The sequence below is a fragment of the Nocardia sp. JMUB6875 genome (genome assembly GCF_041154655.1).
Classification (GTDB): domain Bacteria; phylum Actinomycetota; class Actinomycetes; order Mycobacteriales; family Mycobacteriaceae; genus Nocardia.
Window position 1 is genome coordinate 1 of the sequence record NZ_BAAFGR010000049.1, and the last position, 46,186, is coordinate 46,186.

39 protein-coding genes and 1 pseudogene are annotated in these 46,186 nt (G+C 68.4%); 24 read left to right on the top strand and 16 right to left on the bottom strand.

What is annotated here, in order from left to right:
• The first annotated feature begins 228 nt into the window (after positions 1 to 228).
• Positions 229 to 852, top strand: coding sequence for a uracil phosphoribosyltransferase (upp, locus tag ACAM49_RS14960; RefSeq protein WP_040804958.1), 624 nt, complete (start codon positions 229 to 231; stop codon positions 850 to 852).
• 34 nt (positions 853 to 886) lie between these two features.
• Here the strand turns inward: upp and ACAM49_RS14965 are convergent, their stop codons facing one another.
• Together ACAM49_RS14965 and ACAM49_RS14970 are read right to left on the bottom strand one after the other, a co-directional pair.
• A complete protein-coding gene (locus tag ACAM49_RS14965) occupies positions 887 to 2,521 on the bottom strand; it encodes a phospho-sugar mutase (RefSeq protein ID WP_369636100.1) in 1,635 nt (544 codons plus the stop codon).
• 10 nt (positions 2,522 to 2,531) lie between these two features.
• A complete protein-coding gene (locus ACAM49_RS14970; protein ID WP_369636101.1) occupies positions 2,532 to 3,335 on the bottom strand; it encodes a purine-nucleoside phosphorylase in 804 nt (267 codons plus the stop codon).
• Between the two features lie 148 nt (positions 3,336 to 3,483).
• Between ACAM49_RS14970 and ACAM49_RS14975 the strand changes: the two genes are divergently transcribed.
• The 3 genes from ACAM49_RS14975 to ACAM49_RS14985 all read left to right on the top strand — a co-directional run bounded on the left by ACAM49_RS14975 (position 3,484) and on the right by ACAM49_RS14985 (position 6,883).
• Positions 3,484 to 4,188 (top strand): enoyl-CoA hydratase/isomerase family protein, encoded by a 705-nt coding sequence (locus ACAM49_RS14975; protein ID WP_040804989.1) that lies wholly within the window; start codon positions 3,484 to 3,486, stop codon positions 4,186 to 4,188.
• Positions 4,189 to 4,433: 245 nt separating this feature from the next.
• Positions 4,434 to 5,621 (top strand): M20 family metallopeptidase, encoded by a 1,188-nt coding sequence (locus ACAM49_RS14980; protein WP_369636133.1) that lies wholly within the window; start codon positions 4,434 to 4,436, stop codon positions 5,619 to 5,621.
• Positions 5,622 to 5,704: 83 nt separating this feature from the next.
• Positions 5,705 to 6,883, top strand: a complete 1,179-nt coding sequence (locus tag ACAM49_RS14985) for a M20 family metallopeptidase (RefSeq protein WP_369636102.1) — start codon at positions 5,705 to 5,707, stop codon at positions 6,881 to 6,883.
• Positions 6,884 to 6,958: 75 nt separating this feature from the next.
• On the opposite strand, the gene ACAM49_RS14990 is transcribed toward ACAM49_RS14985, so the two are convergent.
• On the bottom strand, positions 6,959 to 7,372 hold the full coding sequence (locus ACAM49_RS14990) for a PPOX class F420-dependent oxidoreductase (protein WP_369636103.1): 414 nt from the start codon (positions 7,370 to 7,372) through the stop codon (positions 6,959 to 6,961).
• A gap of 114 nt (positions 7,373 to 7,486) precedes the next feature.
• Positions 7,487 to 7,966 carry a gamma-glutamylcyclotransferase gene (locus ACAM49_RS14995; RefSeq protein ID WP_369636104.1) on the bottom strand — a complete coding sequence of 160 codons (480 nt, stop codon included), beginning with the start codon at positions 7,964 to 7,966 and terminating at the stop codon, positions 7,487 to 7,489.
• Between the two features lie 302 nt (positions 7,967 to 8,268).
• Between ACAM49_RS14995 and ACAM49_RS15000 the strand changes: the two genes are divergently transcribed.
• The 4 genes from ACAM49_RS15000 (at position 8,269) to ACAM49_RS15015 (ending at position 13,815) form a co-directional block, all read left to right on the top strand.
• A complete protein-coding gene (locus tag ACAM49_RS15000; protein ID WP_369636105.1) occupies positions 8,269 to 9,672 on the top strand; it encodes an NAD(P)H-quinone dehydrogenase in 1,404 nt (467 codons plus the stop codon).
• A gap of 232 nt (positions 9,673 to 9,904) precedes the next feature.
• Positions 9,905 to 11,074 carry a hypothetical protein gene (locus ACAM49_RS15005; protein ID WP_369636106.1) on the top strand — a complete coding sequence of 390 codons (1,170 nt, stop codon included), beginning with the start codon at positions 9,905 to 9,907 and terminating at the stop codon, positions 11,072 to 11,074.
• Positions 11,075 to 11,176: 102 nt separating this feature from the next.
• Positions 11,177 to 12,502 (top strand): hypothetical protein, encoded by a 1,326-nt coding sequence (locus ACAM49_RS15010; protein ID WP_369636107.1) that lies wholly within the window; start codon positions 11,177 to 11,179, stop codon positions 12,500 to 12,502.
• A 131-nt stretch (positions 12,503 to 12,633) separates the two neighbouring features.
• Positions 12,634 to 13,815, top strand: a complete 1,182-nt coding sequence (locus ACAM49_RS15015) for a PLP-dependent aminotransferase family protein (protein ID WP_369636108.1) — start codon at positions 12,634 to 12,636, stop codon at positions 13,813 to 13,815.
• Between the two features lie 64 nt (positions 13,816 to 13,879).
• On the opposite strand, the gene glpD is transcribed toward ACAM49_RS15015, so the two are convergent.
• Complete coding sequence (gene glpD, locus ACAM49_RS15020) at positions 13,880 to 15,628, bottom strand: glycerol-3-phosphate dehydrogenase (protein ID WP_369636109.1); 1,749 nt, start codon at positions 15,626 to 15,628, stop codon at positions 13,880 to 13,882.
• An 81-nt stretch (positions 15,629 to 15,709) separates the two neighbouring features.
• On the opposite strand from glpD, the gene glpK reads away from it, so the two are divergent.
• Both glpK and ACAM49_RS15030 read left to right on the top strand, forming a co-directional pair.
• The gene (gene glpK, locus ACAM49_RS15025) at positions 15,710 to 17,251 is read left to right on the top strand and encodes a glycerol kinase GlpK (RefSeq protein ID WP_369636110.1); all 1,542 of its coding nucleotides are present in this window, start codon (positions 15,710 to 15,712) and stop codon (positions 17,249 to 17,251) included.
• A gap of 102 nt (positions 17,252 to 17,353) precedes the next feature.
• Positions 17,354 to 18,751, top strand: coding sequence for a cytochrome P450 (locus ACAM49_RS15030; protein WP_369636111.1), 1,398 nt, complete (start codon positions 17,354 to 17,356; stop codon positions 18,749 to 18,751).
• Here the strand turns inward: ACAM49_RS15030 and ACAM49_RS15035 are convergent.
• The 7 genes from ACAM49_RS15035 to ACAM49_RS15065 all read right to left on the bottom strand — a co-directional run bounded on the left by ACAM49_RS15035 (position 18,737) and on the right by ACAM49_RS15065 (position 28,511).
• The gene (locus ACAM49_RS15035) at positions 18,737 to 19,576 is read right to left on the bottom strand and encodes an ABC transporter permease (protein ID WP_369636112.1); all 840 of its coding nucleotides are present in this window, start codon (positions 19,574 to 19,576) and stop codon (positions 18,737 to 18,739) included. The genes ACAM49_RS15030 and ACAM49_RS15035 overlap by 15 nt on opposite strands.
• Positions 19,573 to 20,310 carry an ABC transporter ATP-binding protein gene (locus tag ACAM49_RS15040; RefSeq protein ID WP_369636113.1) on the bottom strand — a complete coding sequence of 246 codons (738 nt, stop codon included), beginning with the start codon at positions 20,308 to 20,310 and terminating at the stop codon, positions 19,573 to 19,575. The genes ACAM49_RS15035 and ACAM49_RS15040 overlap by 4 nt, the downstream gene beginning before the upstream one ends.
• A gap of 15 nt (positions 20,311 to 20,325) precedes the next feature.
• Complete coding sequence (locus tag ACAM49_RS15045) at positions 20,326 to 20,811, bottom strand: hypothetical protein (RefSeq protein WP_369636114.1); 486 nt, start codon at positions 20,809 to 20,811, stop codon at positions 20,326 to 20,328.
• A gap of 108 nt (positions 20,812 to 20,919) precedes the next feature.
• Positions 20,920 to 21,732, bottom strand: a complete 813-nt coding sequence (locus ACAM49_RS15050) for an SAM-dependent methyltransferase (RefSeq protein ID WP_369636115.1) — start codon at positions 21,730 to 21,732, stop codon at positions 20,920 to 20,922.
• Between the two features lie 148 nt (positions 21,733 to 21,880).
• Positions 21,881 to 22,951 carry a hypothetical protein gene (locus ACAM49_RS15055; RefSeq protein ID WP_369636116.1) on the bottom strand — a complete coding sequence of 357 codons (1,071 nt, stop codon included), beginning with the start codon at positions 22,949 to 22,951 and terminating at the stop codon, positions 21,881 to 21,883.
• Positions 22,952 to 23,057: 106 nt separating this feature from the next.
• Positions 23,058 to 23,837: a DNA-formamidopyrimidine glycosylase family protein gene (locus ACAM49_RS15060; RefSeq protein WP_369636117.1), complete on the bottom strand. Its 780-nt coding sequence runs from the start codon at positions 23,835 to 23,837 to the stop codon at positions 23,058 to 23,060.
• 6 nt (positions 23,838 to 23,843) lie between these two features.
• Positions 23,844 to 28,511, bottom strand: coding sequence for an ATP-dependent helicase (locus ACAM49_RS15065; protein WP_369636118.1), 4,668 nt, complete (start codon positions 28,509 to 28,511; stop codon positions 23,844 to 23,846).
• 151 nt (positions 28,512 to 28,662) lie between these two features.
• Between ACAM49_RS15065 and ACAM49_RS15070 the strand changes: the two genes are divergently transcribed.
• Complete coding sequence (locus tag ACAM49_RS15070) at positions 28,663 to 29,205, top strand: histidine phosphatase family protein (protein WP_369636119.1); 543 nt, start codon at positions 28,663 to 28,665, stop codon at positions 29,203 to 29,205.
• Here the strand turns inward: ACAM49_RS15070 and ACAM49_RS15075 are convergent.
• Entirely contained in the window at positions 29,159 to 29,812 is a 654-nt protein-coding gene (locus ACAM49_RS15075) for a TetR/AcrR family transcriptional regulator (RefSeq protein ID WP_369636120.1), read from the bottom strand. The two genes, ACAM49_RS15070 and ACAM49_RS15075, sit on opposite strands and share 47 nt — an antisense overlap.
• 69 nt (positions 29,813 to 29,881) lie before the next feature.
• Here ACAM49_RS15075 and ACAM49_RS15080 point away from each other — a divergent pair, with 69 nt between their 5' ends.
• Both ACAM49_RS15080 and ACAM49_RS15085 read left to right on the top strand, forming a co-directional pair.
• Entirely contained in the window at positions 29,882 to 30,841 is a 960-nt protein-coding gene (locus ACAM49_RS15080; RefSeq protein WP_369636121.1) for a patatin-like phospholipase family protein, read from the top strand.
• Positions 30,838 to 31,686 carry an SDR family oxidoreductase gene (locus ACAM49_RS15085; RefSeq protein WP_369636122.1) on the top strand — a complete coding sequence of 283 codons (849 nt, stop codon included), beginning with the start codon at positions 30,838 to 30,840 and terminating at the stop codon, positions 31,684 to 31,686. The genes ACAM49_RS15080 and ACAM49_RS15085 overlap by 4 nt, the downstream gene beginning before the upstream one ends.
• On the opposite strand, the gene ACAM49_RS15090 is transcribed toward ACAM49_RS15085, so the two are convergent.
• The gene (locus tag ACAM49_RS15090; RefSeq protein WP_369636123.1) at positions 31,687 to 33,216 is read right to left on the bottom strand and encodes an aldehyde dehydrogenase family protein; all 1,530 of its coding nucleotides are present in this window, start codon (positions 33,214 to 33,216) and stop codon (positions 31,687 to 31,689) included.
• Positions 33,217 to 33,274: 58 nt separating this feature from the next.
• On the opposite strand from ACAM49_RS15090, the gene ACAM49_RS15095 reads away from it, so the two are divergent.
• The 6 genes from ACAM49_RS15095 to ACAM49_RS15120 all read left to right on the top strand — a co-directional run bounded on the left by ACAM49_RS15095 (position 33,275) and on the right by ACAM49_RS15120 (position 39,605).
• Positions 33,275 to 33,727 (top strand): Lrp/AsnC family transcriptional regulator, encoded by a 453-nt coding sequence (locus tag ACAM49_RS15095; RefSeq protein ID WP_033085113.1) that lies wholly within the window; start codon positions 33,275 to 33,277, stop codon positions 33,725 to 33,727.
• A 112-nt stretch (positions 33,728 to 33,839) separates the two neighbouring features.
• The gene (gene lat / locus ACAM49_RS15100) at positions 33,840 to 35,180 is read left to right on the top strand and encodes an L-lysine 6-transaminase (protein ID WP_369636124.1); all 1,341 of its coding nucleotides are present in this window, start codon (positions 33,840 to 33,842) and stop codon (positions 35,178 to 35,180) included.
• A gap of 175 nt (positions 35,181 to 35,355) precedes the next feature.
• Positions 35,356 to 36,546, top strand: coding sequence for a beta-propeller fold lactonase family protein (locus ACAM49_RS15105; RefSeq protein ID WP_369636125.1), 1,191 nt, complete (start codon positions 35,356 to 35,358; stop codon positions 36,544 to 36,546).
• Positions 36,547 to 36,786: 240 nt separating this feature from the next.
• Positions 36,787 to 38,424, top strand: coding sequence for an acyl-CoA carboxylase subunit beta (locus ACAM49_RS15110; RefSeq protein WP_369636126.1), 1,638 nt, complete (start codon positions 36,787 to 36,789; stop codon positions 38,422 to 38,424).
• Positions 38,425 to 38,639: 215 nt separating this feature from the next.
• Positions 38,640 to 38,957, top strand: coding sequence for an acyl-CoA carboxylase subunit epsilon (locus ACAM49_RS15115; protein WP_369636134.1), 318 nt, complete (start codon positions 38,640 to 38,642; stop codon positions 38,955 to 38,957).
• Positions 38,958 to 38,963: 6 nt separating this feature from the next.
• Positions 38,964 to 39,605 (top strand): nucleoside triphosphate pyrophosphatase, encoded by a 642-nt coding sequence (locus tag ACAM49_RS15120; protein WP_369636127.1) that lies wholly within the window; start codon positions 38,964 to 38,966, stop codon positions 39,603 to 39,605.
• Here the strand turns inward: ACAM49_RS15120 and ACAM49_RS15125 are convergent.
• Complete coding sequence (locus ACAM49_RS15125; RefSeq protein ID WP_083913211.1) at positions 39,531 to 40,379, bottom strand: metalloregulator ArsR/SmtB family transcription factor; 849 nt, start codon at positions 40,377 to 40,379, stop codon at positions 39,531 to 39,533. The two genes, ACAM49_RS15120 and ACAM49_RS15125, sit on opposite strands and share 75 nt — an antisense overlap.
• A 165-nt stretch (positions 40,380 to 40,544) precedes the next feature.
• Here ACAM49_RS15125 and ACAM49_RS15130 point away from each other — a divergent pair, with 165 nt between their 5' ends.
• From ACAM49_RS15130 to ACAM49_RS15150, 5 genes are all read left to right on the top strand, one after another.
• A complete protein-coding gene (locus ACAM49_RS15130) occupies positions 40,545 to 41,444 on the top strand; it encodes a sulfurtransferase (protein ID WP_369636128.1) in 900 nt (299 codons plus the stop codon).
• Positions 41,445 to 41,640: 196 nt separating this feature from the next.
• Positions 41,641 to 43,434 (top strand): biotin carboxylase N-terminal domain-containing protein, encoded by a 1,794-nt coding sequence (locus tag ACAM49_RS15135; protein ID WP_369636129.1) that lies wholly within the window; start codon positions 41,641 to 41,643, stop codon positions 43,432 to 43,434.
• A 66-nt stretch (positions 43,435 to 43,500) separates the two neighbouring features.
• A complete protein-coding gene (locus tag ACAM49_RS15140) occupies positions 43,501 to 43,932 on the top strand; it encodes a DUF1707 domain-containing protein (protein ID WP_369636130.1) in 432 nt (143 codons plus the stop codon).
• Positions 43,932 to 44,276 (top strand): hypothetical protein, encoded by a 345-nt coding sequence (locus tag ACAM49_RS15145; protein WP_369636131.1) that lies wholly within the window; start codon positions 43,932 to 43,934, stop codon positions 44,274 to 44,276. The genes ACAM49_RS15140 and ACAM49_RS15145 overlap by 1 nt, the downstream gene beginning before the upstream one ends.
• A gap of 475 nt (positions 44,277 to 44,751) precedes the next feature.
• Positions 44,752 to 45,552 (top strand): biotin--[acetyl-CoA-carboxylase] ligase, encoded by an 801-nt coding sequence (locus ACAM49_RS15150; protein WP_369636132.1) that lies wholly within the window; start codon positions 44,752 to 44,754, stop codon positions 45,550 to 45,552.
• Positions 45,553 to 45,562: 10 nt separating this feature from the next.
• Here the strand turns inward: ACAM49_RS15150 and ACAM49_RS15155 are convergent.
• Positions 45,563 to 46,186, bottom strand: a pseudogene (locus tag ACAM49_RS15155) (hypothetical protein); the annotation flags it as partial.

Here is a 46,186-nt window from a genome sequence, read left to right on the forward strand (position 1 = left end):
CCGTGCCGATGAGGCCGAAGGCGGGGGCGAGTAGGTCGGGGGCGGCGGTGGCGGTGTGGGCGGTGATCTCGGTGAGGTCGGCGGAAAGTGTGGCGGTGGTCATCGCGGAGGCGGTGAGGCCGTCGGGTCGGATGGAGATGCGGTGCATGAATAGCCCCCTTCATGCCGGTCGCGGGGTGGTTTCCGGTTGTAAGGGCTTGGACGGTCGCGCTGACTTATGGTTTTCGTATGCGCACTCTCGTCGTGGACCATCCGCTCGCTGCCGCTTTGCTGACCACCATGCGAGATGCCCGCACAACCAATCCGACATTCCGGGCGGCGCTGCGCGACCTGACCGGGATTCTCGTCTATGAGGCCATGCGGGATGCCCCGGTCGAGCGCTTCCCCATCGCCACCCCGGTCGCCGCCGCCGAGGGCACCCGCCTGAATGCCCCGCCGTTGCTGGTCCCGGTCCTGCGCGCCGGCCTCGGCATGGTCGAGACCGCCGAGAACCTCATTCCGGACGCCCGCATCGGCTTCGTCGGCGTGGCCCGCGACGAGGAGACCCACCAGCCCACCCCGTACATGGAATCGCTCCCCGACGACCTGTCCAGCACCCCGGTCATCGTCCTCGACCCCATGCTCGCCACCGGCGGCTCCATGGTCTTCACCCTGGACCTGCTCGCCACCCGCAAGGCCCGCGACATCACCGTCCTGTGCGTGGTCGCCGCCCCCGAAGGCATTGCCGCCCTGGAGAAGTCCGGCCACGCCGTCCGCCTGGTCACCGCCTCGGTAGACCGCGGCCTCAACTCCGACGCCTACATCGTCCCCGGTCTCGGCGACGCCGGCGACCGCCAATTCGGCCCCCGCTGAACCACTTCCGACTCTGAGTACCTCCGAACGGTACTCAGAGCTTCTCGCAGAACTCCCGGATCTCGGCGAGCCGTCGCGCCGCAGCGGCCTTCGCGGCGGGAAGTTCGGCGCGATCGGCGACCGGGACGAAGGTCTCCAGGTAGAACTTGAGTTTCGGCTCGGTGCCGGAGGGGCGGATCACCACGCGGAGGGTCGGCCCCTCGAAAACCAGTGCGTCGGTGCGCATCTTGCCGCGCAATTGCGCCATATCGGTGCAAGTCACGGTTTCTCCGGCGATGTGGTCGGGCGGCAGCTCGCGCAGGCGGGCCACCACGGCGGCCGCCTCGCTCACATCGGGTAGGCGCAGGGACACCTGATCGCCGGCGTGTACGCCGAATTCGACGGCGTAGTCGTCGAGGAGGTCGAGCACGGTGCGCTCGTCGGCCTTCAACTGTGCCACCAGGTCCGCCGCGACCACCGCGGCCGAGATTCCGTCCTTGTCGCGGACCGCGGCCGGGTCGACGCAGTGGCCGATGGCTTCCTCGTAGGCGTAGACGAGGCGCTCGCCCGCGCGGGCCAGCCATTTGAAGCCGGTGAGTGTTTCGGCGTATCGCGCGCCGCGGGCGGGAGCGAGCTTGCTCAGCAGTCGTGACGAGACGATGGTGGTGGCCACGAGGGAGTCGGGTGCGGCTGTGCGCAGGACGAAATCGCCCAGCAGTACGCCGGTTTCGTCGCCGCGGAGCATGCGCCAGCCGTCGGGGCCGCGTACGCCCAGCGCGCACCGATCCGCGTCCGGATCGAGGGCGATGGCCAGATCGGCGTCGAGCCGCTCGGCCAGGTCGAGCAGTAGATCCGAAGCCCCGGGCTCCTCGGGATTCGGGAACGCCACGGTCGGGAAGTCCGGGTCCGGCGCGAATTGCTCGCTGACCACCAGTACCTCGTCGAAGCCCGCGCTCCGGAGGGCGGCGACGGCGAGTTCACCGCCCACGCCGTGCATGGCGGTCAGGATGATTCGAATCGGGGCGCGCCGCCGCGGGTCGTGCGGGGGAGCGGTCGGGTCCGCGAGACCGGAAGCCTGGCCCAGCGCGATTGCCGTGCTCTCGGCCTCCACCGCGATCTCGCCGCCGATCAGGCTGGGCAGCAAGGCAACCCGGGCCAGGTAGCGGCGGACGATCTCCTCGCCCAGTTCATCGGCCGTGGTTGTCTCGGGTAGACCCAGCAGGCCCGGATTCGGGGTGGTGGCCCGTGCCGGATTGGTCCGGGGGATGGGTTCGATGACCGCGTCGATACAACGCTCGATCTCGGCGTCGGCGGGCGGCACGAGCTGCGAACCGCCGTCGAGATAGAGCTTGTAGCCGTTGTCGGTGGCCGGATTGTGGGAGGCGGTGATCTGTACGCCCGCAACGGCTTTCAGCTCGCGCACGGCGAAGGCCACCACGGGGGTCGGCAGCGGCCGGGGGAGTTCCAGCACCGAGAAGCCCGCGGCCGCGAAGACTTCCGCGGTGGCGAGCGCGAATTCCGCGGAGCCGTGCCGGGCGTCGCGCCCGACGATGATCAGCCCGCCGCCCAGGCAGCGGTCGCGCAGCCAGGCGGCGATGCCCGCCGACGCCCGCGACACGGTGTCCACGTTCATGCCGTCCGGGCCGTCCCGGAGCGGACCGCGGAGCCCGGCGGTTCCGAAGCGCAGCACGGCCGCGCGCCTAGAGGCGTTCCAGCACGCCGCGCAGCAGTTTGCCCAGTCTCGGTGCGGCGGCGTGGCCTTCGGCCAGGACCTCGGCATGCGAGAGGTGCGCGCCGGTGACCCCGGCGGCTAGGTTGGTGACCAGCGAGATGCCCAGCACCTTGGCGCCGCCCTCGCGGCAGGCGATGGCCTCCAGCACGGTGGACATGCCGACCAGGTCCGCGCCCATGGTGCGCAGCATGCGGATCTCGGCGGGGGTCTCGTACTGCGGTCCGGTCAGGCCCGCGTACACGCCCTCGGTCAGGGTGGGGTCGATTTCCTTTGCCAGCGCGCGCAATTCGGGATCCCAGGCGTCCACCAGGTCCACGAAGTTCGCGCCCTCGAGGGGGGTGCGGCCGGTCAGGTTGATGTGGTCGCTGATCAGCACCGGCTCGCCGACCGACAGGTCGTCGCGGATGCCGCCCGCGGCGTTGGTGAGCAGCACGGTCTGGGCGCCCGCCGCCAGCGCGGTGCGCACATTGTGCACGACCTGGCTCGGCGCGTGGCCCTCGTAGAGATGCTGGCGGCCCATGAGCAGCAGCACCGGCGCGTCACCGACGGTGACGGAGTGGATGGTGCCCTGATGTCCTTGCGCCGTAGGCGATCCGAAGCCCGGTACCTCGGCCATCGGAATGGACTTCTCGGGTTCGCCGATCTCGGCGGCAGCTTCCTGCCAGCCCGATCCCAGCACCACGGCGACGCGGTGTGTGCGCACACCGGTACGTTCGGCAATGGCTTCGGCGGCTAGTTCGGAAACCCCGCCCACGGTTTTCTCGGCCAGCATGTCGCCCACCCTAGTCCTCGGCGATCAAGTGCGCCTCTGGGCGACCACGACCTGCCGTTTTCATCCGTTTTACCCTTCTTTTTCGTGTCTGAGCGGTTACCCCTACCCATGAGTAGGTATCGCTCCGGGCCACCGTTACGCTGCACGCATGCCGTATTTGAAGCGTGATGGGGATGTGTTCGTGCTGAACCTCGGGACCGAGGGTCAGGACATCGACAGCGAGAACCGTTTCCACCCGGACTGGATCACCGAGGTCCACGCGCTGCTCGACGAGGTCGAGGCATCCGAGGGCCCGGCCGCGCTGGTGGTCACCGCCAACGGCAAGTTCTTCTCCAATGGCCTCGACACCGACTGGCTGTTCGGCAATTTCGACAAGAACTGCTGGTACCTGGACCGCGTGCACTCGCTGTACAGCCGCCTGCTGGCCTTCGGCCTGCCGACCGTGGCCGCGGTGAACGGCCACGCCTTCGGCGCCGGCGCCATGCTGGCCACCTCCTGCGATTTCCGCATCATGCGCGCCGACCGCGGCTTCTGGTGCCTGCCCGAGGTGCACCTGGGCATGCCGTTCACCGTCGCCATGAACGCGCTGCTGACGAACCGACTGGTCAATCAGGTCGCGGTGGAGGCCATGACCACCGGCCGCCGCTACGCCGCCGATGACGCCATCGCCGCGGGCATCGTGGACGGCAAGGCCGACGCCGAGTCGTTGCTCGCCACCGCCATCGCCCGCGCCGACCTGCTCAAGGGCAACCGCAAGCCCAACCTCCCGGTGATCAAGCGCGCCCTGCACCAGAACGCCCTCGCCGGTCTGGCCGTCGAGACCACCCCGGAGAATCTGGCCTTCAATCCGTAAGGTCGGTTCCTTCCGTTTCGAGGGGTTCGAGGGCTTGCCCTCGAACCCCTAATTTCTGCCCTTTTCGTGATCTGCCGGAGATTTTCCGGCGCACCTGGTGCGACAGACCGGCACGGCAGTGCGAGACTGGGGGGATGCAACCGTCGCGCAACGGCGATGAACGCACTCTTCGCAAACCGATCGGTCGGCATGGGGATGATTCTGTGTCGACGCCGAATGCTGCCCTGGCACCGGCGGATCCGCTGCTGCTCGCCGACATAGACGCGGCCGTCGCGGCCGACCGCGACCGTTTGATCGCGCTGTCCCATGACATTCATTCCGAGCCGGAGCTGGCCTTCGAGGAATTCCGCAGCGTCGCAAAGACAATCGAGCCTTTACGCGAGCGCGGTTTCCGCATCGAATCGGGCGTAGCGGATCTGCCGACCGCATTCACCGCCGAATACGGCAGTGGAGACCTAGTAGTCGGTATTTGTGCGGAATACGACGCACTCCCGGAAATCGGCCACGCCTGCGGCCACAACATCATCGCGGCCTCCAGCATCGGCGCGGCGCTGGCCCTGGCCGCCGTCGCCGACGCCTGCGACATCACGGTGAAGGTGCTGGGCACGCCCGCCGAGGAGTCCGGCGGCGGCAAGGTGCTCATGCTCGAGCGCGGCGTCTTCGACGATGTCGCGATGGCCATGATGGTGCATCCGGGCCCCGAGGACATCGCCGGCGCGCACTCGCTGGCGCTCGCGGATTTGTCGGTGGTTTTCCACGGCCGGGAATCGCATGCCAGCGCCGCGCCGCAATATGGGCGAAATGCCCTGGACGCCCTGACCGTCGCACAAGTTGCTTTGGGTTTGCTCCGGCAACATTTACTGCCCGGACAGCAACTCCACGGTATAGTCGGCTCGGGCGGCGTAGCCCCCAATATCGTGCCCGGACACGCGGAACTGCTGTATTACCTACGTGCGGTCGACTCCGCGGCCCTCGACGATCTGATGCAACGAGCATCGGCATGTTTCGAGGCTGGTGCCCTGGCGACCGGATGCACACATGAAATCCGGAAGCTCGCGCCGACATATACCGAGCTCACTCCCGACAGCGCACTACTGTGTGCCTATCGCGAGCAGATCCGAGACCTCGGACGCGAGCCCATCGCCCCGGAATTCGAGGCGGCACGGCCGCTGGGCAGCACCGATATGGGCAATGTCAGCAATGTCATCGCGAGCATCCACCCGGTGATCGGCATCGATGCCGGGGGCGCGGTGACCCACCAGCCCGCGTTCGCGGCCGCCGCCGTGAACGCCTCGGCCGATCGCGCCGTCCTGGACGGGGCAACGGCGCTGGCCCGCACCGCGATACAGATTGCGGGCGACAAAGTGCACAGGGACAGGTTGTCGGAACGAGTCATGCAACGGCAGTTTCAGCGACAGGAGGAGCTTCGGTGAGCACAACCGGCCGGTCCGCGGCGCGTATCAACGGACCCGTGGCGGCGAGCTGTGTACCTACGCAGTCCGCTACGAGCGTCGCGATGGAACCGGCGACCGGGCATGAAGCGGTGGAGTCGTGGCTCTCCGAGCACATGGACGACCTCGCGGCGTGGCGTCGCCACATCCACGCCAATCCGGAGCTTTCCCGAACCGAGTTCGGCACTACGGAATTCGTGGAGTCCTGGCTGGTCAAGGCCGGGCTCGAACCCCGCAAGCTACCGAGCGGCACCGGCCTGATCTGCGATATCGGCCCCGAGGGCCCGCGCATCGGCCTGCGCGCCGACATGGACGCGCTGCCGCTGCAGGAATACACCGGGCTGCCCTTCGCCTCCACCGTGCCGGGCGTCTCGCACGCCTGCGGGCACGACGCGCACACCACGATCCTGCTCGGTACCGCGCTGGCATTGGCCGAGATTCCCGACCTTCCGGTCGGTGTGCGGCTGGTCTTCCAGCACGCCGAGGAGGTCATGCCCGGCGGCGCCATCGACATGGTGGCCGCGGGCGCGATGGAAGACGTCTCGCGCATGTTCGCGCTGCACTGCGATCCGCGGCTGGAAGTCGGCCGGGTCGGCATCAGAGTCGGCCCGATCACCTCGGCCGCCGACACCGTCGAACTCGTGCTGGACTCGCCCGGCGGCCACACTTCCCGCCCGCACCTGACCAGCGACCTGGTCTACGCCATCGGCACGGTCATCACCGGCCTGCCCGGCCTGCTCTCGCGCCGCATCGATCCCCGCACCAGCACCGTCATGGTCTGGGGCGCGGTGTCGGCGGGCAAGGCGCCCAACGCGATTCCGCAGACCGGCATGCTCACCGGCACCGTCCGCACCGGCGACCACGCCACCTGGTCGCTGCTCGAGCCCATGGTGCGCGAGATCGTCGAGGGGCTGCTGGCGCCGACCGGCGTGCGCTACCAGCTCAACTACAAGCGCGGCGTGCCGCCGGTGGTCAATGACGAACAGGCCGTGCGCATGTTCGAGGACGCGATACGCGGGCTCGGGCCCGACGCGCTCGCCGACACCCAGCAGTCCGGGGGTGGCGAGGACTTCTCGTGGTATCTGGAGGAGGTCCCGGGCGCGATGGCGCGGCTCGGCGTCTGGCCCGGTCAGGGCGAGCAGCTGGACCTGCACCAGCCGACCTTCGATATCGACGAGCGGGCGCTGGCCGCGGGCGTTCGAGTGTTCACCAACATCGTGTTGAACGCGCACCGGTACGCCTGAGCGATACCGCTCGACCCGTCCGACAGAGAGCCGGGGCCGCACCGAAAGGTGCGGCCCGGCTTCATGTTTCGGGAACTACTTGGCCTTGTTGGCGATGTCGCCCCAGGCATGCCAGCGGTCGATCTCGATCCAGGCCGAGACGCGCTTCTGATCACGCACGCCGTAATCGCTGCCGATGTAGTGCCGGGCGATGCGGTCGATGACCGACGAATCCGGATCGTTCTCCAGCGACACGATGCGCCCCTGGACGCTCACATGGCTGTACCAGTTGTCGGCATCGGTGATGGTGAGGCTGACGCGCGGATCCTCGCGCAGGTAGTCCAGCCGCTTGCGGAAGTCGGCCAGGTTCACCAGGATTCGGCCGTTCTCGTAGAGGTACCAGGTGGCCACCGAGACCGGCTGCCCGTCGGGGCGATTCGAGGCGAAGACCGCCGGATTGGGGCGGGCCAGGAACTCGGCGATCGGAGCGGGCACGGGAGTCGCGGGCATCGGTTACCTCTTTCGGCGGTTCGAAATTCGTTTTCCGTTACCCCGCAACAGCCGTGCCGCGCCGAATCTTCCGGCGCGGCCAGGACACTGTCGGCGTGGCCGCTTGCGGCGTGCCTACGGCCCGAAGGTGCCCGGGCCCACGTTCTTGCTGTTGCGGGTGCGTAGCGCGTGCGTGTAATCGCTTGGCGCGCCCGCCTTCTCGGCGGCGTCGGCGATAACGCCCAGGTAGCGCGCGGAGGGCAGGCCGCCCTCGTAGGCGTCGAGGACGTAGAGCCAGGCCAGCACCGGTTCGCTGCCGGTGCCCGCGTTGGGGGTGACGCGCAGGCGGATCTTCTTGTGGATTCCGAAGTCCGAACCCTCCCAGCGGTCGAGGCTCAGCTCGTCCTCGCCGGGAACGTCGTACAGCACCACGAAGACCCGTTGCCCGGGCTCTTCGACCACCGTCGCCAGCGGTCCCTCCCAGCCGATGTCGTCCCCGGCGAAGGTGAGTCGCCACCCTTCCAGCCAGCCGGTTCCGTACACGGGGGAGTGCGGACAGCGCTTGAGCATCTGCTCGGGATCCATGTTGGACCCGTAGGCGGCGTAAATCGGCACCATAGAAGCCTATCGAACAATCGGGGGAGACCATCCCCGATCCCGATCACAAGGCGGTTCGCGCGGGCATGACCGGTTGCCGCGAAGTCGCCGGAACCGGCGCGTGACCCCGCGAAGGTCCGGTTTGTCCTGGGGCAATGCGAAGTTCGCGCAACATCCCGCCATGACGGGCGATCCGCGCGAATGGGATGCGCCACAGTGGGACAGTTGTCCCGAGATGCGGTTAAAGATGTGAGGAGCTGGGCGGATAACGTAAGGGACCGGCATCGGAGATCCCGGGGCCGACTGAAAGCGGAGGAACAATGACCCGCATTGCGATCATCGGCGGCGGCCCTGCCGGATACGAAGCGGCGCTGGTAGCGGCACAGCACGGGGCGCCGGTCACGCTGATCGACAGTGACGGCATCGGCGGCGCGTGCGTGCTGTGGGATTGCGTCCCGTCCAAGACCTTCATCGCCTCCACCGGCGTCCGCACCGACCTGCGGCGCGCCCGTGACCTGGGCATCACCGTGCATCCCTCGCAGGCCCAGGTACGCCTGGCCGAGGTCAACTCCCGCGTGAAGGCCCTCGCCCAGGCCCAGTCCTCCGATATCAAGGCCAAGCTGCAGACCGCGGGTGTGACCGTGCTCTCCGGTTACGGCGAACTCATCGACCAGGCGCCCGGCCTGGCCACCCATCTGGTCAAGGCCACTCTTTCCGACGGCCAGCAGCGGGTCATCGAGGCCGAGGTGGTGCTCATCGCCACCGGCGCCAGCCCGCGCGTGCTGCCCGGCGCGGAACCGGACGGCGAGCGAATCCTGAACTGGCGCCAGCTCTACGACCTCAAGGAACTGCCCGAGACCCTGGTGGTCGTCGGCTCCGGTGTGACCGGCGCCGAATTCGTCTCCGCCTACACCGAGATGGGCGTGAAGGTGAAATTGGTCTCGAGCCAGGACCGCGTGCTGCCCCGTGAGGACGCCGACGCCGCGCTGGTACTCGAGGAGGCCCTCGCCGAGCGCGGTGTGGAGCTGGCCAAGCACGCCCGCGCCGACGCGGTGGAGCGCACCCCGGACGGCGTCGTGGTGAAGCTGTCCGACGGGCGCACCGTCACCGGCAGCCACGCCCTCATGACCGTCGGTTCCATTCCGAACACCAACGGGCTGGGCCTGGAACGCCTCGGCATCGAGCTCGACAAGGGCGGATACCTGCGCGTGGACCGGGTTTCGCGCACCACCGCGCCCGGCGTCTACGCCGCGGGCGACTGCACCGGCCTGCTGCCGCTGGCCTCGGTGGCCGCCATGCAGGGCCGCATCGCGATGTATCACGCGCTGGGCGAGGGCGTGCAGCCGATTCGCCTGAAGACCGTTGCCTCGGCGGTGTTCACGCGCCCGGAGATCGCGACCGTCGGCGTCTCGCAGACCGCCATCGACAATGGCGAGACCCCCGCGCGCACGGTCATGCTGCCGCTGAACACCAACCCGCGGGCCAAGATGTCGGGCCTGCGCAGGGGTTTCGTGAAGATCTTCTGCCGTCCCGCCACCGGTGTGGTGATCGGCGGCGTCGTGGTGGCCCCGATCGCGTCGGAGCTGATCCTGCCGATCGCGCTGGCGGTGCAGAACAACCTCACGGTGAACGATCTGGCGCAGACGTTTTCGGTGTACCCGTCGCTCACCGGTTCGGTCACCGAGGCCGCGCGCCAGCTCATGCGGCACGACGATCTGGACTAGTCGCAACGGCTTTCGCGTGTCCCGCTCGTGACCGTTCGCGTGGCCTTTGCGTGCCATTGTTACCGGCCCGTCTTGCTGCCTTGTCTCCCTTGTGATTAAGTTCGCGGCGGAAGCGATCGGCAGGGCGGTCGCGAGCGTTACGCGATCGGGGGTTCTCAATTCCCCCCGGCGCGAGGCTCTTCGATGCCCCGGAGCGATCGTGCCGCCGAGGGACGAAGGAATTGAGCCAAACGTGAAGCACCGCAAGCCGAGTCGGATCAAGGCGAGCACCTCCCTGACGCTGGCCGGAGCGGCCGCCGTGGTGTCGCTGCTATCCGCCCCCGCCAATGCCGCCCCCGCCGATCCGGGCGCGGTCCCGGCCGACCAGCAACAGCCCGAAGGGACCCAGCCGACCACCGAGACGCCGGTTCCGGACCCGAAGGTGCAGGTCGTGCCCGCGCCCAAGCCGGAGAACGTGCAGCCGGGGACGACCAAGCCGCAGGGCAACCAGCCGGGCGTCACCACGCCGACCACGCCGAACACCCCGGACACCGGTGCGGGGCAGCAGGATCCGCAGCCGCAGGGCGCCACCCAGCAGGGCGGTGCCCAGCCGGGCACCACGCAGCCGGGCGGCACCACCCCCACGCCGGACCCGAACGCCGCGCAGCCCGCGGGCAACAACCCGCAGCAGCCGAAGTCGATCAAGCCCTCGCAGCCGGGTGTGACCGTGCCGCGCGTGGCGCCGCTGCCGGTGCCGGGTCAGCAGAACACCCCGGCCCAGCCCGCGGTGGTCCAGCCGACCCAGCCCGCGACGCCGGGACAGACCCAGCCGGTCACCCCGAACGACCAGAGCGTGCAGCCGGCCGGCACCACTCCGCAGCCCGGCGACAGCCCGGCCGTGGACACCATCACCGGTCAGCCGACCGTGACCCCGCAGACGCAGCCGCGCTGGCAGTCGCCCGCGGTGGACACCGCCCCGGCCGCGCCGGTGGTCGCCATGACCGGTCCGCACACCGAGCTGGGCGTCAACCTCGACGGTGGCGCGGTGCTGCCGGGCTGGGCCGCCAACACCCACCACTTCAGCAACCTGGACGGGTACGTCGGCACCATCGGCTACACCACGCCGGGCGGGTTCAGCCAGGCCGGTATGTCGCTGGACTTCACCACCCGCAACCAGATCAAGGTGACGGCGTTCGCGGGCAACGGGCCGGACAACGACCAGAAGATAGAGTTCGTGCTGGACACGACCGTGGCCAACGCGGCCAAGGCCGATGCCGAGAACTTCATCCGGCTGATGCCGGGCGGCGCCATCATCCTGGAGGCCGCGGCGCAGATTGGTAAGCTCCCCGAAGGTGATCAGCCGGCGCAGACGGTGGATGTGGCCGGTGTGACCGCGCAGGTGGGCCGCTCGGTTCAGTACTGACAGTTCGGTACTGACGGTTCCCCGGGGACCGGTTGGAGAAGTGTTGTCACGTGGGGCGGTCGAGAGCGACCGCCCCACGCGTATGTGGCGAAAGGACGGGTGATGGTTTCCGGCAAGGACGAATCAGCCGACCGACCAGAATCCTCTGAGGAGAACAAGCAGCCGGAGTCCGATTTCGGGGCGCCGCTGAACGATTTCGGGCCGTCGCTCAATGACTTCGGCGCTCCGCTGAACGATTTCGGAGCGCCACTCAAAGACTTCGGGGCCAAGCCCGCCGCGCCCGCGCCGGGCTGGAGCCCCGCGCCCGGACCGCAGAGTCCGGAGCTGGCGTGGCGGCCCGCCGACGCGCCCATTCCGGCGCCGCCGCCGCAGTATCGCGCCCCGGACTCGTGGGGGCCGACGACCGGGCAGTACCCCGCCCAGTACCCGGCGGGCCAGAACGGCATGTCCACCGGCCAATATCCGGCCGTCGAGGGTGCGGGGCAGGCTCCCGGTACCCCGGAGGTCGAACAGACCGTCAAAATCCCGCCTGGCGGGTCGCAATCGGCGCCCGGTGATCCGGAGCAGACCACGCGCATCACCGATGCCGATAAGGCGCTCGCCGAACGGAATTCGGCGGGTGAGATGCCGGCGAACGGGTCCGGAGCCGCGCAGACCGGGTCGCCGGATTCGTGGTGGCGCTCCGCGCCCAGCGGCTTCCCGCCCGCGCCGCCGTCGACGGAATCCGATGCGTCGCAAGGGGAGTCGCTGTCCTGGGCGGACGATCCCATCGTCAAGGCGCTGACGCCGAAAACGCCTGTGCCGCAGGCCAAGCCGGAGCGGGAGGCGCGGCCGTGGCGCAAGATCGCGGTGATCGCGGGTGGCGCGGTGGTCGTACTGGCGGTGGCCGGATCGGTGATCTTCGCGCTCACTCGCGGCGGTCAGGACACCTCGGCGGCCGGGGTCACCACGATCGGCAAGGGCGCGCCGACCAACACCGCGGCGGCGCTGAGTTGCCCGCCGCGGCACGAGGGCAAGCTCACCATCGGCAATGGCGCGGGCGGCACCGGCAGCGGCGTCGACGCGATTCTGGGCTTCCAGCACGGCTTCTACGCCGATCGCAGCGGTGAGAAGGCGCGCAGCTTCGTCGCGCCGGACTCGCCGACCGTCTCGCAGGCCGACGTCATGCAGTCGGCGGGCATCGACAAGCTCAAGCCCGGCACCAGCTACTGCCTGCAGATCGTCGGCCCCACGCCGATTCCCGCACCGCTGCCGCCGGTGCCGCCGGGCGCCCCGCCCGCGGCGCCCGTTGCGGGTGCGTTCGAGACCTACGACGTGGACATCACCGAGCATCACGCGGACGGGACCACGCAGGTCTACGCCCAGCGCGTCACGGTCGTCGAGCGTGACGGCAAACACCTGATCTACTCCATCGAGGAGCGTTCCTGAGGTCGAGACCGGTCCGGTTGCTCGGAAACTGGACCGCTCGTCCCATATCCTGGGAATGGGATTTCATATCCTGGTAACCGTGTGACATGGTGGAGTTTCGCATACCCCGGCGTTCCCTTCGGAGGTGTTCCATGTCCGCGACCTTCCCGCCGCTGGCGCGTCGTCTCGACGGCCTGCAGAGCTCGGCGATCCGTGACCTGCTCAAGCTCACCTCGCGCGCGGACATCATCAGCCTTGCCGGAGGTTTGCCCGACGCCGAGCTCATGCCCCGCGACCGCATCGCGGTGGCCGCCGACGCCGCGCTGTCGCAGCGCTCGCGGCTGCAGTACACCGAGTCGCCCGGCTGGGGTCCGCTGCGCGAGGTGCTGGCCGCCCGCGAGTCCGGCCGCCTGGGTCGCGCGGTGCCGGTCGAGGAGATCTTCGTGACCCACGGCTCCCAGCAGGCGCTCTCGCTGCTGTCGGAGGTGCTGCTGGACCCGGGCGCGCTGGTGGTGGTCGAGGATCCCGCGTATGTCGGTGCGCTGCAGGTCTTCCGGGCCGCCGGGGCGCGAATCACGGCCGTGCCCTTGGATTCCGACGGCATGCGCCTGGATGCTCTGCGCGCCCTGTTGGAGGCCGGTGAGCGCCCCGCCGTCGTGCACACGGTCAGCAACTTCCACAATCCCGGCGGCGTCACCCTGAGCCCCGAACGGCGCCGCGAACTCGCGAATCTCGCCGAACAGTACGGCTTCTGGATCATCGAGGACGACCCGTACGGCGAACTGTGGTTCGACCGCCCCTCGCCCGCGCCGGTGGCGAACTACTCGCCCAACGTGATCCGTCTCTCCAGCGCCTCCAAGATCCTCGCTCCCACCCTGCGCGCGGGCTGGATGATCGCCCCCACCCAGGTCTGCCGCGCCGTCGAACTCCTCAAGCAGGGCGCCGACCTCTGCGGCTCCGCCCTCACCCAGCAGATCACCGCCGACCTGCTCGCCGACACCGATTGGCTTGCCGCTCACATCGATTCGGTCCGCCAGGTCTACGGCACCCGAGCCAAGACCCTGGTCGACGCCGTCCGCACCCGCTTCGGTGACGCCGTCACCACCTCCGAGGCCTCCGGCGGCATGTTCGTCTGGGCCGACTTTACCGACGGCACCGACACCCAGGCCCTGTTGCCGCAGGCCCTCGAAGCGGGTGTCGCCTACGTCCCCGGCAACGCCTTCGCCGTCTCCACCGACTACACCCGCTCCATGCGCCTGTGCTTCACCACCTCCGACGAGGCCACGCTCACCGAGGCGATCGATCGCCTGGCGAAGGCGCACGCCGCCCGCTGATCAACGACAGACGAAAGCCCGGCGCGATTGTCGCGCCGGGCTTTTCGATTCGCGGGGGAAGTGCTCAGACCGATTCGGGCTGGTTGATCGGAACCGGGTCCAGGACCTCGCGGCGGGCCTCGGGGGCTTCGAGGCGGAGGGCGTCGGCGGAGGCGTCGTCGGGTTGGGTCTGGGATTCGATCTCGGCCTTGACTCGGGCGTTGTAGACGGCGACCTCGCGGTCGATGTCGGCCTCGGACCAGCCGAGCACCGGGGCGACCAGGCGGGCGATCTCATCGGCGGAATCCACTCCGCGGTGGGCGTATTCGATGGAGATGCGGGTGCGGCGGGCCATGATGTCGTCGAGGTGCAGGGCGGCCTCCGCGGCGGCGGCGTAGACGGCCTCGACGCGCAGGTAGCCGGGCGAATCCGTGATCGGTTGCAGCAGATCGGGTTTGCCGTCGGCCAGGGACAGCACCTCGTCGATGAGGGAGCCGTAGCGGTTGAGCAGGTGCTGGATTCGGTACGGGTGGACGCCGTATTTCTCGGCCAGGTGCGGGGTCTGGTTCATCAGGGCGTGATAGCCGTCCGCGCCCAGCAGCGGCACCTTCTCGGTGATGGTGGGCGGGACGCGGCGCGGAATGTCCTGTGCCGCTTCGTCGACCGCGTCGTAGGCCATGACGCGGTAGGTGGTGTACTTGCCGCCCGCGATGGCGACCAGGCCGGGCGCGATGCGGGCCACCGCGTGCTCGCGCGACAGCTTGGAGGTCTGGTCGCTCTCCCCGGCGAGCAGTGGGCGCAGGCCCGCGTAGACGCCGGTGATGTCGGCGTGGGTGAGCGGGGTGACCAGCACCTTGTTGACGTGTTCCAGCAGGTAGTCGATGTCGTTCTTGGTGGCGGCCGGGTGTGCGAGGTCGAGGTTCCAGTCGGTGTCGGTGGTGCCGATGATCCAGTGGTCGGTGCTCCACGCGATGACGAACAGCACGGACTTCTCGGTGCGCAGGATGAGCGAGGTGTCGCTGGCGATGCGGTCGCGGGGGACCACGATGTGCACGCCCTTGGACGCTCGCACATGGAATCGGCCACGTTGATGCGCGAGCGACTGTAGTTCATCGGTCCACACGCCGGTGGCATTGATGACCACGCTGCCGCGCACCTCGGTGGTGCGGCCGTCCTCGCTGTCGCGCACCTTCACCCCGACCACCCGGTCGGCCTCCTTGAGGAAGCCGACGACCTGCGTGGAGGTGCGGATGACCGCGCCGTAGTGGGCGGCGGTGCGGGCCACGGTCATGGTGTGGCGGGCGTCGTCGACCACGGTGTCGTAGTAGTTCACGCCGCCGGTCAGGGCGTCGCGCTTGAGGCCGGGGGCCTGGCGCAGCGCCGCCGAGCGGGTCAGGTGATGCTGTCCGGGAACGGATTTCGCGCCGCCCATGGTGTCGTACATGACCAGGCCGGCGGTCACGTACGGGCGTTCCCAGCCGTAGTGGGTGAGCGGGTAGAGGAACTTGAGCGGCTTCACCAGGTGCGGCGCCAGCGTGGACAGCGCCAGTTCGCGCTCCTTGTGGGCCTCGCGGACCAGCCCGAACTCCATCATCTCCAGGTAGCGCAGGCCGCCGTGGAACATCTTCGAGGAGCGGCTGGAGGTGCCCGAGGCCAGGTCGCGGGCCTCCACCAGGGCCACCTCCAGGCCGCGGGTGGCGGCGTCCAGGGCGATGCCCGCGCCGACCACGCCGCCGCCGATCACGATGACGTCGAAGGCGTCCTTGCCGAGCCGCGCCCAGTCAGCCTCGCGCTGCTCGGGGCCGAGAAACTGCGATCGGGATTGCTTCGTCATACGAGACTCCTCCGGGCTACTTTTCGGCTACCGAGGGCAACGGTACCCACAGTAGCCTGTGGCTTCGGTTAGCCTCGATCGATGCGTCGCTATGTGGCCGCCATCGATCAGGGCACGACCTCGAGTCGTTGCATCGTCTTCGATCACCAGGGCCGAATCGCCGGAGTCGCCCAGCGGGAACACGCACAGATCTTCCCGCGACCGGGATGGGTCGAGCACGATCCCGAATCCATCTGGCGCAATACCGAATTGGTGATCGCCCAGGCGCTGCGCGGGTGCGGCATCGGACCCGCCGAAGTGGCCGCGGCCGGTGTCACCAACCAGCGCGAGACCACCGTGGTGTGGGACCGTGCCACCGGCAAACCCGTCTACAACGCCATCGTCTGGCAGGACACCCGCACCGCCGAACTCACCGAACAGCTCGCCGGTGACCAGGGGCCCAACCGCTACGCCGACCGCACCGGCCTGCCGCTGTCCACCTACTTCGCCGGGCCCAAACTGCGCTGGATCCTCGACAATGTGCCCGGGGCCCGGGAGCGCGCCGAGGCCGGGGAGCTGTGCTTCGGCACCATCGACAGCTGGATCCTGTGGAAGCTGACCGGCCTGCACATCACCGACGTCACCAATGCCTCGCGCACCATGCTGATGGATCTGCGCACCCTGCAATGGGATCCGGAGATCTGCGCCGAATTCGGTGTTCCGATGTCGATGCTGCCCGAAATCCGCAGCAGCTCCGAGGTTTACGGCGACATCACCACCGGCGCCCTGGCGGGCGTCCCCGTCGCCGGCATCCTCGGCGATCAGCAGGCCGCCACCTTCGGCCAGGCCTGCCTCTCACCCGGCGACACCAAGAACACCTACGGCACCGGCAATTTCATGCTCATGAACACCGGCACCACCCCCGTCTTCAGCGAACACGGCCTCCTCACCACCGTCTGCTACCGCCTCGGCGACCAGCCCGCCGTCTACGCCCTCGAAGGCTCCATCGCCGTCACCGGCTCCCTGGTCCAATGGCTCCGCGACAACCTCGGCATCATCTCCTCCGCCGACGAAATCGAACCCCTCGCCCGCACCGTCGCCGACAACGGCGGCGCCTACATAGTCCCCGCCTTCTCCGGATTGTTCGCTCCCCGTTGGCGCCCCGATGCGCGCGGCGTCGTAGCGGGCCTCACCCGCTTCGTCAACAAGGGCCACCTGGCCCGAGCGGTCCTGGAGGCCACGGCCTTCCAAACCCGCGAAGTCATCGACGCCATGCGGGCCGACTCCGAAGCCCAGCACCTCGACGTAGAAAAGGTGACCCTGAAAGTCGACGGCGGCATGGTCGTGAACGAACTCCTCATGCAGTTCCAATCCGACATCCTCGACGCCCCCGTAGTCCGCCCCGTCGTCACCGAAACCACCGCCCTGGGCGCGGCCTACGCCGCCGGTCTAGCGGTCGGCTTCTGGACCTCCACCGACGACATCCGAGCCAATTGGTCCGAAGACAAACGCTGGACCCCCTCCATGTCCGCCCCCGACCGCGACCATCTCATGCACGAATGGAACAAGGCCGTAGACCGCACCTACAACTGGGTCGAATCCGATTCCGCGGCAGGCAAACCCGCAACCTCGATGAAGGGTTGAGGTTTCGGTGCGGATGAGGCTCGGGTCGTAAACGTCTCGGCAAAAGGTGGTGGTCGGTTCCCGATCCCGGCTAACGTAAGGCATTGATGGACGGCAGGTCTCGTGATCCAGCTGTCCAGGTTGGGATCCGATCGCTCGAAGCCTTCGGCGTCGAGCCTGCCGATGGAAAGGCAGCGTGCAATGGATCTTCGCGATGTCCCGTGCGGACCCGGACGTTTGCCGGTCCTCGGGCACGGCTGGAGATTGTGGCGAGATCCGGTTCGGTTCATGGTGGACCTGGCCGGCGTCGGGAAAATCGCACGGGTCGATATCGGCAATCGTGTTGTCTATGTCATCACCGATTTCGAACTGCTCCACCGGGTATTGGTCGAGAACTCCGACGCTTACGAGCGAGGTCTGCTCTTCGAACGCATCCGTCTCATATTCGAGGAATCGCTGATCGTCGCGGATGGTCAGCAGCACCGGGATCTTCGCCGTCTGCTGCAACCGGCGTTCCATCGAACGGAGTTGGAGAACTACGCGCCGATCGTGAAGCTCGACGCGGATGCGTTGGCTGGTTCGTGGCAGCCGGGTCAGATTGTCGAGATCCGTTCCACGCTGTCGGAGTTGGTGATCACCGGTCTACTCGAGTCCATGTTCTCGCACGAACCCGATAGCGGGGAACTGCGACACATCTCGAGTTTGATCGAGAGCATCGGCGCGGGTGCCATTGTGGGCAGCGTGCTGCCGAAGCGGCTGGCGAGCCTGCCGCTGCCGGTGAATCGCAAATTCCTTTCGGCCGGAACGCAACTGCGGGACTACTGCCGGGACCTGATCGTCGCGCGCCGCGCCAGCGGTGAGCGCCGGAACGATCTGATCGACATCCTGCTGAACTCACCGGGCGATGAACAGCGCAGCGACAAGTTCCTGGCCGAGCAGGCCGTGACGATTCTCTTCGGCGGAATCGACGCCTTGACCTCCTCGCTCACCTGGGCTCTGTACGAGTTGTCCGAGCATCCGAAGGTGGCTGCGAAACTGCGGGACGAGATCGTCGACGCCGGCGGGCTCGGCCCACAGGACCTCGACCAGATCGAGTATCTGAACTGTTTCCTCAACGAGCTCACGCGAATCCATTCGCCACTGCTGCAGACCAGGCGCAGCGTCGCCACGGTCGAACTCGATGGATTCACATTTCCCGCCGGGACCGATATCGGTTACAGCATCGCGGCCATTCACCGCAACCCGAAGATCTTCGCCGAGCCGGATACCTTCGACCCCGATCGGTGGTTGCCCTCGAACCCCGGGTCGAAAATCCGGAGCTTCGTTCCGTTCAGCATGGGCAATCAGATGTGCATCGGACGAAATTTCGCGTGGGTGGTATTGCAAACCACCCTCCAAAGCCTGCTGTCGAAGTGGGAATTCCACCCGGTCGCGACCAAGAAGCTCCCCCGGGCCATGGGCCCGATCCCCGGGATGCGAAGGCTTCCGCTGGAGGTACGTCCAGTCTCAGGGTTTGCCTGATTCGGTGTGAGTCGTCCTGCGATATCCGGACATCCGGCGAATGAGGGCGGGCAGGACGGCCGCGGTGACGAAGAAGGCGACGGCGACGAGGATGAAGTAGAGCAACGATCCGTTGCGGCCGAATCGCGGCAGGAAGGCGACTTGCTGACCGGTTGCGGCGACGGCGTTGAGGAACGGAGCGTAGGACTGCACGGTGAATCCATGGGGGAGCAGATTCATCGCGCTCTCGGCTACATACACCCAGAACAGGAGAACGGCGACGGCGGCGGACGGTGTGCGGATCAGCGACCCGACCGCGATGCCCACCCCGCACGCGGCGAACGCGTAGATCGGGACGGTCCAGAGGAAACGGATACCGGCGGAGTCTGTGATGTCCACGGCCCCATAGAGTTCGGGGAACCGGTGCGGCAGCGTGACCATGACGACGATGAGCAGCACCACCGTTGATATCGCCGCGATGGCGCCGTAGTAGATCCACCGGGCCAGGGCGACCGTCCAGGGCCGGGGGAACAGGAAAGCGTTGAGATCGCTTGTCTGGCCGCGCCGTTGGCTGCCGTGGGCGTAGGCGGCGGTGACCATCATGATCGACACGGAGAAGGTCATCACCCAGTACACGGAGTTGGTGGTGGAGACCGGGGTCACGAAACGCTGCCCGGGGAGGGTGGCGAGTCGTTCCGCGACGGCGGCGATGACGAAGGTGACGACCAGCGGCAGCACGAAGGTGAGCGGGACGGCGACGGTCCACAGGAAGCTACGTCCGGTGGTGCGTGCCCATTCGGCGGCTATCCCGCGCCGGATGAGGGTGCCCGGACCGGGACTGTTCATGAGGGAGCGCCGGACGTGAGCGGGGTGGGCAGGCCGGCGATTCGCACGTAGGCGTCTTCGAGGCTGGTCTCGTCGGGCCCCAGCGCGCTCATGAGGTCGGCGAAGGGCTGGTCGGCCAGCATGCGCCGGTCTCCGAGGATCACGATGTGGTCGGCATTGCGTTCGACCTCATCGAGCAGGTGCGTGGCGACCAGGACGCAGGTTCCGGAATCGGCCAGCTCGCGCAGCAATTCGCGGATCCAGCGGATGCCCGCGATGTCGAGGCCGTTGAGCGGTTCGTCGAGCAGCAGGGTTCGAGGCTCGCCGAGCAGTGCGGCGGCGATGCCGACGCGTTGCAGCATGCCGAGCGAATAGTGCCCGAGTCGGCGATCGGCGACCCGGAGGAGGTCGACGAGCTCGAGGACGTCACCCACCCTGCTGACGGGTATGCCACGTGCCCGGGCGATCCAGCGTAGATGGCGGCGTGCGGTGTGGCGCGGGTCGAAAGCTCGGTAATCGAGATGCATTCCGAGCGTGGCGGGGGTGGTGTGATGGGCTCGGACCAGGGTGCCGTCGACCCGGACGGTCCCGGCGGCAGGCGCGATGAGGCCGCAGATACACCGCAGCAGCGTGGTCTTGCCGGTGCCGTTGAGACCGATCAGGTAGGTGAGCGCGCCGTCCGCGACGGTCAGTTCGGGGATGTCGAGGACGGTCACGCCCGGGTAGCTCAGGGTGAGGTCACGAATATCGATCACGGTGCTCGGAGCCGGTCAGAAGCTGCAGGACATCGGCAGACCGATGGCCTTGACGCCCTCGCACACGGAGCTGTTGGAGAGCTTCCAGACACCATCGATCCGCTTCCAGACCACGCGCGCGGTGATATCCGGCCGTCCCACCGACCTGGTACGCAGCATCGCGGTATGCACGTTGCCGTCGTGGGTTTCGGGACCCGTGATCTCGTTCGACCCGTAGGGGGCCCGGAACATGCCGCTGTTGTAGATGGCGTCCGCGACCTGAACCGCCCCCATTCCGCCTTCCATATTGGCTGCCTTGGCCTCATCGGAGACGCCGGGCGTTTCGATCAGGAATACGACCTGATCGTGTAGATCATCAAGGGTGGGAACGTCTTTGGTGAGGAGGAACCCGCCAGGAGCGGCGAATGCGGCAGGGGCGTTGACAACCGAGGCGCCGGTCGTGACCACGGCGACCGTCATGATCGACGACACGACACCAGCGACGATATTGAAGGACTTCATCTCTTCATCCTCTGATCAACTGGGACAGCGCATGATTCAGGTTCGAGTACGAATCGGGGCAACAGCAAAATCGGCGCATTCGAGAGTACTCGCGCTCGGCGCGGCTTCTCAGGGTTTGCGCCCGATAGCACCGAGCATGACCATCCGAGTGTCCGGCAGGTCGGGGCGCAGCCACTGCTGCACGGGCACCACGCCGGGCTCGAACAACTCGAAGCCGGCCAGGAACGACTGCGTCTGCGCCGTGGACCGGAAGGCGACCTGGGCCGGACTGTCTTTGGTGCCCATGAGCACCTGGAGTATCTGGGGGTCGGAATCGAGGGAGCCATGGCTGATCGCCACGTAACTGCCCGGCGTCAACCGATCACGGAAGGTCGCGACGATGTCGGCGGGGCCTTCATCGTCCATCACGTAGTGCAGAACGCCGGAGAACAGGACGGCTACCGGCTCGTCGAAGTCGATCAGCGCGTCGCGGTCGAGTTGGTCGAGAATATCACCGGGGCAACGAATATCGCCCAGCAGCGCCGTGATCCCGGGTGGCCCGGCCAGTAGTGCGGTGCTGTGGGTGACCACGATCGGGTCGTAGTCGACGTACACCACCCGCGCCGAGGGCTCGAACTTTCGAGCCACCTCGTGCACGGCGGGCGAGACCGGGATACCCGAGCCGAGATCGAGGAATTGCCGGATGCCTGCCTCGGCGGCCATCTCGACCGCTTTGAGCACGAAACCCCGGGTGAACCAGACCAAGGTCTTGAGTTCGGGCACGCGCGCGAGCATCCGACCGGCCACTTCCCGGTCGGCCTCGTAATGGTCCTTTCCGCCGAGCAAGTAGTCGTATACCCGGGCGGAGCTCAGCTCGCCGGGGTCGAACGGGTGCGGTGTCCGCGCGCGCTCCGACGCAGGCCCCTCGGCTTCCTCGACCACAGATGTAACGGTAGTCGACCACCATTCCGGATGTGTGTGACTCCAGCGATCTGTCGTCACCCCGGCGTGGTGGCGGTATTCGTTCCCGCGATCGAGTGATCGGCGAATTACGTTCCGGCACAACATTCCACGACCGGGCGACAGGTACTTACTCCCGGCTGTCGTCGCGGGTCGGGCTCGAAGCCGTTTCAGCCAGGGCGACCGCGCGTGCCACCGCGGCCCGCGCCTGGTCGACGGTTGCGTAACGGCCCAGGCCGCATGGGGACGCAACGTCCAATCGGCCGCCGTAGGCGGCCTCCGCCGCCGCCAGCGCCTGCCGTGCCTCCTCGAGCGGTTGCTTCGGAAGCGCGAGCCCGGCGATAACGCGCGTGGCGACAGGCAATTCGAGGCGCGCCAGAGGCGCGTAGTACCGCGGCCGGACCGGTGCCCGCTTGCCGTCGCCGATGGGCAGATGGACGAAATCGAGATGCCTGCCCGCGGGCCAGTGTCGCCCTATCGCGTTGGCCAGCGCGACAACCGGGGCAGTCGACCTCGGTGCCACGACCGGCTTGCCGTCGAGGCTCCCGAAGCACAGATGCACACCGAAACGGGAACCATAGGGGGCCCGGGCGACGAGGCGTGCGATCGCTCGACCCGCCAGGGCGGCCGGCCCCTGCCGCAGAAACGCGGGTGTCCCCGCGCAGAGGAGCGTCTCGGCTGCCAGCTCGAGTTGGAATACGACGTTGTCCCCCAACGCCTCATGGATACGGACGATCTCCCTGACCGTGGCGTCGGCGATCGGGCGGTAATAGGGAAAGCCCCGACGCCACCGGAGCATGCGCGCCTCGAAGGCGATGAAGCCGACGACGAACGGTGTCGGCATACCGACCTGCAAGCGCAGTCCGGGATCGGTTCGGCGCAGGTCGGCCAACGCGTCACCGGCCCGCGCGGCCTCCGCCGTATAGCCGAGCGCGGCGTCGACGTCGGCTTCGGTCAGCGATCGGCCCGCCTGAAGCCGAAAGGTGTCGCGGGAACGCAGCGAGGACCAATCACCGCGTCGCACCGGCGCCAGCGCCGGGATGCCGCCGAGCCGGTCGATGATGGGTCGGACGTACCACTGGGCCCGAAATGGATCCGCTTCACAGCCCGGAACCGTGCCATCCAGGAATTCCCCGGCCGTGTCGACTGCGAACGCCATGGCCTGATTCGGGCTGTCCAACTGCGCGGGCAGGCTGCCCACGAAGTGAACCTTTCGCTTGGGCTGCACCGCGCCAGTCTCGCATATCGGGGTCTCCGAGACCTGGCGTCTCGCAACTCCGGTGTCCGGCCGAGGGCCACGCGCGCTGCTACGGACGCGGACCGGTGGGCGGCGGCTGACAGCGGGGGCAGAAGTAGATGCCTCTGTCGGCTCGGGTGGCATGGGAATCGTCGCCCAGCAGGTGGACCGCCAGGTTCGTGCCGCAGCGGGGGCAGGGACGGCGTTGGCGGCCGTAAGCCAGTGGGCGCCATGGGGGTTGGTGGGCTGCCTTGGTGAGGATTCGGTGGGCTTCGTCCACGAGTCCCGGGAGGTCATCGATTTCGCCTACCGGGGTCGTGGGGTGGATCTTGCGGAGGAAGCAGATTTCGCTGCGGTAGATGTTGCCTATGCCCGCGAGGTTGGTTTGGTCGAGGAGCGCCAGGCCGATCGGCTGGGTCGGGGTTCGGGACAAGCGTTGGACAGCCTCTGCCGCATCCCAATTCGGGCCCAGGAGGTCTGGGCCCAGATGGTCCGTGGCGGTGTGTTCGTCGGGGCGGCGGAGGACTTCGACCAGGCCGAGGGAGAAGCCGACTGCTTCGGCGTCATCGGTGGCGAGGACCAGGCGGGCGGTGAAAGCTGGTTTGGTCCAGCGTTGGCCGGGGGAGTAGACGCGCCACTCGCCTTCCATTTTGAGGTGGGTGTGGATGGACAGGGCGGGGGTGCGGATGAAGAGGTGTTTGCCGTAGGTGCCGACGCTTTCGACTTGCTGGCCCTTCAGGTCGAGGGTGGCGTATCGGGGCACCCGGAAATCGCTGCGGGTGAGGGGCTTGCCCGCCAGGGCTTTTCGGAGGCGGGCGGCGGCGAGGTAGACGGTGTCGCCTTCAGGCATGGGGGCTCACGGGCGGCCTCGGAGGCGGAAGCCCTTGGGGGTGGGGGCGAATCCGGCGTCGGTCAGGAAGCCAGCGAAGGTGTTGCCGTGCACGGATTCGCCGTTCACGCGGTCGATGACGAGGGAGTCCACGCGGCGGTCGTGGACCAGGGCGGCGAGGGCGGTGGCGGCCGCGGTGCGGACGGCTGGATCCTCGGTGAAGGTGAGCAGCGTCTTGCCGCCGCGTTCCAGGTACAGCGCTAGTTCGCCTTCGACGAGGACGACCAGGGCACCCGCCTTGCGGCCCGGTCGATGGCCCACACCTTCCGCGGCGGCCTTGGGCCAGGGGAGTGCCGCGCCATAGGGATTCGCGGGATCGCACGCGGCCAGCGCCATCGCATTGCCGACCGGCTCGGAGCCGAACGAGTCCGCGGCGCGGGCGCGGTCGGTGTCGAAGGAGCGGAGGCGGTCGACCACGTCGGTGGTCGAGAATTGGGCGCCGCCGAGGGAGTCGACGAAGTAGCCGCGGCGGCAGCGGCCGCGGTCCTCGAATTCGGTGAGGACGCGGTACATGAGGGCGAAGCCGCCGGGGACGCCTTCGCTTTGGACCGAGCCTCGGGTGAGGACGCCGTAGCGTTCCAAGAGGACGTCGGCGGTGGCGTGGGCGCGGATCGTGTTGTCGGCGATGCGTTCCGGTAGGAGGGACCAGCGGCCTGCTACCTGGGGGGAGCTGGTCCGGGCGGGCATTCCGGTGCGCGGCAGATACATTCGGCCGCGCGGTGCCCGGCGGGGAGTGCGGTGTGCGGTGGTGGTGCGGGTGGTGCCTGCCAGGAGGGCGCGGACCGGGGCGAAGGTGTCGCCGCCGATGTGCCCGGCCCACACCAGATCCCAGAGGGCCGAGGTCACCGCCGCCTCGTCCGCGGAGCCCGCGACGTCGTGGGAGGTGCCGATGTCCCCGGAGCCGACGGAATCCAGCAGCTGGCGGAAGAAGTACGCGCCGCCGGTGTTGCCGGGCACGACCTGGTATTCGCCCTTCGGCAGTGAGGCCGAGTCGTCGGTGCCTTGCGCGGCCGGGTCCACGGTGCCGCCGATCACGGTGGCCCCCAAGGTCGTCAGCAGTCCGATGTGCCGCTCGGTCAGGTCGATATCGTCCGGCGGCGGCAGCGTCAGCCCGGCCTGTTCGGCCGGATGCAGTGCGATCCAGCCGTCCTTGGCGGTGATGGACCCGTGCCCGGACCAGATCACCTCACCGGTGGCCATGAGCTCGTCCAGCAGGGCGGGGGAGTAGTCGCGCACCCGCAGCGGCAGGACCAGCGATTCCCACGCCGAGGCCGGAATCGGTACGCCCGCAAGCTGTTCCACCACTGCCGCGACGCCGTCCACCCCGCGCAGCTCGCCGGTCCCGACATGCTGCCAGGACGGCAGGAACCGGCCCAGCGCGGCGGTCGCCACCGGTTCGACCTCCTTGCGAGCGGCGGCCAGCGACCGGCGGCGCAGGCGGCGCAGCACCTCGCTGTCGCACCATTCTGATCCCACCGAGCCGGGCGTGAATTCGCCTTCCACCACCCGTTTCTCGACTCCGAGGCGATGCAGCGCGGTGGCCGCCACGGCCGGTCCGAGTCCGAACCGGTGCGCGACCCGGGTCAGGGTGAACGGCCCATGCGTGCGCGCGTACCGCCCGATGAGATCGCCAAGCGGATCGGCGACGGGCTCGATGAACGCCGCCGGAACCCCGATCGGCAACGGCACCCCCAGCGCGTCCCGCAACCGCGAGGCATCCTCGATGGCCACCCACCACCGCGACCCCGCGAACGAAACCTCCAGCGCCCGATGCGCTTTCACCAGTTCCGCGAACCATTCCCGCGGATCGGCCTGGCACCGCTCATCAGCTTCCTCGGCCGTGATCGGCCCGAGCAGCCGCAGCAGATCGGCCAGCCCCTCGATATCCCGCGCCTGCCGTTCGGGCGTGAGCCGCTGCAATTCCCGCTCGGTCTGCTCCAGGACGGCCGCGTCCAGCAGCTCGCGCAGCTCCACCCGCCCGAGCAACTCCGCCAGCAGACTGGAATCCAACGACAGTGCCGCAGCCCGCCGTTCGGCCAGCGGACTGTCGCCCTCGTACATGAACTGCCCGATGTAATCGAACAGCAGCGAGTTCGCGAACGGCGACGGCGCGGCCGTCTCCACCTCCACCAGCCGAATCTGCCGCCGCGCCACCCGGCCCAGCAGCTCCCGCAGCGACGGCAGGTCGTACACGTCCTGCAGGCATTCGCGCACGGTCTCCAACAGAATCGGGAACTCCGGGAACTTGCGCGCCACATCCAGCAGCTGCGCCGCCCGTTGCCGCTGCTGCCACAACGGCGCCCGCTTGCCCGGATCGCGGCGCGGCAACAACAGCGCCCGCGCCGCACACTCCCGGAACCGCGACGCGAAAAGCGCCGAGCCCCCGACCTGTTCGGTCACCAGATCATCGATCTCGTCGGTCTCGAACACGAACAATTCCGCCCCCGGCGGATCATCGGTCGTATCCGGCAGCCGCACCACGATCCCGTCATCCGACGGCGTCGGCGCGGCATCCACCCCGAACCGCTCCCGCAGCCGAGCCGCCACCGCCAATGCCCACGGCGCATGCACCGGCAGCCCGTACGGCGAATGCAAGACGACCCGCCAGTCGCCCAGTTCGTCCCGGAACCGCTCGACCATCAGCGTCCGATCCGTCGGCAGCTGTCCCGTGGCCTCCCGCTGCTCGCTGAGCAGCGCCACCAGGTTCGCGGTCGCGTTCTCGTCCAATCCGCCCTGCAGCGCGACGGTTTCGACCTCGGAGTCCTTCGACTTCTTGTTCTTCTCGAGTTCCTGCCCGGCATGCCGCACGAATTCGCCCAGCGCCGCACCCAATTCGGCGGGGCGGCCGAGGGAGTCGCCGTGCCAGAAGGGGAGTCGGCCCGGGAGTCCGAACGCCGGCGTCACCAGCACCCGGTCGAAGGTGATCTCCTCGATCCGCCAACTGGTCGCGCCGAGGGCGAACACATCGCCGACGCGCGATTCGTAGACCATCTCCTCGTCGAGTTCGCCGACACGGGAGGCCTTTTCGCCGACCATGAAGACCGGGAACAGGCCGCGGTCGGGGATGGCGCCACCCGAGGTCACCGCCAGTCGCTGTGCGCCGGGGCGGCCGGTGAGCGTGCCCGCGTCGCGATCCCAGACGATGCGAGGGCGGAGTTCGGCGAACTCATCGGAGGGGTAACGGCCCGCCAGCAGATCGAGGACGGACTCATAGGCCGAACGGGGCAGCGCCGCATAGCTTCCCGTGCCGCGCACCGTCTCGAACCAGGCGTCCGCGTCGATCGGCTCCAGCGCGCAGGCCGCCACGGTCTGCTGGGCGAGGATGTCGAGGGGATGCGCGGGCACCTGCAGTTCCTCGATCTGCCCGGCCGTCATGCGCATGGAGGCCACCGCGCAGTGAATGACATCGGTCCGGTGCTTCGGGAAGATGACGCCCCGCGAGATCTCACCCACCTGATGCCCGGCGCGCCCCACCCGCTGCAGCCCGGAGGCCACCGACGGCGGCGCCTCCACCTGCACCACCAACTCGACGGCACCCATATCGATGCCGAGCTCGAGGCTGCTGGTGGCCACCACGCACCGCAGTCGCCCGCTCTTGAGGTCGTCCTCGATGAGCGCCCGCTGCTCCTTGCTCACCGACCCGTGGTGCGCCCGCGCCAAAAGCGTTGTTGCCCCGTGGATCACCTCGGTGGAGGCCCCCAGCTGCGCGGGCGGCTTGTGCTCGGTCTCCACCGCCTCCCCGATGCGCGCCGCGTACGCCTCGTTCAACCGCGCCGTGAGCCGCTCCGAGAGCCGCCGCGAATTCGCGAACACGATCGAGGACCGGTGCTCGAGCACCAGATCCACGATGGCCTCGTCCACATGCGGCCAGATCGAGCCGGGCTGATCCGAATCCTCCCCGCCCGCATCGGGTTCGGTCATATCCGCCACCGGCACCCGCACCGACAGGTCGAAGGTCTTGGGCGCGGGCGGCGACACAATGGTGATCGGCGCGCTCCCGACCAGGAACCGCCCCACCTCCTGCGGCGGCCGCACCGTCGCCGACAGCCCGATCCGCTGCGCCGGGCGCTCGGTCAGCAGGTCCAGCCGGGCCAGCGAAAGCGCCAGGTGCGCACCGCGCTTGGACCCCGCGATGGCGTGCACCTCGTCCACGATCACCGTGTGCACCCCGCTCAGCGTCTCCCGCGCCGCCGAGGTCAGCATGAGGAACAGCGATTCCGGTGTGGTGATCAGAATGTCCGGCGGCGTGCGCTGCATGGTCCGCCGATCCGCCGCACTGGTATCCCCCGACCGCACCCCCACCCGAATCTCGGGCGCGTCGATCCCCAGCCGCTTGGCCGTCTGCGTGATCCCCACGAGCGGCGCGCGCAGATTCCGCTCGACATCCACCGCCAGCGCCTTCAATGGCGAGATGTAGAGCACCGACGTCTTGCGCGGCCCCGTCTCCGGTTCCCGGGTGGCCAGCCGATCGATCGCCCACAGGAACGCCGAGAGCGTCTTGCCCGACCCGGTGGGCGCGACCACCAGCGTGTGCTGCCCCGCCGCGATCGATTCCCAGGCCCCCAGCTGCGCGGCCGTGGGCGCGGGAAACGCGCCGTCGAACCACTCTCTGGTAGCGCGGGAGAACCGATCCATGGCCACAGTCTGCACCCGACCACCGACAGATCCAGCCACCCCGCCCCCAACCGGTCGGTTCCCCTAACTGTCCGATTTCCGGGTTCCCCGGGCACAGCGAAGACCGGGCAATCGTGCAACGCCCCAGGTCCCCGCGCGTAGGCTTCGGACCGTGCAGAAGGTGCTCCGGCTCGACTTGGTCAGTCACGGTATGACCGAGGCGATGCGCAAAGCACGTTTCCCTGTGGACGAACCGCTCACCGAATCAGGGCGCCGAGCGGTCTCCGCGTGCGGCCGATTGACCGCCGCCCGGGTCGTCACCGCCCCCGAGCGCCGCACCGTCGAGACCGCGGCCATCATGGGCCTGATGGGCGACGAGGACGACCGACTACGCGACCTCGACGCCGGCGCCTGGCGCGGCGGCGAACTCATGTCCGTCCCGAAAGAGGACCTCTACCTCTGGCTCACGGACCCGGCCTATCGCGGCCACGGCGGCGAGGCGGTGGTCGATGTCATCGAGCGCACCGGCGAATGGCTGGCCGATATCGCCCTCGACGGCGAACCCACCATCGCCATCACCCATCCGGCCGTCATCCGCGCGGCCCTGCTGGTCACCTTGGACGCGCCCGCGAAGTCGTTCTGGCGCATAGACGTTCCCCCGGTCAGCGTCACCCGGCTGCACTATCGCGGAGAGTGGACGCTCCACTTTCGCTGAATCCGACACCGCCGTTGAATCCTCCGCTCAGCAGCGCGCGCACGGTGTCGGTGACGAGCCGCGCCGACAGACTCGGATCCAAGGCCCGCTGAATGCCCAGTCCCACGCCGAGACTCAGCACCGCGGTCGCAGCGTCCTCGGCGGATAGCGGCAGTTCCAGGTCCATGGAATCGGCGAGCGCCTGCAGCTGGGTGGCGATGGTGCCGCGCACCAAGCTCCAGCCGGACACCAGTTCCGCCCGCAGCGCCGGATCGTCGCGGGCCACGATGGCGAACTCGAATTCCAGCATGGTCCAGCCGACATCGCCGAGGGTCCGCTCGGCCCAGCCCTGGAGGCGCTCGAGCCGGGCCTCGAGGGTGTCCCCGCTGGTGACCAGTTCGCTCACCTCCTCGAACTTGGTCTCGTGGATGAGCGTCAGCACTTCCAGGCACAGCGCCGACTTGGTCTTGAAGTTCGAGTAGACCGCGCCCTTGGAGTACCCCGCCTCCTCCGCGACCCGATCCAGGCTGGTCTTGGCATAACCGTCGGTCAGGAACATGTCACGCGCGGTGGCGAGCAGGTCCGCGCGGGTGCGGGCCTGGCTCTCGGTCCTGGTGAGTCGTGCCATGGCCACGATTCTATGTACTCGAAGATTTGGGATACCGGGAGTATCTGAAAACTGCTAGTGTTCGAAACCATGAGTAACAGGAACGGGTCACAGCGACGTGGCCTGGCCATCGGCTGCGGCGGCACGGTCGGCATGGCCTGGATCGTCGCCGCGCTGGCCGCGGTGCGGGACGTACTGGACTGGGACCCGCGCACCGCCGACGTCATGATCGGCACCTCGGCGGGCGCGGAGACGCTGACCATGCTGGGCAGCGGCATCGGGGTGGACGACCTGGTCGCCATGCAGCGCGGCACCGCCACCAACCCGATCCTCACCGCCCACATGCGTTCGGAGCCAGGGCGATTCCCGCCCCTGCCGCGCCCGCGCCTGGGCGCGCCGGGCCGCGCGGTCCGAGAGTTGCTGGCCCGCCCCGGCAATGGCCACGCCCTGCTCACCGCGGGAAGCGGGTTGCTGCCGCAGGGGGGCGGCGACCCGACCTGGCTCCAGCGCCTGGCCGAGCGCCTGAACCCCGGCCGCGAGTGGGTCGAGCATCCGGCGACCTGGCTGGTGTCGATGGACAATGCCACCGGCGAGCGGGTGGCCTTCGGCTCCCCGTCGGCCCCCGACGCGAATCTCGGTGCCGCCCTGCGCGCTTCGTGGGCGGTGCCCGGCTGGTTCCCGGCCGTCCCGATCGCGGGCCGCCACTTCATCGACGGCGGCGCGGCCTCCACCGCCTCGGTCGACCTGCTCATCCCGGCCGAGCTGGACGAGGTCGTGGTGATCGCCCCCATGGCCTCCACCGGCCGCCTGCCGGTGACGAGCGCGGGCCACTTCCTCGAGCGTCAGCTGCGAAACCGCATGAGCGAGAAGCTCGATGCCGAGATCGCCCTGCTGCGCGCCACCGGCACCAAGGTGCTGCGCCTGGATGCCACCGCCGAGGACCTGGCCGTGATGGGCCCCAATTTCATGGACGGCCGCCGCCGTCTCGCCACCTTCGAACACAGCCTGGGCAGCATCCGCCGCCGGGTCGAGCAGGGAGCCTTCGCATGAGCATTCTCGGAAACAACTACCCGGCAATCGATCTCAACGGTGCGCGGGTCCTGATTACCGGCGCGGGCCGAGGCATCGGCCAGTGCACGGCCGATCTGTTCGCGAGCAAGGGCGCGGTGGTCGCCATCGCCGATGTGGACACCGCCGCCGCCCAGGCCGCGGCAGCCGCGTTGGGGGCCAAAGCCTTCGAGCTCGACGTGCGCGATCGCGGGAAGTGGGACAAGGTCGTCGCCGACTTCGGCCGCATCGACATCCTGGTCAACAATGCGGGCGTCATGCCCGCGGGAGCCTTCCTCGACGAGCCGGATGCCGTGGGCCACACCACCATCGACGTCAATGTCTGGGGCCTCATCCACGGCATGCGCGCCGTCGTCCCCGGCATGATCGACCGCGGCCGCGGCCACGTCGTGAACGTCGCCTCGCTGGCGGGCAAGATCCCGATCGCGGGCCTGGCCGTCTACAACGCCAGCAAGTTCGCCGCCGTTGGCCTTTCCGCCGCAACGCGTCTGGAGTTCGCGCCGCACGGGGTCAGCGTCAGCTGCGTCATGCCCTCGGCCGTGCGCACCCGCCTGTCCTCGGGCCTGAGCCTGGGCGGCGGTATGCCCACCGTCGATCCCGAGGATGTCGCCGCGTCCATCCTGGCCACGGTGCGCACCCGCCGCGCCGAGGTCGCCGTCCCGAACTACCTGGGCCCCATCGATGTCGCGCTGGCCGCCGCGCCCGAACCCGCGGTGCGCCTGGTGCGCAGGTTCTTCAACGGCGACCGCGCCCTGCATCCCGCGGACGAGAAGGTGCGCGCCCAGTACGAGGCGCAGGTGCGCGCGATCGCTTCCGAGGAGGAGTAGCTACTCGAACCGAATGCCCTGCGCCAGCGGCAGCTCGGTGAAGTAGTTGACGGTGTTGGTGGCCCGGCGCATATACGCCTTCCAGGAATCCGACCCGGATTCCCGGCCGCCGCCCGTCTGCTTCTCCCCGCCGAACGCCCCGCCGATCTCGGCCCCCGAGGTGCCGATATTGACATTGGCGATGCCGCAGTCCGACCCGTCCGCGGCCAGGAACCGCTCGGCCTCACGCTGATCCCGCGTGAAGATCGACGACGAAAGTCCCTGCGGCACAGCGTTGTGCATCTCGATGGCGGCGTCGAGGTCGTGGTAGGTGAGCACGTAGAGGATCGGCGCGAAGGTCTCCTCCCGCACCACGGCGGTCTGCGCGGGCATGCGCACCACGGCCGGGCGGACGTAGAAGGCGTCCTCGCCCGGCCCCTCGATACGCTCGCCACCGCAGACCAGCTCGCCTCCGTCGGCCAGCGCCCGGTCCAGTGCCGCCCGCATGCCGTCGAAGGCGCGCTCATTGACGAGCGGCCCGACGAGAACGCCTTCCTCGAGCGGATTACCCACGCGCAGCTGTCGATACGCAGCCGAAATCCGATCCAGCAGCGGCCCTGCGACATCCACGTGCGTGATCAGCCGCCGCAGCGTGGTGCAGCGCTGGCCCGCCGTGCCAGCGGCCGCGAAAACGATTCCGCGCGTAGCCAATTCCAGATCCGCCGAGGGCGTCACGATCGCGGCGTTATTGCCGCCGAGCTCCAGCAGGCAGCGCCCGAACCGAGCCGCCACCCGCGGCGCGACCTGCTGCCCCATCCGCACCGACCCGGTCGCGCTCACCAGCGCCACCCGCGGATCGTCCACCAACTGCTCACCGACCGGCGCGGGACCCTGAATCAGCTGGTGCACTTCGGGATCCGCGCCCACATCCAGCGCGGCCCGCCGCAGCAGTTCATGACAGGCCACTGCCGTCAGCGGCGTCGTCTCCGACGGCTTCCACACCACCGTGTCCCCGCACACCAGCGCGATGGCGGTATTCCACGCCCACACCGCGACCGGGAAGTTGAACGCCGAGATCACCCCGACCACACCCAGCGGATGCCAGGTCTCCATGAGCCGGTGCCCCGGCCGCTCCGAGGGCATGGTCTTGCCGTACAACTGCCGCGAGAGCCCGATGGCGAACTCGCAGACATCGATCATCTCCTGGACCTCGCCGCGCGCCTCCGGCCCGATCTTGCCCGCCTCCAGCGTGACCAGTTCGCCCAGATCGTCCAGATGCTCGGTGAGCAGCGCCGCCAGCCGCCGCACCACCGCCGCCCGCTGCGGCGCGGGCACGGTCCGCCAGCTCCGGAAGGCCGCGTCGGCCCGCGCGATGGCGGCCTCTACCTCGGCGGACGTGCTCGCCCGCAGGGTCATCAGCTCGCTGCCGGTGATCGGGGTGCGCGCGGGAAGTTCGCCCGGTGCGGGCGGTTCGACGCCCAGCCGTCGCAGTACGTTCTCCGCGCGCTCACGTAGCTCACGGGTGGCCAGGTCTGACAGTGCGTGACTCATTACATGCTCCAGGTTGGGTTCCGGCACCGAGTTCGGTTCGCTGCGTTAGCCTTCGCTGATGGCGGATACACCGGCGAAACCCGTACTCGACGACATCGATCGACTGCTGATCCGTGAGCTGATTGCCGATGGCCGCGCCACCCTGTCCAATCTGGCGGAGAAGGCCAACCTTTCGGTGTCCGCGGTGCAGTCGCGAGTGCGGCGGCTGGAGGCGCGGGGCGTGATTCGCGGATACACGGCGAACGTCGATCCCGAGGCGCTGGGGCAGATGCTCTCCGCATTCGTCGCGATCACTCCTCTCGATCCGTCCCAGCCCGATGACGCTCCCGCACTGCTGCAGCACATTCCGGGCATCGAGGCGTGTCACTCGGTGGCCGGCGATGAGAGCTACATGCTGATGGTGCGGGTGGCCTCGCCCAGGCACCTCGAGCAACTGCTCCAGGAGATCCGCGCGACTGCCAATGTGCGAACGCGTAGCACCATCATCCTGCAGACATTCTATGACAAGTAGGCCACGGACCCGGGCAAGTAGGCCGCAGACATTCGGGTGACGACACGGTTACGGGCGGAATAGTTCCTGAACTTGCGGGCAAAGCCGTAAAAATTCATTTACGCTGGGTGGCGTGACCCTCGGACTCGATCGGCTCGGGGCGGCAGCCGAAACCACACTGGTCACCCCCGCCCGGGTGCACGAGATCCTGGCCGCGAGCATTCTCGCCGACGGCTTCGACCTCGTTCTCGATCTGCGCAAGTCGCGCGGACGTCGACTCGTGGATGCCCGCGACGGCACCGCGTACCTCGACATGTTCGGCTTCTTCGCCTCCAACACGCTCGGCATGAACCATCCGGCGCTGCTGGGCGACAAGCACTTCCTGGCCAACCTCACCGCCGCGGCGCTCAACAAGCCCAGCAATTCCGACATCTACACCGTCGAAATGGCGCGCTTCGTGGACACTTTCGTGCGTGTGCTGGGCGATCCGCGACTGCCGCACCTGTTCTTCATCGACGGCGGCGGTCTGGCGGTCGAGAACGCGCTCAAGGCGGCCTTCGACTGGAAGTCCCGCCACAACGAAATGCACGGGCGCCCAGCCGAACTCGGCACCAAGGTGCTGCACCTGAATGGGGCCTTCCACGGCCGCACCGGCTACACGCTCTCGCTCACCAACACCGATCCGGTCAAGACCGCGCGCTTCCCGAAGTTCGACTGGCCGCGCATCGACACCCCGTACACCGGACCCGATCACCCCGATATCGAGGCCGCCGAGGCGCACGCGCTCGACCAGGCCCGCCGCGCCTTCGTCGAAAACCCGCACGACATAGCGTGTTTCATTGCCGAGCCGATTCAGGGCGAGGGCGGCGACCGGCATCTGCGCCCGGAATTCCTGCGCGCGATCCAGGAGCTCTGCCACGCCAACGACGCCCTGTTCATTCTCGACGAGGTGCAGACCGGCGTCGGCATGACCGGCACCGTGTGGGCCTACCAGCAGCTCGGCCTGGAACCCGACATCGTCGCGTTCGGCAAGAAGACCCAGGTCTGCGGCATCATGGCCGGCGGCCGGGTGGACGAGGTGCCCGACAATGTCTTCCACGTCAGCTCGCGCCTGAACTCCACCTGGGGCGGCAATCTGGCCGATATGGTCCGGGCCCGGCGCGTCTTCGAGGTCATGGAGCACGAGGACCTGGTGGCCCGCGCCCGCGAACTCGGCCCGCACCTGCTCGCCCGGCTGACCGAATTGTCCAGCGCCCATGCGGAAGTCACCGATCCGCGCGGCCGCGGGCTCATGTGCGCGATCACCCTGGCGACGCCGGAGCTGCGCGACGAGGTGGTGACCCGGCTGCGCGAGGAGGAGCGCATCCTGATCCTCGGCACCGGCGATCGCGGTATCCGATTCCGCCCGCCGCTGACGGTAACCAAGGCGGAACTGGACGAGGCCGTAGACGCCCTCGAGCGCGTATTGCGTTGAGCCACAACCCGGACCGGGTCGGTCCGGGTTGCCCGCATTAACTGATTAGTGGCCATTGTCCGAACCGCGTGGCGCGGCGGGACACTCCGTGAACCCGCCGCGAACCGCCATGTCGCCGCCTACTATTCGACGACATGTCAGCTCACCGCAATGCCGTCATGGCACGGTGCATTCCGTGATCGCGCGCCGTGCACGTCTGGGTCTGATTCTCTCCGCAGTGATGCTGGCCGGTTGCTCAGGTGGCCAATCCGGTCCGGCCTCGCAGTCGTCCACGCCCTCGTCCACCCCCGCGAGCGCGTCGCCCGCCGCGGCCGAGGCGCCGAACCTGCTGCCCGGCATGCCGCCCCCGCTCTCACCGGCCGACGTCTACGCCGCCACCCGCGAGCTGAGCCCGGCCGTGGCCGATCAGCCCACCCGCGTCTACGTCCCCAACAGCGAGTCCAACACCATCACCGTCATCGACCCGGACAGCTTCCAGATCATCGACACCTTCCCGTCCGGCGGCCGCGAGCCCCAGCATGTCGTCCCGTCCTACGACCTGCAGATGCTCTACGCCAACAACGACCTGCCCATCGGCAGCGGCAGCCTGCTGCCCATCGATCCGCGCACCGGCAAGCCCGGCGACCCCATCCCCGTCCGCGACCCGTACAACATGTACTTCACCCCGGACGGCAAGTACGCCCTCGTGGTCGCCGAGGCCGACCGCTCACTGGACCTCTACGACCCGCACACCTGGCAGAAGCTGCACGACATCGCGGTGCCCGACTGCCCCGGCGTCAATCACATGGACTTCACCGCCGACGGCCGCACGGCCCTGGTCAGCTGCGAGTTCAGCGGCCGCATGGCCGTCGTCGACATCGCGAACCTGGCCCTGCTGCGCATGATCGACCTGCCCGGCGGCCGCTCGGGTATGCCGCAGGACGTAAAGCTCTCGCCCGACGGCAAGACCTTCTACGTCGCCGACATGATGGCCAACGGCATCTATGTCTTCGACGCCAAGACCTTCGACAACACCGGATTCCTGGAGACCGGCGCGGGCACCCACGGCCTCTACGTCACCCGCGACTCCAAGCAGATGCTCATCACCAATCGCAAGGAAGGCAGCATCTCGCTCTGGGACTTCGCGACCGGCAAGCTCGTCAACAAGTGGCCCATTCCGGGCGGCGGCAGCCCGGATATGGGCAATCTCTCCGCCGACGGCCGCGTCTTCTGGGTCTCGGGCCGCCATCACGGCGAGGTGTACGCCATCGACATCGTGGAGTGGAAACTGTTGGCCCGCATACCCGTCGGCCGCGGCGCGCACGGTCTCACCATCTGGCCCCAGCCCGGTCGGTACTCGACCGGCCACACCGGCGTCATGCGGTGAGTCCACCAGGGCGTCGTGCGGTGAGTACCGACACGGCGTGCGCCGAGTGTGGACCCCGCCAAAAGCTGGTCCCGATGACTGGGGAGATTTGCTATTGAACATTGTTCGGGTCGGGATCGTATATGACCCGAATAGTGGTATCTACCTGCGGCTTTCTACTGGCAGGGAGCCAATAACCATACTCACGAGTAGCCCCGTCTGGATTACATAAGGCCTCTGATACTGGTTACACTCCCCGTCATGACGAGTGTCCAGCAGCAGCCTTCGCCGGGTTCGGCAGGTGCCCCAGATATCCACACCACCGCCGGCAAGCTGGCTGACCTGCGCAATCGGCTGGAAGAGGCCAAGCATCCGATGGGTGAGGCCGCGGTCGACAAGGTGCACGCCAAGGGCAAGATGACCGCGCGCGAGCGCATCCTCGCCCTGCTGGACGAGGGCTCGTTCGTCGAACTCGACGCGCTGGCCCGGCACCGCAGCGTGAACTTCGGCCTGGAGAACCAGCGTCCGCTGGGCGATGGCGTGGTCACCGGCTACGGCACCATCGACGGCCGCGACGTCTGCATCTTCTCCCAGGACGTCACCGTCTTCGGCGGCTCGCTGGGCGAGGTCTACGGCGAGAAGATCGTCAAGGTGATGGATCTGGCGCTGCGCACCGGCCGCCCGCTCATCGGCATCAACGAGGGCGCGGGCGCGCGCATCCAGGAAGGCGTTGTCTCCCTGGGTCTTTACGGTGAGATCTTCCACCGCAATATCCAGGCCTCGGGCGTCATCCCGCAGATCTCGCTGATCATGGGCCCGGCCGCGGGTGGTCACGTGTACTCGCCCGCGCTGACCGACTTCGTGGTCATGGTCGACCAGACCTCGCAGATGTTCGTCACCGGTCCCGACGTGATCAAGACCGTCACCGGCGAGGAAGTCACCATGGAGGAGCTGGGCGGCGCCCACACCCACATGGTCAAGTCCGGTGTCGCGCACTACGTCGCCTCCGGTGAGCAGGACGCCCTGGACTACGTCCGCGATCTGCTGAGCTACCTGCCGAGCAACAACCGCGCCGAGGCCCCGCGCTTCCCGGCCACCGCCGCCGCGGGCGCCATCGAGGAGAACCTCACCGAGGCCGACCTCGAGCTGGACACCATCGTCCCGGACTCCCCGAACCAGCCCTACGACATGCACGAGGTCATCAAGCGCCTGGTGGACGACGAGGAGTTCCTCGAGGTCCAGGCCGAGCGCGCGATGAACGTGATCGTCGGCTTCGCCCGCATCGACGGCCGCAGCGTCGGCTTCGTCGCCAACCAGCCCTCGCAGTTCGCGGGCTGCCTGGACATCGACGCCTCCGAGAAGGCCGCGCGCTTCGTGCGCACCTGCGACGCCTTCAACGTCCCGATCATCACCCTGGTGGACGTGCCCGGCTTCCTGCCCGGCACCGGCCAGGAATACAACGGCATCATCCGCCGCGGCGCGAAGCTGCTCTACGCCTACGGTGAGGCCACTGTGGGCAAGATCACAATCATCACCCGCAAGGCCTACGGCGGCGCCTACGACGTCATGGGTTCCAAGCACATGGGCGCCGATGTGAACCTGGCGTGGCCGACCGCTCAGATCGCGGTCATGGGTGCGTCCGGGGCGGTCGGTTTCGTCTACCGCAAGCAGCTGCAGCAGGCCGCCGCCGAGGGCAACGACGTCGATGCCCTGCGCCTCGAGCTGCAGAACGAGTACGAGGACACCCTGGTGAACCCGTACGTGGCGGCCGAGCGCGGCTATGTGGACGCGGTCATTCCGCCGTCGCACACCCGCGGTCAGATCGTGTCGGCGCTGCGGCTGCTGGAGCGGAAGATGGTCTCCTTGCCGCCGAAGAAGCACGGCAACATTCCGCTCTGATAATGCGATAAGCGCGGTATGGGGCGCACACTGTCCATTAGGACAAACGACTCGTACCGCGCACGATCGCCTCATCCGAGCAAAGATGTTCAGGAATGACCCTCGCTGTCGGGGGTTGTATCGAATACCGTTTGCGTCCCGGAAGACATGCTCCGGCCGCGAACACGCCGCCCACCACGCGGCGAACGGACAGGAGGACTGGCGCTGTGACGACCATGGCCGATGAAGAAGTACTGCGCGCCGCCGAACTGGATCTAGCCGGAGTCGATGAGATCGCGGACGCCGTCGAGAAGGCCGTCACCGAGGTCGAACCGTCGAGCACCGAACCGGTCATCCGGGTCCTGAAGGGCAACCCGACCGACGTCGAGCTCGCCGCACTGCTCACCGTGTTCGCCGCCGCGTCGGCCGGCGCCGCCGCCGCACCGGCCGACAACGGCCCGGCCGACCACTGGGGTCGCCCGACCCTGGCGCACCGCGGCACTTCGCCCTTCTCTCCCTACGCTTTCCCGGCGCTCTCGCATCTGCGCGACTGACGGCTCGTGACCGTCTTCGTACTGGCGTCCCAATCTCCGGCCCGGCTCGGCGTCCTGCGCAACGCGGGTGTCGAACCGGTCGTCCGGGTCTCCCATGTGGACGAGGACGCCATCGCCGCGGCCCTGCCCGCCGACACCGCGCCCGATCGGGTGGTGATCGAGCTGGCTCGCGCCAAGGCCCGGGAGATCGCCGGCCAGGTGGCGGATGATCCGGCCTTCGCCGATTCCGTTGTGGTGGGCTGCGATTCGATGCTGCTGGTGGACGGCGTGCTGCAGGGCAAACCGCTGACCCCGGAGGTGGCGCGCGCCCGCTGGGCCGAGATGGCCGGGCGCAGTGCGGATCTGCTCACCGGGCACAGTGTGCTGCGGCTGCGCGACGGCGAGATCGTCGGCGAGGCAGCCGATTGCAGTTCCACCACCGTGCATTTCGCCAAGCCGGAACCCGAGGAACTCGACGCGTACATCGCGACGGGGGAGCCCTTGCAGGTGGCCGGCTCCTTCACCCTGGACGGGCTGGGCGGCTGGTTCGTGGACCGCATCGACGGTGATCCGTCGAGCGTGATCGGTATCGGGCTACCGCTGGTTCGTCGACTGCTTGCCGAGGTGGGCGTCGGCATTGCGCAGCTGTGGGTCGGTGGCCGCGCGTAATTGCGGCTCTGTGGCACTGCGTAACTGGGGTTCGGTCGTGGTGCGCAGTTGCGGCGCGATGCGGCTGGTCGCGGGCGCTAATCGGGGCTCGCCGGAATCGGCGGGCTGATCCTCCTCGCGCACGGCCTCGCCGGTGCGACCGCGCAGCAGCTCCAGCCGCGCCACGCACAGTTCGGGTTCCACGAACGGGTGCAGGCGCACGTTCACGCTCTCGCGACCGCCGTTGCGGTCCAGCACTTCTCGCATGAGCCCCAGGTGCACGCCGCACACCACCTCGGAGTGGGTGCGGGCCAGTTCGCGCAGCGGGCAGGCGGTCATGCGGATGAGCGCCGATTCCTCGGTCTCGCTGGCGTGGTCGCGTTCGGGGGCGAAGCCGAGCTCCGACATGAGGGTGACGGTGAGGTCCTTGGCGTCCTCGAGCGATTCGACGGGCTGATCGGCCGCCTCCAGTTTCGCGCCCCAGGTGCGCCCGGCCGAGATGGCGGCGTCGGAGCGGCGGCGCGGGTCGCTGCCCAGCTGGTCGGCCAGGACTTGCGCCAATTCCTGATAACCGACCGATCGCTGCACCGCGGTGTAGCCGATGCGGGGGCGGCCGCGACCGCGCGGCGGCTGCTGGAATTGGCGGACCAGGGATTCGCGGGTGAGGACGTCCAAATGGAAACGAACCGTAGTCACATGCTGGCCGGTGACGCGCGCCAGTTCCTGGGCGTCGAGAGGCTCGCTGGCGCCACGTAGGATCGCAAGCAGCCGCCGCCTCGGCCAAGAATCGGACATAGCTCACCCCTCCTCTCGAGAGACTTTATCGGATGAAGCTGCGATTAATTCGCCCAATCATCCGATTCGTGATCTGAAACGAGTTTCGTATCCACCACATGCCTACGATCGGTGTCGAGATTCGAACCGCCAATACCTAACCCACCACGCGTGAAGGACCACAACGTGCCCGTCGCTCCGGATCCGCATCAACCGTTCGGCTCCTACGCACATCCTCACCGACTAGTAACCACAGAGTGGCTGTCGGCAAACATCGGCACGCCGGGGCTCAAGATCATCGAGTCCAACGAAGACATATTGCTATACGACATCGGTCATGTCCCGGGTGCCATCAAGGTCGACTGGCGTTCCGAGCTGATCGATCCTCGTACCCGCGATGTCGTCGACGGCGCGGCTTTCGCCAACCTTATGCGTGCCAAGGGCATCGAGCGCGACGACACCGTGGTGATTTACGGCGACAAATCCAACGGCACCGCGGCCGCCACCCTGTGGGTGTTCTCCCTCTTCGGACACGAGGACGTGCGCCTGCTGGACGGCGGCCGCGACGCCTGGATCTCCGAGGCCCGCGACACCACCTTCGAGGTGCCCGCCGCCGGGCTCGGCGAGTACCCGGTCCTCGACCGCGACGACAAGACCGCGCGCGCCTTCCGGCACGACGTGCTCGCCCACCTGGGCGGCCCGCTCATCGACTCGCGCGTCTTCGAGGAGTACACGGGCGAACTGGTGGTGCTGGACCGCCCGGAGGAGCAGGCGCTGCGCGCGGGCCACATCCCGACCGCGATCAACATCCCGTGGACCTCCTCGGTCGGCGCGGACGCCCGATTCCGTCCGCGCGCCGAACTGGATGTCATCTACGGCGCGGTCGCGGAGGGGGTCGCGCCTCTGGTCTACTCGCGCATCGGCGAGCGCTCGGCCCTGACCTGGTTCGTTCTCACGTACCTGCTGGGCGTCTACGGCGTCCGCAACTACGACGGCTCCTGGACCGAGTGGGCCAATGCCGTGGGTGCGCCCATCGTGATCGGGCAAGAGCCGGGCGCGGCCCCCGTGTCCATGGCAAGCTCGTAACGTTCGGGCCCCTCCCTGATGATTCATTGAGGGGCCGCATCGGAGTCTGGTAGAACAGGTTCTAAAAACGAGAGCCCCGAGAGTCGAATTGCTCACTCTTCGGGCTTACTCTCTAGTAGCCCTATCCCCTTTCGGGCTTTGTTGGCACGATGCCTACAATCCCGACTGACGAAAAATCCAGAGCACAGGAGGCTCAGTGCCCAACCATGCCAACGCGCAGATCACGAAGGTCCTCGTAGCCAATCGAGGCGAGATCGCCGTGCGCGTGATCCGGGCTGCCAAGGACGCCGGGATCGCCAGCGTCGCCGTGTATGCCGAGCCGGACGCGGACGCGCCGTTCGTGAAGCTGGCCGATGAGGCGTTCGCGCTGGGTGGGCAGACCTCGGCCGAGTCGTACCTGGTGTTCGACAAGATCCTCGATGCCGCCGCCAAGGCCGGCGCGGACGCGATCCACCCCGGTTACGGGTTCCTGTCGGAGAACGCCGATTTCGCCCAGGCCGTGCTCGACGCGGGCCTGATCTGGATCGGGCCGTCGCCGCAGTCGATCCGGGATCTGGGTGACAAGGTCACCGCCCGCCACATCGCCGAGCGTGCGCAGGCGCCGATGGCCGCGGGCACCAAGGACCCGGTCAAGAACGCCGACGAGGTCGTCGCGTTCGCCAAGGAGTACGGCGTGCCGGTGGCCATCAAGGCCGCCTTCGGTGGTGGTGGCCGCGGCATGAAGGTCGCCCACACCATCGAGGAGATCCCGGAGCTGTTCGAGTCCGCGACCCGCGAGGCCGTGGCGGCCTTCGGTCGTGGTGAGTGCTTCGTGGAGCAGTACCTGGACAAGGCCCGCCACGTCGAGGCGCAGGTCATCGCCGACAAGCACGGCAACGTCGTGGTCGCCGGCACCCGTGACTGCTCGCTGCAGCGTCGCTTCCAGAAGCTGGTCGAGGAGGCGCCCGCGCCGTTCCTGTCCGACGAGGTGCGCTCCAAGATCCACGAGTCCGCCAAGCGGATCTGCCGTGAGGCGGGGTACTACGGTGCGGGCACCGTGGAGTACCTGGTGCAGGGTGAGACCGTCTCGTTCCTCGAGGTGAACACCCGCCTGCAGGTCGAGCACCCGGTCACCGAGGAGACCGCGGGAATCGACCTGGTGCGCCAGCAGTTCCGCATCGCCGAGGGCCACGAGCTCTCGATCAAGGAGGACCCGACCCCGCGCGGTCACTCCTTCGAGTTCCGGATCAACGGTGAGGATGCCGGTCGCGGCTTCCTGCCCGCTCCCGGCCCGGTCGTGGTGTACAAGGAGCCCGCCGGTCCCGGCGTGCGCGTCGATTCCGGTGTGGTCGCGGGTTCGGTCATCGGCGGCCAGTTCGACTCGATGCTGGCCAAGCTGATCGTGACCGGTGAGAACCGTGAGCAGGCGCTGCAGCGTGCCGCCCGCGCGCTGGCCGAATACGAGATCGAGGGTCTGGCCACGGTCATCCCGTTCCACCGCCACATCGTGGAGAACCCCGCGTTCATCGGTGACGGCACCAAGTTCGACGTCTACACCAAGTGGATCGAGAACGAGTGGGACAACCCGATCGAGCCCTACACCGGTGCCCAGCCCATCGAGGACGAGGACGAAGCGCCGCGGCAGAAGGTGGTCGTCGAGGTCGGCGGCCGACGTCTGGAAGTGTCGCTGCCGGGACAGTTCTCCGTCGGTGCGGCCGCGTCCGCCAACGGCGCGGGTGCGGTGCGTAAGAAGCCCAAGCCGCGCAAGCGTGGCGGCGCGGCCGGTGGCGCGGCGTCGGGTGACGCCGTGACCGCCCCGATGCAGGGCACCGTCGTGAAGGTCGCCGTCGAAGAGGGTCAGACCGTCGAGGCCGGTGATCTGGTCGTGGTGCTCGAGGCCATGAAGATGGAGAACCCGGTCACCGCGCACAAGGCCGGTGTTATCACCGGACTCGCGGTGGAGGCCGGTGCGGCCATCACCCAGGGCACTGTCCTGGCCGAGATCAAGTAACGCAAAGCAATTCGTGAAAGGCCGCTCACCTGCGAGGTGGGCGGCCTTTCGCGCTAATGTCGTGACATGGCTGAACCACCCGAAATCCGCATTGGCACCGCCGAGCGTGAGGACGCGATGAAGCGGCTGTCCGATCATTTCGCGGCCGGACGGCTCAGCGTCGCGGAGTTCGACGAGCGCAGTGGCATCGTGGCGGCCGCGCTGACGCGTGGCGACCTCGACCAGGTGTTCACGGATCTGCCGCTGCCCGTCGCGGAGAAGACCGTTCCGGCGCAACGGGAGTCGCGCTTCGGCTCCCAGTGGCAGGAACGGGCGATGCCGGTGATCACCATCCTGTGCGTGATCATCGCGATCGTCAGCCACCAGTGGTGGGTGTTCCTGCTGATTCCGCTGGCCGGCGCGGCCCTGTTCGGCAGCCGGGACAATTCGCGTCGCCGGAATCGGGGCGATCGGCGCGGGGGACGGCAGCGGCGGCTCGAGCGCGGATCGGAGGACTGATGGAGCCGATCGAGATCAACGCGGGCAGTTGGTACCTGCGCGCGCTGCGCGCCGATGAGCGCATCGACGACCGTCCGGCCCTGGCCGACGGCGGTATCACCGATCCGGAGTACGTGGCCCGGCGGACCTCGGAATGGGCCGAGGAGAGCCACTTCTCGTGGGCGGTGTGCGTGCCCACCACCGCCGAGATGGTCGCCGAGATCGGCGTGCGGCCCAATCCGGACGGCACCGCGACCGTGACCGGCTGGGCCCGAACGGGATACGACTCGGCACTCGCGGACGGCCTGGTGACGGTGCGCCGCTTCACCGCCGGTGCGCTCGGCCTGGAGCCGCTCGACGCCTGAAAAATCGCTCGTGCTCGCACCCGCTCATAGGGGACTCTGGAGTCGCATCCGAAACCGACGACCAGGGGAGGCGGTTATGTGGAGCTGGAGTAGACACCAATCGGATCGGGCGACGGCGGCGTCGTTCACCAACTGGCGGGTCCGCGATCCGGAGCAGTCCCGCCTCTCCGCGCCCCTAGCGGACGGCAGAGTGCCGTTGACAGTTTCGCATCCGTGCCGGCGGTCGGCTGCCGAAACTATTCTGGACGTCCCCGACGAGTTACCCCGGTCGGCACGAGATCAGTGGTCACGTTGAGTTTCGAAAAATTGCCGGGGTAGCGTCAGCGGACATGGATAGGTCGCCGCTGAATGCTGACCGGCTGGTCCGCGCCGACCAGTAGGCGACACGAGCGCGAGGGCGGGTCCAATGCGGGCCCGCCCTTTCGCATGATGGCTGCGCCGGACCGGGATCGCGCGAGGTAGTAGCGTCTGGGATATGGATAGGTCGCCGCTTGATGCTGACTTGCTGGCCCGCAGTGTCACCGAGGTGCCGGGGCTGGCGTTCTTCTCGGCCGTCGAGGTGGTGGAGTCGACGGGCTCGACGAATGCGGATCTGGTTGCGCGGGCCGCGGATTCGAGTGCGGATCGGGTGGTGCTGATCGCCGAGACGCAGGAGCGCGGTCGCGGGCGGCACGATCGGCAGTGGGTGAGCCCGCCCCGGGCACAATTGGCTATGTCGGTGCTGACGCGGGTGCGCGGGATCGCTCCGGAGATATTGGGCTGGCTGCCGCTGCTGACCGGCATCGCGGTGGTGGACGCGGTGCGCGGGCTCACCGGTGTGAAGGCGGTGCTGAAGTGGCCCAATGACGTTCTCGTCGACGGCCGTAAGCTGGCGGGCATCCTCGCCGAGATCGCCTCCACCGGAACCGATCCCGCGGTCGTGGTCGGCGTGGGGCTGAACGTGAGCCTCACCGAGGCGGAACTCCCTGTGCCCCATGCCACTTCGCTGGTGCTGTCCGGCGTCGACAATCCGAATCGCACCGCGTTGGTGCTCGCGATCCTGCGTGAATTCGCGCACCGGTTCACCACCTGGGAGGCCTCGGGCTGGGATATCGCCGATCTCTCGGCCGCCTACCGGGAGCGCTGCTCGACCATCGGCACCGAGGTCCGGGCCGAGCTGCCCGGCGGCGAGGTGATCACCGGCCGCGCCACCGGCGTCGACGGGACCGGCCGCCTGCTCATCGGGGATCGTTCGGTCTCCGCGGGTGACGTCACGCACCTGCGCGCCGAATACTGACCGCCCGCACCTACCTCGGCTTCTTGGTGGGTTTGGCGGGCTTATCGGTCTTGTCATGCCCGCCGCCATTGCCCTGGTCATCGCCGTTCCCCTGGGCTCTGTCCTGGCTCGGCGGCTCCTCGCTCGGGGGAGCGAGGTTTCCTGGCGTGATATTGCCCGGGAACGGAATCGGCAGGCTGGTCGGGCCCGGTTGCGGCGCGGTGGTGGACGGCGGCGGCTCCGTCGTCTCGACCGTCGAAGACCGCGGGGCCGGTGCGGGATTCACGGGTGCGGTGGTTTCGACCCGGGTGGTGTGCGGCTCGGTGGTCGCGCCGGTCACCGACGAGGCGGGCGGCGGTTGCGGCTGTGAGGAGGTGACCGGCTGCGGCGTCGGATGGTGCCCCGCGTGCCAGACGGCCCAGCCCGAACCGGCTCCGACCAATACGGCGGCGATGGCGGTCACCAGGGCGAGACGCCGCGGAAAGCCTTGGTGCCGAGTGGTTTTCGTGCGGGTGTGCACGGCGGACGACGGCGGCACCACCGCGACCGGCGGCGGTTCGCCCTCCGCGCCGATCTCGCGCTCGGCGAAGCCGGGTGGGGGCGCGGTCAGGATTCTGGTGGGCGGCGGGGCGGCCGGGACCGGGGCGGTGGCCGC

Bases quoted from the DNA above. Each gene is read 5' to 3' on its own strand.
- ACAM49_RS15075 (WP_369636120.1), bottom strand. From the start codon at position 29,812: ATGGCACGACTCACCAGGACCGAGAGCCAGGCCCGCACCCGCGCGGAC.
- ACAM49_RS15125 (WP_083913211.1), bottom strand. From the start codon at position 40,379: ATGTCCGATTCTTGGCCGAGGCGGCGGCTGCTTGCGATCCTACGTGGC.
- ACAM49_RS15095 (WP_033085113.1), top strand. From the start codon at position 33,275: ATGGCGGATACACCGGCGAAACCCGTACTCGACGACATCGATCGACTG.
- ACAM49_RS15010 (WP_369636107.1), top strand. From the start codon at position 11,177: ATGGTTTCCGGCAAGGACGAATCAGCCGACCGACCAGAATCCTCTGAG.
- glpD (WP_369636109.1), bottom strand. From the start codon at position 15,628: ATGACGAAGCAATCCCGATCGCAGTTTCTCGGCCCCGAGCAGCGCGAG.
- ACAM49_RS15085 (WP_369636122.1), top strand. From the start codon at position 30,838: ATGAGCATTCTCGGAAACAACTACCCGGCAATCGATCTCAACGGTGCG.
- ACAM49_RS15080 (WP_369636121.1), top strand. From the start codon at position 29,882: ATGAGTAACAGGAACGGGTCACAGCGACGTGGCCTGGCCATCGGCTGC.
- upp (WP_040804958.1), top strand. From the start codon at position 229: ATGCGCACTCTCGTCGTGGACCATCCGCTCGCTGCCGCTTTGCTGACC.
- ACAM49_RS15145 (WP_369636131.1), top strand. From the start codon at position 43,932: ATGGAGCCGATCGAGATCAACGCGGGCAGTTGGTACCTGCGCGCGCTG.
- ACAM49_RS15110 (WP_369636126.1), top strand. From the start codon at position 36,787: ATGACGAGTGTCCAGCAGCAGCCTTCGCCGGGTTCGGCAGGTGCCCCA.
- ACAM49_RS15150 (WP_369636132.1), top strand. From the start codon at position 44,752: ATGGATAGGTCGCCGCTTGATGCTGACTTGCTGGCCCGCAGTGTCACC.
- ACAM49_RS14970 (WP_369636101.1), bottom strand. From the start codon at position 3,335: ATGCTGGCCGAGAAAACCGTGGGCGGGGTTTCCGAACTAGCCGCCGAA.
- ACAM49_RS15115 (WP_369636134.1), top strand. From the start codon at position 38,640: ATGGCCGATGAAGAAGTACTGCGCGCCGCCGAACTGGATCTAGCCGGA.
- ACAM49_RS15000 (WP_369636105.1), top strand. From the start codon at position 8,269: ATGACCCGCATTGCGATCATCGGCGGCGGCCCTGCCGGATACGAAGCG.
- ACAM49_RS15090 (WP_369636123.1), bottom strand. From the start codon at position 33,216: ATGAGTCACGCACTGTCAGACCTGGCCACCCGTGAGCTACGTGAGCGC.
- ACAM49_RS14985 (WP_369636102.1), top strand. From the start codon at position 5,705: ATGGAACCGGCGACCGGGCATGAAGCGGTGGAGTCGTGGCTCTCCGAG.
- ACAM49_RS15140 (WP_369636130.1), top strand. From the start codon at position 43,501: ATGGCTGAACCACCCGAAATCCGCATTGGCACCGCCGAGCGTGAGGAC.
- ACAM49_RS15035 (WP_369636112.1), bottom strand. From the start codon at position 19,576: ATGAACAGTCCCGGTCCGGGCACCCTCATCCGGCGCGGGATAGCCGCC.
- ACAM49_RS14990 (WP_369636103.1), bottom strand. From the start codon at position 7,372: ATGCCCGCGACTCCCGTGCCCGCTCCGATCGCCGAGTTCCTGGCCCGC.
- ACAM49_RS14975 (WP_040804989.1), top strand. From the start codon at position 3,484: ATGCCGTATTTGAAGCGTGATGGGGATGTGTTCGTGCTGAACCTCGGG.
- ACAM49_RS15060 (WP_369636117.1), bottom strand. From the start codon at position 23,837: ATGCCTGAAGGCGACACCGTCTACCTCGCCGCCGCCCGCCTCCGAAAA.
- ACAM49_RS15045 (WP_369636114.1), bottom strand. From the start codon at position 20,811: ATGAAGTCCTTCAATATCGTCGCTGGTGTCGTGTCGTCGATCATGACG.
- ACAM49_RS15015 (WP_369636108.1), top strand. From the start codon at position 12,634: ATGTCCGCGACCTTCCCGCCGCTGGCGCGTCGTCTCGACGGCCTGCAG.
- glpK (WP_369636110.1), top strand. From the start codon at position 15,710: ATGCGTCGCTATGTGGCCGCCATCGATCAGGGCACGACCTCGAGTCGT.
- ACAM49_RS15065 (WP_369636118.1), bottom strand. From the start codon at position 28,511: ATGGATCGGTTCTCCCGCGCTACCAGAGAGTGGTTCGACGGCGCGTTT.